The organism is Variovorax paradoxus B4, from assembly GCF_000463015.1.
Lineage (GTDB): Bacteria > Pseudomonadota > Gammaproteobacteria > Burkholderiales > Burkholderiaceae_C > Variovorax > Variovorax paradoxus_E.
Genome location: NC_022247.1, coordinates 109,921 through 165,835, shown reverse-complemented (window position 1 = coordinate 165,835; position 55,915 = coordinate 109,921). Strand labels below are relative to the sequence as shown.

Here is a 55,915-nt window from a genome sequence, read left to right as displayed (position 1 = left end):
GCGCTCCGCCCAAGAGTTTTTCGTAGTCGGCCACCAGTTCCGGGCTGTCGATCACGAGGCCCATCTCGGTGTTGACCGCGGCGGAGCGGCGATCAAGATTCATCGAGCCGATGAAGAAACGCTCGTCGTCGATCACCGCGATCTTGGCGTGCAGGCGGCTGATCGACTGGCCGAAGTTGCCGAAGTGCCTCGAGCGTCCGGTGAGCATCGGCGCAATCTCGTAGATGGTGACGCCGATCTTCAGCATGTCGGCGCGATAGCGTTCGTAGCCCGCATAGGCCAGCGGCTCGTCGGTGGCGCCCAGCGAGTTGGTCACCACGGTGATCCGCCCGCCGCGCGCGATCGCCGCCTTCATCATGGCCATGCCGGGCGGGCCGGGAATGAAGTACGGCGAAGCGATCTTGACCTCGCGCTTGCCCGAATTGATGACGCCCAGCGCACCCTCGTTCACGCTGCCCGCATAGGCGGCCCCGGGGGCGCGCGTGATCTTTGCGGGGTCGTCCACGAACAGCGTGAACGGCGCCCAGCGCAGGTCGACCTTGCCGGTGGTTAGCTGCTCGCCCACCGGCGACCTGTCCATCACGTCGCGCTGGCGAATCGGCACGTCGGGCTGCGCCGTGCTGGCGATGGCATCGAAACGCTTCTGCGCCTCGTCCACCGTCATGCGCAGCGGCGCGATGCGCTCGATGGGCCAGGCATGCTCGCAGTTCCAGTAGCGGTCGAAGCCTTCGGACATCTGGCGCACGACCGGCCCGCTGGAAAGCACGTCCATGTCGATGAAGTTCGCCGCCGTGCCGCGCATGAAGTATTCGTTGGCGATGTTGCGGCCGCCCGAGACGGCAAAGCTGTTGTCGGCCACCAGCAGCTTGTTGTGCATGCGATGGTTGATGCGGCCGAAATCCGCAACCGAGAACAGGAGCCGTAGCGCAAGCGAGTCGGCCCGCGAAGGAAGCGGGTTGAACAGCCGCACCTCGACATTCGGAAACGCCGAGAACGTGGCGAACACGTCGTCCTCGCCGGCCGTGTAGAGGTCGTCCACCAGAAGGCGCACCCGGACGCCGCGTACCGCCGCGTCGCGCAATTCGCGCAGCAGCAGCAGGCCGACGTCGTCTTTCTCGATCAGGTAATACTGCACGTCGAGCGACTTCTCGGCGTGCCGCGCGAGCGAGATGCGGGCGTCGAACGCGAAGGCTGCCTCCGGAAGCAGCCGAAAGCCGGACAGCGATGCTGCGCTATCGGACGCGCCCAGGCGCGCCAGCTGCCCGAGCGCGGTGTCGCCCACGTCGATGATGGCCGCGGTGGGCTCGCGCGGTTGCGGCGGCGGCAAGCCCGCGCACCCCGTCAGCCACGCCGCGGCCACGCCGGCCCACACCAGGGCTGCGAGCCTGCGGATCAGGGAAGAGGCTGCCATGGCCGGCACTGTAGCCCGAAGCAGGCGCGGGCGGAGCCCTATGATCGCGCTCACAAAAAGGGAAAGAACACGCGTGCTCAACGGCTTGTGGCTGGGTTTCTTCGGAATGGCGATGCTGGCGGCGCTCGGGCGCTGGCTCGTGGGCGGCGATCCGGCGGTTTTCGCGGCGATCGTCGAAAGCCTGTTCGCCATGGCTCGGCTTGCGGTCGAGGTGATGGTGCTGCTGTTCGGCACGCTCACGCTATGGCTCGGCTTCCTGCGCATCGCGGAGGCGGCGGGGCTGGTCGGCTGGCTCGCGCGCCTGCTCGGCCCGCTGTTCAGGCGGCTCATGCCGGGCGTGCCCGCGGGCCATCCGGCCCTGGGCCTGATCACGATGAACTTCGCGGCCAATGCACTCGGGCTCGACAACGCGGCCACGCCCATCGGCCTGAAGGCCATGCGCGAACTGCAGCGGCTGAACCCCGACCCGGTCACGGCCACCAACGCGCAGATCCTGTTCCTGGTGCTCAACGCGTCTTCGCTCACGCTGCTGCCCGTGACGATCTTCATGTACCGCGCGCAGCAGGGCGCGAGCGATCCGACGATGGTGTTCCTGCCGATCCTGCTGGCCACCAGCGCATCGACGCTGGTGGGCCTGCTCTCGGTGGCCGTGGCGCAGCGCCTGCGGCTGTGGGACCCGGTGGTGCTGGCCTACCTGGTGCCGGGCGCGCTGCTGCTGGGCGGCTTCATGGCGCTGCTGGGCACGCTCTCGGCGGCGGCCATTGCGTCGCTCTCGTCGCTCATGGGCAATCTCGCGCTGTTCGGCGTGATCATCGTGTTCCTGCTGGCCGGCGCGATCCGGCGCATCAAGGTCTACGAATGTTTCATCGAGGGCGCGAAGGAAGGCTTCGACATCGCGAAGAACCTGCTGCCCTACCTGGTGGCGATGCTGTGCGCGGTCGGCGTGCTGCGCGCCTCCGGCGCGCTGGACTTCGTGCTCGGCGGCCTGCGCTGGCTGGTGAGCGCAGGCGGCTGGGATTCGCGCTTCGTCGACGCCATGCCCACCGCGCTGGTCAAGCCCTTCTCGGGCAGCGCGGCGCGCGCGATGCTGATCGAGACCATGAAGAGCCAGGGCGTGGACAGCTTCCCCGCCCTCGTGGCCGCCACCATCCAGGGAAGCACCGAAACCACCTTCTACGTGCTGGCGGTGTACTTCGGCGCGGTCGGCATCCAGCGCGCGCGGCATGCGGTGGCCTGCGCGCTGCTGGCCGAGCTGGCAGGGGTGATGGCGGCGATTGCGGTCTGCTACTGGTTCTTCGGCTGAGCGCCGAGAAACCGGCCCTTGCGAGCGGGGCGATGCCGCCCGCCAAGCAGCCGTCCGTGCGCTGAGCCAAAATGGTCCTCCGCCGTCCAACGCACAGCCTCTTCCGTGACCTCCTCCCGCCGGGCCAAGCCCCCTACCTTTTCGCCCGAAGAATTCCGCGAAGCGCTCGGCATGTTCGCCACCGGCGTGACCATCGTCACCGCGCGCTCGGCCGAGGGTACGCTGGTCGGCCTCACGGCCAACTCGTTCAATTCGGTGTCGCTCGCGCCGCCGCTGGTGCTGTGGAGCCTGGCGCGCGCGGCCGGCTCGATGCCGGCGCTCAGCACCGGGTCGCACTACGCCATCAACATCCTTGCCGCCAACCAGAAAGGTCTGGCCGAGCGCTTCGCCACCAAGAACATCGACCGCTGGGCCGATGTGGCCTTCACCGAAGGGCTTGGCGGTGCGCCGGTGCTCGCGGGCGCGGCGGCGAGCTTCGAATGCTTCAACCGCAGCCGCTACGACGAAGGCGACCACGTGATCTTCGTCGGCGAAGTGGAGCGCTGCACGCACAATGCCGGCGCCTCGCCGCTGCTGTTCCACGGCGGGCGCTTCTACACGGAGCATCCCTTGTGAACCGCAGCGCCGCGTTCATGTGCGTGCTGCTGCTGGCTGCGCAGAACGTGGTGGCGCAGGAGCCGGCAACACCGCTCAAGCAGAACTGGTTCGACGATCCGTTCTTCCGGGTCTCCGCCGGCCTGCCCGCCTGCGCCATGCCCGAAGGTCCGCTTTATACCGCCGAGGAACGCCGCGCCCAGACCCATTCAAGGCTGGAGCGCGGCACCAGCTGCTGGCTCGCGGGCAAATGCACCGACAGCAACGCCTACCGCTACGACAAGCCGCTCGCGCCCAAGGTGCGCGCCGCGCTGCTGGCCGTGCCGGGCGTGCAGAAGGCGAGCGTGTGGGTGATGATCCAGCGCCGCTGGGTCTACCTGCAGGGCTGCGTGCCCTCGGCCGCACTGGCCAGGAAACTCGAACGCGCCGCGCGTGCGGTGCCGGATGTCGAAACCGTGGTGCCCGACCTGATGACCGGCACGCGGGGCAAGCCGCCGTATCCCGTCGCCGGCCGGTGAACAAGCAGCAGCAACAACAACGCGACGAATGATCCAGCGCAAGACCCACCTCGACTCCCTCGCCATCGGCCTTCTGATCGCATGCTGCGCGTTCTGGGGCCTGCAGCAGATCCTCATCAAGACCACCGTCACCGAAGTGCCTCCGCTCTGGCAGGCCACGGTGCGCATGGTGGGCGCCGTGGTGCTGCTGTGGCTCTGGTGCCTGTGGCGCCGCGTGCCGCTTTTCGAGCGCGACGGCACGCTGCCGGGCGGCCTGCTCGTGGGCCTGCTGTTCGCGGGCGAGTTCGCCTGCATCTACCTGGGGCTGCAGCACACCTCGGCCTCGAGGCTCACGGTGTTTCTCTACACCGCGCCGTTCTGGGTGTCGCTGCTGCTGCCGCGCTGGGTGCCCGCCGAGCGCCTGCACGGCCTGCAGTGGCTGGGCCTGGGCATCGCCTTCGCGGCGGTGCTGTTCGCGTTCAGCGAAGGCTTCGGACATTCGAGCTCGGGCCAGTTGCTCGGCGATGCGATGGCCATCGTGGGGGGCATGCTCTGGGGCCTGACCACGCTGGCGCTGCGCACCACGCGGCTCGCCACCGCGAGCGCCGAGAAGGCCCTGTTCTACCAGGTGGCCGTGACCGCGGCCGTGTGCCCGCTGCTGTCGCTGGCGCTCGGCGAAAGCTGGGGCTTCTCGTATTCGGCCTGGGCGTGGACCTCGATCGGCCTGCAGACCGTGATCGGCGCCTTCGCGAGCTATCTCACCTGGATGTGGCTGCTGCGGCACTACCCCGCCACGCAGATGTCGTCGTTCAGCTTTCTGACGCCGCTGTTCGCGCTGGTGTTCGGCGTGGTGCTGCTCGGCGAACCGCTCACGCTGCAGCTGATGCTGGCGCTGGCGGGCGTGGGCCTCGGCATCGTGATGGTCAATCGGCGAAAGGCGCGGCCATGAAAGACACGGACTTCCAGCCGGTGCTCGACGACATCGTCGCCACCCTGCGGCCGCTGCTGGGCACCGCCGGCACGGTGGCCAGCTACATCCCGGCGCTGGCCTGCATCGATGCGCGCCAGCTCGGCATTGCGCTGCGCACCTGCGACGGCACCGAGGCCTTCGCTGGCGATGCCCAGACACCGTTCTCGATCCAGAGCGTGTCGAAGCTCTTCACGCTGACGCTGGCCATGCAGCGCATGGGCGACGCGCTGTGGGAGCGCATCGGCCGCGAGCCCTCGGGCAATCCCTTCAACTCGCTGGTGCAGCTGGAAAACGAGCACGGCAAGCCGCGCAATCCGTTCATCAATGCGGGTGCCATCGCCGTGGCCGACCGCCTCGTGAGCCAGGCGCTACAGGCCGGCGGCAGTGCCAAGGCCGACATCCTTGCGTTGATGGGCAGCCTGTGCGGCGAGCCGATCTCGTTCGACGACGAGGTGGCACGCTCCGAAGCCGCGACCGGCTTTCGCAACATCGCGCTCGCCAACTTCATGAAGAGCTTCGGCAAGATCGACAACGACGTGGCCGTGGTGCTCGACACGTACTTTCACCAGTGCGCGCTGCGGATGAGCTGCCGCCAGCTGGCGCGCGCGGCGGCCTTCCTGTGCCGCGACGGCGCGCATCCGATCGACGGCCAGGCCGAGGTGACCGGCGAGCGGCAGACGCGCCGCATCAATGCGCTGATGCTCACCTGCGGAACCTACGACGCCGCGGGCGACGTGGCGTTCTCCATCGGCCTGCCGTGCAAGAGCGGCGTGGGCGGCGGCATCGTGGCCGTGGTGCCCGATCGGCTCACGCTGTGCGTGTGGTCGCCTGCGCTGGACGGCACGGGCAACTCGTTGCTGGGAATGAAAGCGCTGGAACTCTTCGTCGCACGGACCGGGCTTTCGGTCTTCTGAGCGGCTGCTGTTTGCTCGCGCCCCTGATCAGACCGGCATTGCAACCGGCTGCGTGCGGAGGCACCCGATCCCCTCGAGCGAAGCCTCGACCGCTTCGTCGAGCGGCGTGTGCGGCTCGCGGCCGAGGCACGCGACCAGCCGCGCGTTGTCCATCCGCACCGGCGTCTCCCACAGGTAGCGCATTTCGCGCATCTCGCGAAAGGTCGCTACGAAAGGCGAAGCCAGCGTCAGCAGCCACCATGGGAAGGCCGCCACGCGCGGTTCGACACCCGTGCGGCGCGCCACCACGCGGCGGATGGCGCCACTCATCCGCGTGCCGTCGGCATCCCAGTGGCCGGCCATGTGAAAGCTGGCGAACGCCTGCAGCCTGTCGCGGCGCTCCAGCAGTTCGACCATGGTGCGCGCCACGTCCGGCAGGTAGGACCACTGGTGGCCGATGCCGCCCCTGCCGGGGTAGCTCACTGCGCCGACCGGCTTCCCCGCCTTGACCAGCCCCTGCGAGAACCAGTTGTTGCCGGCCTTCGGGCCGAAGAAATCGCCGGCGCGCACGATCAGCACGCGGGCGCCGCGGCGGCTGGCGGCTTCGAGCCGCCTTTCCATCTCCACGCGGATCGCGCCCTTGCGCGTCGCCGGGCGCTGCGGCGAGTCTTCGGCGAGCAGCGCAAATGCATCCGGCCCGTAGTTGTAGACCGTGCCGGGCAGCACGATGGTGGCGCCTTCGGCGGTCGCTGCCGCGATGGTGTTGTCGAGCATCGGCAGCACCAGCTCCGGCCAGCGGCGGTAGCCGAGCGGGTTGACCGCATGCACGATGACCGAGCAGCCCTTCGCGGCCTCGGCCACGGCGTGGCGGTCCATCGCATCGCCGGAAATCCAGGTGATGCCGTCCTTGCGCGCCACCGCGTCCGCCGCGCCGCGCTTCAGCGCGCGCACCTGCCATCCCGCATCGCAAAGCTGCCGCGCCACCTCGCCGCCGATGCCGCCCGTGGCACCAAGAACCAGAACCGTGTTGTCGCGTGCCATGAAAAGCGCTCCAGAAGAGTTGTCGATGGATGAATTCTGGAGCGCGGTCCGTTCCATTGGAATTGCCTAACATGAGCCAGCGGCTATACATTTGTGCATGACCTCAATGAACATCGGCTGGGAGCTCTATCGCTCCTTTCTCGCTGTGCTGCGGGAGGGCTCGCTCTCCGGCGCGGCACGCGCGCTCGGCATCACCCAGCCGACGGCGGGACGCCATGTCGCGGCGCTGGAAAAAGCCCTGGGCGTGGTGCTCTTCACGCGCTCGCAAGTGGGCCTGATGCCCACCGAGATCGCGCTGGCGCTCAGGGGCCACGCCGAGGCGATGGAGAGCACCGCCGCCTCCCTGGCCCGCGCCGCCACCAGCCAGGGCGAGGGCGTGCGCGGCGTGGTGCGGGTGTCCGCCAGCGAAGTGATCGGCGTCGAAGTGCTGCCGCCCATCGTCGCGCGGCTGCGCGAACAGCATCCGGAACTGAAGGTGGAGCTGGTGTCGACCAACCGCCTGCAGGACCTGCTGCGGCGCGAGGCCGACATTGCCGTGCGCATGGTCCGCCCGAAGCAGGAGCAGCTGGTGGCGCGCCGCATCGGGCAGATCGAGCTCGGCTTCCATGCGCACAAGGACTACCTGGCCCGCCATGGAACGCCGCGCAGGCTCGACGAACTGGCCGCACATTCGGTCATCGGCTACGACCAGCCCTCGGCCTTCGTGCGCAATGCGGGCAAGTCGCTGAAGGGCTTCAGCCGCGATGCCTTTTCGCTGCGCACCGACAGCGACCTGGCGCAGCTCGCGCTGATCCGCGCCGGCGCGGGCATCGGCATCTGCCAGGTCGGGCTGGCCCAGCGCGACAGCGCGCTGCTGCGCCTGATGCCGCGCACGTTTTCGCTGAAGCTCGAGACCTGGGTCACGATGCACGAGGACCTGCGCAGCAACCCGCGCTGCCGCGCCGCCTTCGATGCACTGGTCGATGGCCTGCAGCATTACATCGGCTCCCAGGCGCAGGCGAAAATGGGCCGCGCACGAACCCGAGCATCCGAATGACCGAAGCTACAGACTCCACAGATTCCGACACCCTCCCCCTTCAGGAACCCCGCCTCTGGCGCGACGACCACTGGACCGCCCGCGTCATCAAGAACGAGGAAGACGACGGCTGGGCCGTCGAGATGACCCGCCACGGCGACCCCGAACCGGCGCTGGTCGGCCCCTGGACCATGGGCCGCGACAAGAAGAACCCGAAGCCGCTCGACGGGCCCGCCTTCTCCACCCTGGTGAAGACCGCCGCCGAGGTGATTCGCCGCCACGAGCAGCAGCTGCACGCCACGCTCAACAAGAGCGTGACCGTGACGGCGCAGGGCGGCCGGCGCATTCGCGTGTCGCTCGCCATCGTGCCCGACGAGGACAACCCCTCGGCCATGCTGAGCGCACATGACGACGAAGACGACAGCGAGCTCGCGAGCGTCAGCGTCTCGCCTGCCTTCAAGCTTACGTCCGGCAGCGCCACCAGCTGGATCGAAGCCGACTTCGCCCGCCCGCGCTAACCAGCGGCGCCGCAGCGGTGTGCGCGCGAATACCACACGTTCTGCGTATCCGCCAATCAGCGAAAGAACGTATGTTCACGCAGGGGTGAGTTGAGAAGAATCCGCCCCAACGAGCAATCGTTATCAGTCCTTCATTCATACGACGCCCGCTGCCAGTGCTGCCAGCGAGGTGTCGGGCAATAAAGCCCGAATCGGTTTCAACACCGGTTCGGGCTTTTTTGTTTTTCGGTCGCAACGAAGCCTTTTCAAAACGGATGCGCGCCATCCGGGGGCGGAGCTTTGCCCGGAGAGAAAGCACTGGCAGCACAGCGCTCGTTTGCAGGCGCCGCGCCGCGGGAGGAGACACCCCACGCACGGCGGCCGAAGGTCGGATGTTCCTGATGACTCGCACAAAACCAAAGCAAAGGAATTTGACATGACGAACCCCTTCAATCGCCGCCAGATCGTGAAGACCGGCGGCTCGATGATCGTGCTGGGCGCCGCGGGCGGCGTTGCCAGGTTGGCGGCCGCGCAGGATGGCGCCACCGTGAAGCTCGGGCTGCTGCATTCGCTCTCGGGCACCATCGCCATCGCCGAGGCCTCGCTGGTCGATGCCGAAAAACTGGCCATCGAGGAGATCAATGCCGCCGGCGGCGTGCTGGGCAAGAAGATCGAGGCGGTGGTCGAAGACGGCGCCAGCGAGAACCCGGTGTTCGCTGAAAAGGCGCGCAAGCTGCTGGAGCGCGACAAGGTCGCCGCCATCATCGGCTGCTACACCTCGGCGTCGCGCAAGGCGCTGCTGCCGGTGCTCAACCAGGCCAAGGGCCTCCTCTTCTACCCGACCTACTACGAGGGCCAGGAGCAGGACAAGCGCGTGTTCTACCCCTCGCAGGAAGCCACGCAGTCGGTCATCGCGGCGGTCGAATGGATGGCGCGCGAGAAGGGCAAGAGCTTCTTTCTCGTGGGCTCCGACTACATCTACCCGCGCACCTGCAACAAGATCGCCAAGCCCGCCATTGCCTCGGCCGGCGGCAAGGTGCTCGGCGAAGAATATGCGCCGCTGGGCCACACCGAGTTCTCGTCGATCATCAACAAGATCAAGGCCGCCAAGCCCGACTGCATCTACAGCACGGTGGTGGGCGGCTCCAACGTGGCTTTCTACAAGCAGCTGCGCGCGGCGGGCCTCGACGGCAGCAAGCAGGTGCTGCTGTCGACCGTGGTGTCCGAGAATGAAATCGACGGCATCGGCAAGGACAACGCCGCGGGCTACTACGCCTGCATGGGCTACTTCCAGAGCATCAAGTCGCCGGCCAACGAGAAGTTCGTGAAGGCCTTCAAGGCCAAGTACGGGCAGGACCGCGTGATCGGCGACCCAATGGAGGTGGCCTACAACTGCGTGTACCTCTGGAAGCTCGCGGTCGAGAAGGCCAAGTCCTTCGACGTCGACAAGGTCACGGCCGCCACAGCGGGCGTGGAGATCGAGGCACCCGAAGGCACGGTGCGCGTGCACGCCACCAACCACCACGTGTGGAAGAAGGTGCGCGTGGGCCGCGCACGGCCCGACGGCCAGTTCGACATCGTGTGGGAATCGCCGCAGCTGGTCGAGCCCAACCCCTTCCCGAAGGTCTGACCCCGATGAACTTCGACATCGCGGTGATGCAGGTGTTCAACGGCGTGAGCCTGTTCACCATCCTGCTCCTGATGGCCATCGGGCTGGCCATCGTCTTCGGCCTGATGGGCGTCATCAACATGGCGCACGGCGAGCTGATGGCGCTAGGCGCCTACATGACCTACCTGGCGGCACGCTTCTTCGCGCACTTCGCGCCGGGCTGGATGGACCTCTACCTGTTCGCCGCGATCCCGTTCGCGTTTGCCGTGACCTTCGCGTTCGGCTATGTGCTGGAGCGCGGGTTCATCCGCTTCTTCTACGAGCGGCCACTCGACACCCTGCTCGCGACCTGGGGCCTGAGCCTGATGCTGCAGCAGGCCTACCGCTCCATCTTCGGCGCGCAGGAAGTGAGCGTGCCGCTGGCCTCGTGGCTCGCGGGGGCGTGGGAGCCGACTCCGGGCATCCAGCTGCCGCTCACGCGCATCTTCATCGTGGGGCTGACGGCCATCGTCGCCATCGGCGTGTACCTGCTGCTCTACCGCACCTCGTGGGGACTGAAGGTGCGCGCAGTGACGCAGAACCGCGCCATTGCCGGCGCGGTGGGCATCGACACGCACCGTGTCGATGCGATGACCTTCGCGCTGGGCTCCGGGCTCGCGGGCATCGCGGGCGCGGTGTTCACGATGATCGGCTCGACCAACCCGGGCACCGGTCAACTCTACATCGTCGACTCGTTCATCGTGGTGGTGTTCGGCGGCGTGCAGAGCCTGGTTGGCACCGCGCTTTCGGGCTTTGCCATCGCGCAGTCGCAGACCTGGCTCGAGTACCTGATGAGCGGATCGATGGCCAAGGCCACCATTTTGCTGCTGGTGATCGCGGTGCTGTACTTCCGGCCCAACGGACTGTTCGCAACGCGGTCGAGGAGCTGACGGCATGGGCATGAAGAAGCTTTCTCCCCAACGCAAGAGCGACCTCGTCGGACTGGCTGCCGTGTTGCTGCTGCTGGCCGTGGTGCTGCCACTCACGCTCGATCCGTTCCGCCTGAACCTCATCAGCAAATACCTGGCCTTTGCATTCGTCGCGATCGGTGTGGTGCTCACCTGGGGCTACGGCGGCGTGCTGAGCCTGGGCCAGGGCATGTTCTTCGGCCTCGGCGGCTACATGATGGCGATGTTTCTCAAGCTGGAAGCCTCGGCGCCCGAGCTGCCGGACTTCATGGTGTGGAGCAGCGTCGAGCAGCTGCCGGCGTGGTGGCAGCCGTTCCACTCGCTGGGCTGGACGGTGGTGGGCATCCTCGTGATTCCTGCCGTGCTGGCGTATGTGTTCTCGTATGCGATCTTCAAGCGGCGTGTGAGCGGCGTGTACTTCGCCATCGTCACGCTGTCGCTGGCGCTCACGCTCACCGTGGTGGTCGTCGGCCAGCAGGGCGACACCGGCGGCGCCAATGGCATCACCGATTTCCGCACGCTGCTGGGCCTGGACATCGCAGGCGACGATGCCAAGCGCGTCATGTACTTCATCGAAGTGCTGGCCATCGCGCTCGTGATGGCGGTGTCGCTCGTGATCGTGCGCAGCCGCTTCGGCAAGATCCTCATCGCCATCCGCGACCGGGAAGACCGCGTGCGCTTCAGCGGCTACAACACCGCGCACATGAAGGCCTTTGTCTTCGCGGCGGCTGCGATGCTGTCGGCCATCGGCGGGGCCTTCTACAGCCTGCAGGTGGGGCTGATCGCACCGGGCGTGATCGGCGTGGTCGCCTCGGTCGAGATGGTGATCTACGCAGCGGTCGGCGGGAGGCTGTCGATTCCGGGTGCGGTGATCGGTGCGCTGTTGATTGGCTTTCTCAAGTCGTACCTGTCGGAGACCTTCCCCGAGGGCTGGCTGTACTTCCTGGGTGCGGTGTTCATCCTCGTGGTGTGGGCGATGCCGAACGGCCTTGCCGGCCTGGGCGAGAAGCTGCTGGCGCGTCGTCACGGTGCGGAGGCAGCACGATGAACGCCACCACCATGACGCTGCCCAACACCGGCATGCCGCAGGCAGCCACCGGGTTCTCGTCTTCGAGCGAGCAGATCCTGCGTGTCGAAGACCTCACGGTGTCCTTCGACGGCTTCAAGGCGGTGGACGGCCTGAGCCTTGTCGTCGAGCGCAACGAGCTGCGCGTGATCATCGGCCCGAACGGCGCAGGCAAGACCACGCTGCTCGACATGATCTGCGGCAAGACCCGGCCGAGCGCAGGCCGCGTGTTGTTCAACGGCCAGGACCTCGGCCGCCTGAACGAGTACGAGATCGTGCGGGCCGGAGTGGGCCGCAAGTTCCAGACGCCTTCGGTCTACGAAGACCTCACGGTGCTGGAGAACTTCGAGATCTCGCTGCCGCGCATGCACGGCCTGCTGCAGTCGCTGACATTCCGCCGCACGCCCGCGCTGCGCGAGCGCATCGACGCGATGGCCGAGCAGGTCTTCCTGAGCGAGCGGCTCGGCCACCGCGCCGGGCAGCTCAGCCACGGGCAGAAGCAGTGGCTCGAAATCGGGATGCTGCTGATGCAGGAGCCCGAGTTGCTGCTGCTCGACGAGCCCGTGGCCGGCATGAGCCCGCGCGAGCGCGAACAGACGGGCGACCTGCTGCGGCGCATCTCGACGGGCAAGTCGGTGGTCGTGATCGAGCATGACATGGATTTCGTCAAGCGCATCGCGCACCGCGTGACCGTGCTGCACCAGGGCAAGCTGCTGAGCGAAGGCACGGCCGCGCAGGTGCATGCCGACCCGTGCGTGATCGACGTGTACCTCGGCCACTGAGAGAAGGAGAAATTCAGATGCTCGAAGTCTCCGAACTCAACGTGGCGTATGGCGAGTCGCACGTCATCCGCGATGTGTCGCTGCACGTCGCGGCCGACGAGGCGGTCGCCGTCATGGGCCGCAACGGCATGGGCAAGACCACGCTGCTGAAGTCGCTCATCGGCCTTTTGCCCGCGCGCGGCGGCAGCATCCGCCTGGGCGGCGCCGAACTCACGAAGCTGCCCAGCTACCAGCGCGTGGCGCAGGGCCTGGCGTTCGTGCCACAGGGGCGCATGGTGTTTCCGTTCCTCACGGTGGAGCAGAACATCCTCTCGGGCGCCGCGAAGTCGGGCCACCGCACGGTGCCCGAGTACCTCTACAAGTTCTTCCCCGTGCTCAAGGACATGAGGCAGCGCCGCGCCGGCAACCTCTCGGGCGGTCAGCAGCAGATGCTGGCGATCGCGCGCGCACTGATCTCGGAGCCCAAGGTGCTGATCCTGGACGAACCCACCGAGGGCATCCAGCCTTCGATCATCAAGGAGATCGCGCAGACGCTGAACGTGCTGCGCGCCGAGCGCGGCTTCGCCATCGTGGTGTCGGAGCAGGTGCTGAGCTTCGCGCTCGAGCTGGCCGACCGCTTTCTCGTCATCGACCGCGGCTGCATCGTGCACGACGAGGCGCGCGCCACGCTCGACCAGGACAAGGTCCGATCCTTCCTGACTGTGTGAAGGTACGAATGAACCTGCTGCGCACCTTCACCCCCAAAAACCTTTTTTCCCTCAACCCCCTCCAGGAGCAACGTCATGAGACATGGTGATATTTCGAGCAGCAACGATTGCGTTGGCGTCGCGGTCGTCAACTACAAGATGCCCCGCCTGCACACCAAGGCCGAGGTGCTGGACAACGCCCGCAAGATCGGCGAAATGCTGGTCGGCATGAAGAAGGGCCTGCCGGGCATGGACCTGGTGATCTTTCCCGAGTACTCCACGCACGGGATCATGTACGACGCAAAGGAGATGTACGACACCGCCGCCGCGGTGCCCGGCGAGGAGACCGCGATCTTCGCGGACGCCTGCCGCCGCGCCAACGTGTGGGGCGTGTTCTCGCTGACCGGCGAGCGCCATGAAGAGCACCCGAACAAGGCGCCCTACAACACGCTGATCCTCATGAACAACCAGGGCGAGATCGTCCAGAAGTACAGGAAGATCATGCCGTGGGTGCCCATCGAGGGCTGGTACCCGGGCGACTGCACCTACGTGAGCGAAGGCCCCAAGGGCATGAAGATGAGCCTGATCATCTGCGACGACGGCAACTACCCCGAGATCTGGCGCGACTGCGCGATGCGCGGCGCCGAACTCATCATCCGCTGCCAGGGCTACATGTACCCGGCCAAGGAACAGCAGATCCTGGTGTCCAAGGCCATGGCCTTCATGAACAACACCTACGTGGCGGTGGCCAACGCGGCGGGCTTCGACGGCGTGTACTCGTACTTCGGCCACTCCGCGCTCATCGGCTTCGACGGCCGCACGCTCGGGGAATGCGGCGAGGAAGAAATGGGCATCAACTACGCCGAACTCTCGATGGGCCTGATCCGCGACGCGCGCAAGAACGGCCAGTCGCAGAACCACCTGTTCAAGCTGGTGCACCGCGGCTACACCGGCACCATCAATTCGGGCGACGGCGACAAGGGCGTGGCGGCCTGCCCCTACAACTTCTACACGCAGTGGATCAATGACCCCGAGGGCACGCGCGAGATGGTGGAGTCGTTCACACGCAGCACCGTCGGCACGCCCGAATGCCCGATCGAGGGCATTCCGAACGAGCCGGCCCGGCACCGCTGAACAGTCGCAAGAAAAAGAGGTATGCCATGAGTCAGACGCATGTCGACGACAAGGTACTCGGCGACGAGTACGAGCACGACCCGGTTCCGCTCTCGAAGCGGCGCAGCACCTTCTCGGTCTCGATGGTGTGGCTCGGGTTCCCGATGATCATCACGGGGGCCATGACCGGCTCCATCCTGGTGGCGGGCATGGGCTTCCAGTCCGCACTGCTCGCGATGATCGTGGGCAACCTGCTGATGTTCGCGTACGTGGGGTCGCTGGGCGCGCTGGGCACGGCGCGCGGCCACAACTTCGCGCTGCTGGCCAGCGCCAGCTTCGGCAGGAAGGGCTACGTGTTCGCCTCGGGCCTGCTGTCGACCCTGCTGCTGGGCTGGTATGCGGTGCAGACGGGCATCACGGGCAACCTGATGCACACGGCCTTCAAGTTCGACTACCTGACGATGACGATTGCGGCGGGCGTGCTGTACCTGGGCATCACCTTCGTCGGGATTCGCGGCCTGCACTGGATCGGCATGGTGTCGGTGCCGCTGTTCGTGGTACTGGGCGGCTGGGTGGTGCTGCACTCGGCCGGTGCCGCCGGCTGGGACAAGGTGCTGTCGTACGCCGGCACGCAGCCGGCGCTGCCGATGTCCTTCGGCATCGGCCTGACCATCGTGGTGGCGCTGTTCATCGATGCGGGCACGGTCACGGCCGACTTCAACCGCTGGGCCGCCGACCGCAAGAGCTCGCTGATTGCCACGGCCTGCGCCTTTCCGGTGGCCAACCTGGTCGCGATGCTGGTCGGCGGCGTCATGACGGCCGCACTGGCACTGCCGCAACCGCAGCCCTTCGGCCTGGACAACATGTTCGGCTACCTGCTCGCGCAGAACGCGCCGTGGCTGGCCGTGGTGGCCTTCGTGTTCCTGCTGTGCAACCTGGGCTCGGTGTGCGCGCACTGCCTCTACAACTCGGCGGTGGGCTGGTCGCGCATCGGCAACGGGCGCATGCGCGTGTTCGCCGTGGTGCTCGCGGCCGTGGGCATCGCGATTGCGGCGGCCAACGTGTGGGCTCTGTTCATTCCGTGGCTGTCACTGCTGGGCATCCTGGTGCCGCCCATCGGCGCCATCCTGATCGCCGACCTGTACTTCGTGCGGCCCGGTGCCGCCATCGGTGCCGCCATCGGTGCCGACTGGCGCCCGCGCGCCTTCATCGCCTGGGGCGTGGGCTCGCTGGTGGCCTATGCCACCGAGACGATGGCACCGCAGCTGTCGACGGCGGTGGCGGCCTTCATTGCGGCGGGCGCCTGCTACTTCGTGCTCCACATCGGCAGCGGCGCGCCGGTGGCGGCGGCCGCGCCGTCCATCAAGAACTGAACACCTCATTCGAAAGCGACAACGACCATGGACTACGAAATCTTCGACCTCGGCGACGTGCCCCTGCAACGCGGCGCGACGCTGCGCAATGCCAGGCTTGCCTACAAGACCTACGGCAAGCTCGACGCCGACAAGAGCAATGTGATCGTCTACCCGACCTGGTACTCGGGCCAACACTACGACAACGAGTGGCTGATCGGCCCGGGCATGGCGCTCGACCCCGACAAGTACTTCATCATCGTGCCGAACATGCTGGGCAACGGCCTCTCTTCGTCGCCCAGCAACACGCCCGAGCCGTACAACCTGTCGCGCTTTCCGGACATCACTCTCTATGACAACGTCCGGCTGCAGCACCGCCTGGTCACGGAGAAGTTCGGCATCGAACGCATCGCGCTGGTCACAGGCTGGTCGATGGGTGCGCAGCAGACCAACCAGTGGGGCTGCCTGTACTCCGACATGGTGCAGCGCATCGCGCCGTTCTGCGGCTCGGCGAAGACGGCGCCGCACAACATCGTGTTTCTGGAAGGCGTGAAGGCCGCGCTCACGGCCGACGCGGCGTGGAACGGCGGCTGGTACAGCACGCCGCCGAGCAAGGGCTTGCGGGCGGTGGGCCGCGTGTACGCAGGCTGGGGACTGTCGCAGCCCTTCTACATGCGGGAGCTGTGGCGCGAGCTGGGCTTCAGCTCGCTCGAAGACTTCCTGGTCGGCTTCTGGGAAGGCTTCTTTTTGCAGAAGGACGCGAACAACCTGCTCGCGATGCTGTGGTCGTGGCAGCACGGCGACATCAGCGACAACCCGGTGTTCAAGGGCGACTTCAAGAAAGCGCTGGGCGCCATCAAGGCGCGCGCCATCGTGATGCCGGCCGAGCGCGACCTGTACTTTCCCGTGGCCGACAACGAATGGGAGGTGTCGCACATGCCGAACGCCGAGTGCCGCCCGATCCCGGGCGTGTGGGGCCACTTTGCCGGCGGCGGCAGCAGCCCGGTCGACACCCGCTTCATCGACGCCGCCCTCAAGGAACTGCTCGCCACGCCATGAACGCCGCCTTACCCCGTTGCGCCGATCCGCTCGCCAGCTACCGCATCGAGACCGAGCCCTTCTACCGGCCCGCGGGCAACGAAGTGGCGCTCTATGAACAGGCCTACCGCCACCGCATGCCGCTGATCCTGAAGGGCCCGACCGGCTGCGGCAAGACCCGCTTCGTGGAGCACATGGCGTGGTCGCTCGGACGGCCGCTGGTCACGCTGGCGTGCAACGAGGACATGACGGCCTCCGATCTCGTGGGGCGCTACCTGCTCGATGCAAACGGCACGGCCTGGCACGACGGCCCGTTGACGCTGGCGGTGCGCCACGGCGGCATCTGCTACCTCGACGAGGTGGTGGAGGCCCGGCAGGACACCACCGTGGTGATCCACCCGCTGACCGACGCGCGCCGCATCCTTCCGCTCGACAAGAAGGGCGAACTGGTGCGCGCGCACCCCGACTTCCAGCTGGTGGTCTCGTACAACCCCGGCTACCAGAGCAGCGCGAAAGACATGAAGCCCTCGACACGGCAGCGTTTCGCGGCGCTGGAGTTCGACTACCCCGACAGCGGCCTCGAAGCGGAAATCGTCGCACACGAGGCCGCGGTCGGGCTCGACCTGGCCGCGAAGCTGGTGGCCATTGCGCGCTGCTCGCGCGAGCTCAAGCACCGCGGGCTCGACGAGGGCGTGTCGACGCGCATGCTGATCTACGCGGGCGTGCTGATCCGCGACGGCGTGTCACCGCGCGACAGCTGCGAGATGACGATGACGCGCGCCCTCACCGATGACCCCGACATGGCCAGCGCGCTGCAGGGCTTCGTCGCAGCCCAGTTCGGATGAAAGACAGATACGCCGCACTGGCCCTGCTCGCCCGTGGGCTGGTGGGTGTCGACGTCGAGGTGCAGCCGCTCGAAGGCAGCGCAGGCACGAGAGCGGTGCTGGTGGGCAAGCGGCTGCTGCTCCCTGCGCAGGACGACGACAGCAGCGACGGTGAGCGACTGCGCTTCGCCATGGTGGCCCATGCGGTCGCGCACCTGCGCCACTCCCAGCCCGCCCGGCCCGCGCGCACGCTCAAGCCGATGGGCATCGCCATCGTCTCTGCCATCGAGGACGCACGCGTCGAGCGGCTGCTGTGCCGCGACTTCCCCGGGGTGCACGGCTGGTTCGCCGGATCGCTCGCGCCCGCGCCCGACCCGCTCGACCTGGGCTTTGCGGCGCTCGTCTCGCGCATGGACCGCATGCTGATGCTGCCCGCGTGGCAGGACGACAACCACTGGGTCAACAAGGCGCGCCGCCTGTTCGACGAGACCGTCGCCTCTGCGGGGCTGGAAGACTGCGACGCCTTCCGTACGATCGCGTCGATCCTGGCCAACGACCTCGGCCAGATGCGCGTGCGCTTCGATCCGCAGCACTACGCAGTGCCGGCGCCGTACCGCGACGACAACAGCTATTTGTGGGATTTCGGCGAGGCCGAAACGCCGCCCGACGAAGCCATCGCGCTGCAGCAGTCGAGTGCCCGGCCGCCACCGCCGACCGATACCGATGCTGCGAATCAAAGCGATGGCCCGTTGCCCGAAGGCGCCGACGAACTGGAGCTGGGCCGCTACAGCTACCCCGAATGGGACCGCAAGCTCGAACGCCTGCGGCCCGGCTGGTGCACGGTGATCGAGAAGCTTCCGGCATGGCAGGGTCTCTTGCCGGTGCGTGAACAACAAGCGGCAGCCAGCAACACCACCGAGCGCATGACCCCGCTCGCGCTGCCCCGCGCCCGTCAGCTCGACCGCACCCATCGCCTGCGCCGCCAATGGGAAGGCGACGACGTCGACCTGAACGCCGCCATCGAGGTACTGGTCGACCGCCGCCTGCGGCTGCGCCCCGATCCGCGCCTCTTCATGCGCCCCGGCAAGGCGCCGCGCCCGAGCAGCGTGCTGGTGCTGCTCGACCTGTCGGAATCGGCGAACGACCCCGTCCATGGCGGTGCGCGTTCGCTGCTCGACATCGAAAAGCAGGCCGCGCTGCTGCTGGCCGACTCAAACGCACGCGGCGCCGACCGGTTCGCCATCCACGGCTTCTCGTCCAACACACGCGCAGAGGTCTACTACTACCGCCTGCTGGAATTCGGCAGGCCGCTCGAAGCGCCATTGCGTGCCGTGGTCGGCGCGGTGCGCGGCCGCTACTCCACACGCATCGGCGCCGCGCTGCGCCATGCCGCATCGCACCTGCGCGCCGAGCCTTCAGGCCAGCGCGCGATATTGCTCGTAACCGACGGCGCGCCTTCCGACATCGACGTGCACGACCCCAAGTACCTGATCGAAGACGCCCGCATGGCCGTCGCCGAAGCGCGCGAAGCCGGCGTGCGCACGGCCTGCATCGCGGTCGATGGCGCAGCCGACGCGTATGTGCGCCGGATCTTCGGCTGGCGCAACTATTGCATCGCCGACGACGCACGCAGCCTGCCCGCGCGGCTCGCGCGCATGAGCGCGCGGCTGGCCGCCGCAAACTGAGGAGAATGATGGTTCACACATCCAGGAGACACCCCCGTGGCTGACAAGGACCCCATTCGCGTTGGCATCCTGTACTCGGAAACCGGCGTCACTTCGACGATCGGGCTGTCGCAGCTGCAGGGCGCGCTGCTCGCCATCGAGGAAATCAACGAAGCCGGCGGCGTCGACGGCCGCGAGATCGTGGCGGTGCGCTACGACCCGCAATCCAACCCTGCGCGCTACGCCCAGCTGGCCGAGAAGCTGATCGTGCAGGACCGTGTCAATGTGATCTTCGGGTGCTACATGTCGAGCAGCCGCAAGGCCGTGATCCCGGTGATCGAGAAATGGAACAAGCTGCTGTTCTACCCCACGCTCTACGAGGGCTTCGAGTACTCGGGCAACGTCATCTACACCGGCGCCGCACCCAATCAGAACAGCGTGCAGCTGGCGGAGTTCATGACCACGAACTTCGGTTCGCGCGTCTACCTGATCGGCTCCGACTACATCTATCCCTACGAGTCGAACCGCATCATGGGCGAGCTGGTGATGCAGCGTCCCGGCAGCGAGAAACTCGGCGAGCGCTACGTGGCGCTCGACGCCACCGAAAAGGACTACCGCGCGATCATGGACGACATCCGCCACAAGCGGCCCGACTTCATCTTCTCGACCGTGGTGGGTGACTCCACGGCGAGCCTCTACCGCGCGTACGCGGAAGCGGGCTTCGATCCGAAGACGATGCCGATCTCGAGCCTCACCACATCGGAGGCCGAGATCTCGCAGATGGGGCCTGGCGTGGCCACGGGGCACTTCACCGCGGCGCCGTATTTCCAGTCGATCGACTCGGCCGCCAACCGGCGCTGCCTCGCGCGGCTGCGCGAACGCTTCGGCGACGGCTGCGTGCCCAACCTGTGCTGGGAGGCCTCGTATTTCCAGATGCACATCTTCGCCAATGCGTTCCGCCAATCGGGCAGCGACGGCATTGCGGAGATCCTGCCGCACATCCTGGGCAGCGAGTTCGATGCGCCGCAGGGGCGCGTGAAGATCGATCCGGCGAACCATCACACCTGCCTTTACCCGCGCATCGGGCGGGTCGATGCGCACGGGCAGTTCACCATCGTTCGGCAGGCGACGCGCGCGGTGTACCCCGATCCTTATCTGGTCACTCACTCGCTGGGCGACTGGACGGCCAGGCTCGATACGCTGGAGCTCTAGGATGGACGACGCCGCCCCCAAGCGACACACCCTGCGGGTGACGCCGCCGCAGCTGAAAGAGCTGCGCCTGCTGAAGATCGCGGTGATCCACCCTGACGACGCCGACGGCCGACACATCACGCAGCAACTGCAGCGCATCGGCTGCCAGGTGCAGGCCTTCTGGCCGCCGGTGCAGGTGCTTCCCGAGGGCATCGACGTGGCCTTCATGGCGGTGCAGCCCGACTTCATCAACCTGCGCTTCGAATGGACCCAGAGCGAAGAAGCGCCCGCCATCATCGCCGTGGTGACCTACGAGAATCCGACCATCGTCGAGGCCGTGCTGGAGATCGGCGCCAAGGCGGTGCTTCCCTCGCCGGTGCGCTCCTTCGGGTTGCTCTCTGCACTGGTGGTGGCGCGCGAGGCGCACAAGGAAAGCCGTTCGCTCGCGCGGCGCCTGCGCAAGGTCGAGGCCAAGCTGCTCGGTGTACGGCAGCTCGCCGAAGCCAAGAGCATTCTCATGAAGACACACAGCGTTTCCGAAGGGCAGGCACACGACCTGATCCGCGACCAGGCGATGAGCAAGCGCACGACCATGGAAGAAATCGCCGCGGCCATCGTCAACGCCAACGAAATTCTTTCGCTCGGCGCGCGCAGACCCGGCCAGAATTGAAGAATCAGAGCTGGCGAAACGTCGTCAGCACCTTCAGCACGCTCTGCGTCGCACCGTCGAGCATGCCGGGCAGGCGGTGTGCGATGCCCAAGCGGCGCGTGAGCCTGGGCGCGATCGGCAGGATCTGCATGCGCTCGTTCAGAGCCGCATCCGTGGTCTGCTGCAGCGGCAGCAGCGCGGCGCCGTAGCCGGCGGCCACCAGGCTGCGGATCGCGGCGTCGTAGTTGAGCTCGATGCGCGCACGCGGCGCGAAGCCGGCCGCAGCGAACCACTCCATCGAGAGCCGGTACATGTGGGTGCTGGCGTCGTTGAAGATCAGCGGCTGCGCGGCCAGCCAGGCCGGCGTGACGCGCTTCGGTGCCTTCCAGCGCTGCGGCACGAAGGCCATCATGGCCTGGTCGCGCCAGGGCGTGACGACCAGGTCGCGCAGCGGCGGCTGCGGCATGGCCACCAGCCCGACGTCGAGCGTGCCGGCGGCCAGCCGCGCCATCGCCTCGTACGAGCCGAGGATGCTGACCTCCACGTCGATGCCCGCATGCCGGGCGCCCAGCGCTTCAAGCACCTGCGGCAGCAGGTCGACCACCACGCCGGTGGAAGTGCCGAGCCGCACGCGGCCCGTGCGGCCTTCGGCCTGGCGCTTGACGGCTTCGACGGCGTCGTCTGTGTCGCGCAGCAGCTTGCGCCCGCGTTCGACCAGTGCCGCGCCGGCGGCCGTGGGCGTGACGCGGCGGTTGCCGCGCACCACCAGCGGCGCGCCCAGCCGCGATTCGAGTTCGCTGATGTGCAGGCTCACCGTGGGCTGCGCGAGGTGCAGCGCCTTGGCCGCCGCCGAGAAGGTGCCGAGGTCGGCGATGGCAATGAGCGTGCGGAGTTGGTCGAGGTTGAGCTGTCGCATCAGGAATGCTGATTGAAGGTGTCAGGAATCTCAACTTCCACAATAGCATGCCTCGCCGCAAGATGAGCGCTCCCAACAAGGAGCCCATCGTGACCGCGCCGACGCACTCGCCTTTTCATCAACGCCTGATGCATGCCCTGCGCAGCTGGCGCCGCCGCGCTGCAGAGCGCCGCCGCGCCCACACGGACGCCCGGCATCTGGCTGGCATGAGCGAGCACGAGCTGCGCGACCTGGGCATCGGCCGCAGCGAGGTGGCCGGGCTGCTCGATCGGCATCGCTGACGACCGAATTTGAGGTTCAATCCGGGGCGTGCCCCAAATCGCCACCCTCACCCCGCTGTCCATCGAACTCACCTCGCCGCAATCGGCCAACGGCCAGCGCGCGGCGTTCCAGTCGCTCTGGCTGCTCGCACGCATGAAGCACGCGCACGATGCCGAAGGCGGCCTCGTGCGGCTGGCCGACCTGCGCGGCGAAGTCTCCGACGCGAGCACGCTGCGCATGGTCGTGAGCCGCGCGTTCCGCGACTTCAAGGCCTGGAACATCGAGGTCGGCTGGGGCGAGGACACGCAGCGCGAGCCGCGCTTCCTGAACGCCGAGCGACGCAGCCAGGGGCCCTTCTGGCTGCCGCCCGCCGAAGCCCGCCGCGTGCGCATGCTGGTGAGCGGACGCGCGGCGACGGCCGCCGAGGTGGCTTCTTTCCTGGGGCTGCGCTCACGCAAGGCCCGCACGGCCGAGCCCGGCTCGCCGCCGCCCGATGCCGTGCACCTGCAGGACGCCGCGTTCTGGAAGCAGCTGGTGGCCTCCCAGCAGGCGGCAAGGCAAGGCCGGCTCATGGCGCCGGTGGCGGGTGGCAGCACGGCCGGATCGCCGGCCAGTGCGCTGGAGTCGATCCGCCTCGCCGGCACACTCGCCGCCACCGATTTCCAGCGCGCGCTGGTCACGCTCAACGAGGCGATGCTGTGGCGCCGCCTCGGCGACAACGAGCAGGCGCGCCGCCGCCTGCAGGCGCTCAAGAAGCAGCGGCTCGCCCACCATGTGGCGGGCAACGACTACCTGGGCGCGATGGAGTGCATCGTCTCGGCCTGGTGCGCCTATACCGCACGCGACCTGCCGCTCGCGCAGTCGCTGCTGGGCGGCATGGCGAACGATGCGGCGCGCGGCCTGGTGCTGCGGCACCACCCCGACGTGCGCTTCGAATGGTGCAACCTCTGGGCGCTGGTGTGCCGCTCGCGCGCGCTGGGGCTCTCCGCCGACGACAAGCCAACGGCCGCAGCGCTCGCCGAAGAGTCGTTGCAGCGCTTCGGCGAAGCCCTGGCCGCCGCCTTCGAATCGCACTCCCTCGACGCGGCGCAGCACGTGGCCGCCAACATGGGCATGGCCGCATGGCTGTTCGACCGCGTGGGCCTGTCCGACCTGCCGGCGCTCGCGCACGACGGGCATGCCGACACCACGCGCCGCGCGGTGCAGTGGATCGCCTTCAGCGAATGGCTCTGCGGCCACACCGACGGCCAGGGCCGCTCGGCCTGGAACGCGATCTACCTGATGCGCATCGCGCGCGGCCACTGCCGGCCCGAACCGCAGCCCGCGCTCGCGCAGTTCCGCGCGCAGAAGCCGCTGGACCCGGCCGCGATCTCGCAGCTCGCCGGGCCGCTCGCGGACGCCTTCGATGCCGCGCACTGGCCCGCGCGCTGGGTCGAGGTGGCGCAGGCACGGCTGGCCGACCACCAGGCGGGCCGGCGGCGCTACCCCGGCCTGCAGCATTGCAGCCTGCTGTTCGAGCACGCCTGGTACGCGGCGCACGTGGGCGACCTGAAGGCGGCCGAGCAGTCGCTGGCTTTGCTGCGAGAAGCATTGCCGCAGCTGGTGCCGAGCGACCGTGCGTACTTCACCGAATCGTGGAACGACACGCTGCCGGCCGAGCTGGTGCTCGAAGCGAAGCCGCCGCGGCGGCCGGCGGCGCGCAAGAAAACCGTGCGCCGGTCCGGCTAGTCAGCGCGCGGCCGGCGCACCGGTCGACTTGCGCACCACGAGTTCGGGCCGCAGCACCACGGTCGATGCCGACATCGCGCGGCCGTCGATCTCCTCGAACAGCATCTCGGCCGCACGCCAGCCGAGTTCGCGGTGCGGCAGGCGGATGGTGGTGAGCGGCGGGTCGACCATGTCGACCAGCGGCATGTCGTTGTGGCCGGTGACCGAGATGTCCTTCGGCACGCGCAGGCCGGCCCGGCGCAGCGCATCGTAGGCGCCCAGCGCCACGAGATCGTTGCAGCACACCACGGCCTGCGGGGGAGGACCGGCTTCGAGCATCTGCTGCATGGCCACCGCGCCGGCCTCGCGGCTGTAGCTCGCGCACTCGACCACGCGGAACGGCTTCATGCGGTGGTCGCGCAGCGCCTGCTCCACGCCCAGGCGGCGACCCACGCCGGTGGGAATGTTCTGCGGCCCTGCAAGGTGCGCGATGCGCTTGTGGCCCAGGCCCACGAGGTGGTCGACTGCGAGCTTCATCGCAAGCCGGTCGTCGCTCACCACGGCCGGCAGGCGGCCGGTTTCGTCGGCGCGGTTGACCAGCACCGCGGTCATGCCGGCCCTGGCGACGAAATCGACCAGCGGATCGTCGCGCGTGGCAGTGGCCAGGATCACGCCGTCGACGCGCTGCGCCAGCATGCGTTCGAGCACCGGCCGCGCGAGCGCAGGGTCGACCACGTTGGTGACGAACACGAAGTAACCGCGCGCCGCCGCGCTGGCCTCGATGCCCTGCAGGATGGGCGGGAACACCGCGTTCGTGATGTCGGGCACCAGCACGCCGATGGTGTGGGTGCGGCCCGTGCGCAGGGCCGAGGCCGCGCGGTTGGGCCGGTAGCCCAGGCGCTGCGCGGCCTCTTCCACCACGCGCAGCACCTCGTCGCTGATCAGCGAGCGCTTCTCGGGGCTGAGCGCGCGCGACACCGTCGACACATGCACACCGGCGGCGCGGGCGACGTCGCGAATGGTCACGGGAGAGGAAGGCGGGCTGGTGCTCATGGACTGATTGGTGCAAACGATTGTCGTACGGCCTGGGCGCTGGGAGCGGCTTCCCCCGTTATCGACTCGCCGAACAGGGTCATTTTACTTTCAGCTGATTTGGACTAAGATCGTGCAAACGATTGCACAAACATCCCGACGAAACATCCCATGAACATCGCCACCTCCCCCGACTCGGTGCTGGGCTTCGCACTCGAAGCCATGGAGCGCACACCCGACCCGCGGCTGCGCACCGTGATGAACGCACTCACGCGCCACCTCCATGCCTTCGTCCAGGAGGTGAAGCTGACCGAGGGGGAGTTCGAGCAGGCGCTCGAATTCATCGTCGCCATCGGCCAGGCCACGGGCGAGAAAAAGAACGAGGTGGTGCTGGCGGCCGACATCCTCGGTATCTCCACCGTGGTGGCGCTGCAGAACAACCAGGACCCGCACGGCGAATCGCCGGCCGCGCTGCTCGGCCCGTTCTGGCGCGCGAACTCGCCGGCCTGCGCGTTGGGCGACAGCATCGCGCGCTCGGGCACGCCGGGCCTTCCGCTCGCGGTGGCGGGCACGGTGCGAGACGCGACGGGGCAGCCGGTGGCCGGCGCCACGGTCGACGTGTGGCAGGCCTCGCCCATCGGCCTGTACGAGAACCAGGACCCGGCGCAGGAAGACATGAACCTGCGCGGCCGCTTCACGACCGACGCCGAGGGCCGCTTCCACTTCCACAGCGTGCGGCCGGCCGGCTATCCGGTGCCGACCGACGGACCTTGCGGCGTGCTGCTGCGCGCGCAGCAGCGCCACCCCAACCGGCCCGCGCACCTGCACTTCATGGTGAGCAAGCCGGGGCACAAGGTGCTGATCACGCAGGTGTTCGCCGATGACGACCAGAACCTGGAGAGCGACCCGACCTTCGGGGTGACGCGGCGGCTGATCGGGTGCTTCGCGCTGGCGCCCGATGGCAAGAGCGCCACGCTGCAGTACGACTTCCAGCTCGAGCCCGGCGAGATGAAGTTCCCGCGTCCTCCCATCCCCTGAACCCACCCTTCCATTCCATGAGCTTCGATCCTGTTTCCCGACTCGACGGCAAGGTCGCCGTCATCACCGGCGGCCTTGGCGCCATCGGCTATGCGACGGCCACGCGCCTCGCCGCACTCGGCGCCACCTGCGTGCTCCTGCACCGCAAGGGCGACGATGCGGCTGCCCGCGCTGCCGCCCTGCCCTCCGCCAGCGGACAACGCCACACGGCGATCCGCGCCGACATCGTCGACACGCCGAGCCTGCAGGCCGCGGCCGCCGAGGTGAAGGCCACGCACGGGCGCTGCGACATCCTGGTCAACAGCGCCGGGCACACGCAGCCTGTTCCCGCGGGCGACCTCGATGCGCTGACCGACGAACTCATCGACGAGCTGCTGCGCGCCAACTTCCGCGGCGTGTTCGCGACCATCCGCGCCTTCGCGCCGATGCTGAAGGACAGCGGCGACGGGCTCGTCGCCAACATCTCGTCGATCGCGGGCTTCACCGGCGTGGGCAGCAACCTCGCGTACGTCGCGGCCAAGGCCGGGCTCGACGTGGTGGGCGATGCGCTGGCCAAGGCGCTGGCGCCGGCGGTGCGCGTGGTGTCGGTCTCGCCGGGCGCGGTCGAATCGGGCTTCGTGCCGGGCCGCGGCGCGGAGTTCGCCAGCAAGATGGCGAGCACCACGCCGCTCGGGCGCATCGGCAAGCCCGACGACGTGGCCGCGACGGTCGAGGCGCTCGCGACGACGATGCGCTTCGTCACCGGCACGCGCATCGTGGTCGATGGAGGGCGCCACCTGTGAGCACCGCCAAGACCCTCATCACCTGCGCCGTCACGGGCAACCTCGTGAAGCCCGAGCAGACGCCGCACCTGCCGATCACGCCGGTGCAGATCGCCGACGAATGCCTGGCCGCGGCGGAGGCCGGCGCGGCGCAGGTGCACATCCACGTGCGCCATCCCGAGACCGGCAAGCCGTCGATGGAGGTCGAGCTGTACCGCGAGGTGGTCGACCGCATTCGGCGCAGCAATCGCGAGCTGGTCATCAACCTCACGACCGGCCCCGGCGGGCGCTTCATTCCGAGCGAGGACGACCCGAAGATCGCCGCGCCCGGCACCACGCTGCTGCCACCCGAGAAGCGCGTGGAACACATCGCGCTGATCAGGCCCGACGTGTGCTCGCTCGATCTCAACACCATGAACTCGGGCCCCGACGTGGTGATGAACACGCCGAGGAACGTGCGCCGCATGGCCAAGGTGATGCGCGAGGCGGGCGTGAAGCCCGAGCTGGAAATATTCGATTCGGGTGACGTCAACCTCGCGCTCGACCTGATTGCCGACGGCACGCTCGACGGCCCCGCGATGTGGACCTTCGTTCTTGGTGTGAAGTACGGCTTCGCGCCCACGCCCGAGACGCTGCTCTACGCACGCAACATGCTGCCGCGCGGCGCCTTCTGGAGCGCCTTCGGCATCGGGCGCATGGAGTTCCCGATCGTCGCGCAGGCGTGGCTGCTGGGCGGCCATGTGCGCGTGGGCATGGAAGACAACATCTACCTCGAGAAGGGCGTGCTGGCGGAGAGCAATGCGCAGCTGGTGGCGAAGGCGCGCGACATCTTGCTGAGCCTGGGTGGTGAGGTGGCCAATCCACGCGAGGCGCGCGCGATGCTGGGCTTGCCTGGTGCGGGGAGCTAGGAGATGGGAACTTGCTTCTCTGCCGTGTTCGAGGTGCCTTGTTCGGGGCGCGCTCCCGCCGACGGGGTACCTTGCTCCGCGAATGTCCTCCGGCCTGCGGCCTCCCCCTTGATTTCGCTGCGCAAGGCACCCCGTCGACGGGAGCGTTATGCACAGCGGTCGTTGATCGGCCAGCACCACAGCCGCGCCCAGCGTGCACAGGGCATCGGGTGCTCCCCGCAGCGAAATCAAGGAGGAGGCCGAAGGCCGGGGGACATTCGCGAAGGGGAGTACCCGGTGGCCCGCGCACGCGCCCTGAACAACAGCGCGCCGAACAAAAGAACGTCCAAACAACACAAGCACTCCGCAACATGAGCACCGACACGCCCCCCACCTCCCGCACACTGCGCGTGAACGAAAAGGCCGCCAACCTCGACGCACTTCAACTCGAAGCCGCACCGCAGCCCGAACCCATCGCGCCCCCCGGACACGCCGTGGTGCAAGTCGCCGCCGCCGCGGTCAACCCGAGCGACGTCAAGGCCACGCTGGGCCTCATGCCGCAAGCCGTGTGGCCGCGCACGCCGGGCCGCGACTTCGCGGGCACCGTGGTGAGCGGTCCCGGCGAATGGATCGGCCGCGAAGTCTATGGCTCGGGCGGCGACATCGGCATCACGCGCGACGGCTCGCACGCACGCTATCTCGTGCTGCCCGAAACCGCGCTGCGCGCCAAGCCCCAGGGCATCTCGATGGACGAGGCCGGTGCCGTGGGCGTGCCCTTCGTCACCGCCTACGAAGGCTTCAGGCGCAGCGGCATGCCGCAGGCCGGGCAGACCGTGCTGGTGCTCGGCGCCAACGGCAAGGTCGGCCAGGCGGCGGTGCAGCTGGCCTCGCAGGCCGGTGCGCGTGTGATCGCTGTGCAGCGGCGCGCCGGTCCGTTCGAAGGATTCGCGTGCGGGCCGGTCGACGTGATCGATGCGCGCCACCATGCCGACGTGGGTGCCCAGGTGCGCGAGCTCACCGGCGGGCGCGGCGCGAACATCGTCTACAACACCGTGGGCAGCGCCTACTTCGAGGCCGCCAACAAGGCCATGGCCAAGGGCGCGACGCAGATCTTCATCGCCACCCACGAACGCGCCGTGCCCTTCGACATCTTCGCGTTCTACCGCGGCATGCACACCTTCGTGGGCATCGACTCGCTCGCGATGGACTGCGTGGCCTCCACCGCGCAACTCGACGCGATGCGCGAAGGCTTCGAGCGCGGCACGCTCAAGCCCTTTCCCGTGGCGCGGCACTTCACGCTCGACGAAGCGATGGATGCCTACCGGCTCGTGCTCTCGGGCAGCACCGACCGCGTCGTGCTGCGCCCCTGATGAACAGCAACCGAGGAACACCGCCATGCACGTGACCCGTTTCAGCGAAGCGCCGCACTACGAGGCGCCCAATCATTTCGACATGCGCTGCCTGCGCCTGCAGGGCAAGGAGGCCGGGCCTTCGACGCAGATGTGGATGGGCATGAGCCAGATCCTGCCCGGCGGCCATACCGGGCTCGACGGCTCGCCGATGGAAAAGCTCTACCTCGTGCTCGAAGGCCAGCTCCATGTGGTCGGCGAGCTCGACGGCGCGCACCAGGAAGAAGTGCTCGGCCCCTACGACAGCTGCCGCTTCGCACCCGGCGAAAAGCGCCAGCTGGAGAACCGCAGCAACCGGCCGGTGCTGGTGGCGCTGGTGATGCCGAACAGCGCGCCGCCGCCCGCATAGGCCCTCTTCAGTCATTCATCGCTCACCAAACAAATCAACGGAGACAAGACGCATGAAGAAGACACTCAACACCTGCAGCCGCCGGCAGGCGCTCACGCTGGCCGCGGCGCTCGCGGCCATCAGCACGCTCGGCGTCGCACACGCGCAGAACGCCTGGCCAGGCACGCAGCCGATCAAGCTCGTGGTGCCCTTCACGGCGGGCAGCGGCACGGACATCGTCGCGCGGCTCGTGGCCGAGAAGCTCGGACCCGCGCTGGGCACCAGCGTGGTGGTGGACAACAAGCCCGGCGCGGGCGGCACGCTGGGTGCGGCCATCACGGCCAAGGCGCCGGCCGACGGCTACACGCTGCTGGTGCATTCGGCCGGGCATCTCGTGAATCCGTGGATCTACAAGGGCCTGTCGTACGACACGATCAAGGACTTCACCGGCATCACGCCGATGGCAAGCCTGCCCAACGTGCTGGTCACCGCGCCTTCGCACTTCGCGAACGTGCCGGACCTGGTCGCGAAGGTCAAGGCCAGGCCGGGCAGCTTCAACTACGGCTCCGCGGGCAACGGATCGGCCACGCACATGAATGCCGAGGTGTTCCGCCTCGCGGCCGGGCTCGATGCGCAGCACGTGCCCTTCCGCGGCACGCCCGAGGCCATGACCGAGGTGATGGCCGGGCGCGTGGACTGGTTCTTCGCGCCGATGGTGTCTGCCCTGCCGCTCATCAAGAGCGGCAAGCTGCAGGCGCTGGCCGTGGGCACGGCCAAGCGCTCGCCGGCGCTGCCCGAGGCGCCCACCACGGTGGAAGCCGGCGTGCCGGGTTCCGAGTACCTGTTCTGGGTCGGGCTCTTCGCACCCGCGAAGACGCCGCAGCCGGTGGTGGACCGCCTGCAGGCCGAGGTCGCGAAGATCATGGCCTCGCCCGAACTCAAGGAGCGCCTCGACAAGCTCGGCGCCGAGCCCTTCACGATGCCGTCGGTGCAGTTCAACAAGTTCATTGCGGATGAGACGGCCAAGGCGCAGCAGGTGGTCAAGGCAGCCAGCATCAAGGTGGATTGAGCATGCTGCGCACTCTGCTCATGGCGGCCACGGCGGCCGCACTGCTGCTGCCGCCCGCAACGCAGGCCCAGCCGGCCGACCTGATCGTCACCAACGCGAAGATCGCCACGCTCGACGCCGCCGCCACCACCGCGCAGGCGCTGGCCGTGCGCGACGGCCGCATCGTGGCGGTCGGCAATGCCGGGCAGATGCGCGCGCTCTCGGGCCCGCTCACGCGCACGGTGGATGCCGGAGGGCGCACCGTGATCCCGGGCCTCATCGACTCGCACATGCATGCGGTGCGCGCGGCGCTGAGCTATTCGACCGAGGTCAACTGGATCGGCGCCGGCAGCATCGGCGAAGCCATGGACCGCATCCGTGCCGCGGCCGCGCGTGCGCGGCCCGGCGGCTGGCTGATCGTGGCCGGCGGCTGGACCGAGCAGCAGTTCGCCGAGCGCCGCCGCCCCACCGCGGCCGAGTTGCAGGAGGCCGCCCCTAACCATCCGGTGTACGTGCAGCTGTTCTACGAAGCCGTGGTGATGACGCCCAAGGCGCTCGAAGCGCTCGGCGTTCCCGCGGGCACGCTGCCGGCCGGCATGAAGCCCGCGGCGGACGGCGCGCCGGGCTGGATGACCGGCGACATCGTCGGCATCTCGGCCCTGTTCGACAACCTGCCCAAGCCGACCTACGACGACAACCTGGCCGGCACGCGCGCCTTCTTCCGCGAGCTGAACCGCCTGGGCATCACCGGCCTCGTGGACCCGGGCGGCTTCAGCATCGCGCCGTCGCAGTACGCGGCGCTGTTCGAGCTGTGGCGCGAGAAGGCGCTGACGCTGCGCGTGGCCTACAGCGTGTTCGCGCAGAAGCCCGGCGCCGAGCTGCAGGAGTTTCGCGAGCTCACGCAGATGCTGCCGATGGGCTTCGGCGACGACATGCTCAAGTTCAACGGCCTCGGCGAACGCGTGACGCTCGCGATGTACAACAACAATTTTCCCGACGCGGCCGCGAAGGAGAAGTTCTACGAGCTCATCAAGTGGGCGGCGATGCGCAAGCTCGCCGTCACCATCCACTGGCAGGAGAACGGCTCGGTCGAGCACCTGCTCGGGCTGTACGAGAAGCTCAATGCCGAAGTGCCGATCAAGGAGCTGCGCTGGTCGATCGCGCACCTGGACGATGCCTCGCCCGAAACGCTCGCCCGCATGAAGGCGCTGGGCATCGGCTGGACCCTGCAGGACGCGATGTACTTCCAGGGCGACCGCGCGCTTGCAGCGCGCGGCGACGCGGCGCGCCGCATGCCGCCCATCGGCAGCGCGCTGCGCACCGGCGTGAACGTGGGCGCCGGCACCGACGCGCACCGCGTGGCTTCGTACAACCCCTTCGTCGCGCTGCAATGGATGCTCGACGGCAGGACGGTGAGCGGCAAGGCCATGCGCGGCACCGACGAGACGCCCACGCGCGAACAGGCGCTGCGGCTCTACACGGCGGGCAGCGCGTGGTTCAGCTTCGACGAGGGCAAGCGCGGCACGCTCGAAGCCGGCAAGCTCGCGGACTTCGCGATCCTCGACCAGGACTTCTTCTCGGTGCCGCTGGAACGCATCGGCAAGACGGTGTCGCTGATGACGGTGGTGGGCGGGCGCGTGGTCTATGCCGCGCGGCCCTTCGATGGGGCGGGCACCTCGGTGGCTGCGGCACCCTAGCCTGGATATTTCGCGAGTAGAAGGTCGGCAGCCCTGAGCCGGGATGCGTTGTTATTGGTATCTGATGCCAAGAACATGCAACTCGAGAACAGGACTGCCAGTGCCAAAGTGTACCGATGTGCCAGTGAGATTTTGCAAGGTTGGGCGTCGCGTCGTGGAGGCGGCGTTTGACGGCGGAGATATCGTCAGCGACGGTGGTGCGGTACTGCTCAAGCAAGTCGATGAGCGCATCGGCTTGACGCGCGCGGCGGCGCGCGTGTTCGCTGACGCACGGCGCAAGGCCAGCGTGCGTCACGACATTCGCAGTCTGCTCGCGCAGCGCGTGTACGGCTTGTGTTGTGGCTGGGAAAGTGTTTCGCAGCACAACACGCTGCGCCATGACCTGGCGCACCAAACGGCGGTAGGTCGTGTCGTTGAGCTGGCCTCGGCGCCGACGTTGAGCCGGTTGGAGACTTCGGCCACGAGCGAGCATGCCGCGGCGTTGCACGCTGTTTTGTTGGATCAATTCATCGCTAGCCGCATGACGATCCCCGACGAACTCGTGCTCGACATCGATGCCACGCACATCCCGCTGTACGGTGACCAGGAAGGCGCGCACTTCCACGCCCACTACGACAACTACTGCTACTTGCCGCTGTACATCTTCTGTGGGCAAGACATGCTTGCGTGCGTGCTGCGCCCGAGCTGGCGCGATCCGGCCAGCGTGCTCAGCGCGTTGATCAAGCTGATCGCGCGACGGCTGCGCCAGGCGTGGCCCGGCGTGCGGCTCGTGGTGCGCGGCGACTCCGGCTTCTGTCGCCCGAAGGCGCTGCGCCGCTTCGACGCCTGGGGCATTGACTACATCGTGGGCCTGCAGAAGAACTCCGCCTTGCTTGAACGCGTGGCCATCGCTGAACACGCGCTGGCCGAACAGTACGAAGCCGTCGGCACGAAGCAGCGCCTGATCGGCGAGTTCCGATATGCAACGCGCAGCTGGGAGCGTGAGCGGCGCGTCATCGCGCGGCTGGAGCACGGCGCGCAAGGGCGCAATCCACGCTTCGTGGTCACGAGCCTGGAAGCGGGAGACGCCAAGTCGCTGTACGAGGACTTGTACTGCGCCCGCGGTGAGGCCGAGAACCGCATCAAGGAAGCGCAGATCGACCTGTTCGGTCGCCGCGGCAGTTGTCGCCGCTTCGCGTCCAACCAGTTGCGCCTGCTGTTGGCTGCGCTGGCCTACACCTTGATGATCAACCTGCGCCGGCTGGCCCTTCAAGGCACGCAGTTGGAACGCGCGTGCACCGCCACCATCCGCGTCAAGCTGCTCAAGATCGGCGCCGCCGTGCTGCGCAATACCCGTCGCATCCGCCTGCTGCTGGCCTCGCACCACCCGCTCAAGCACGTCTTCCTCACGGCCGCTCGCGCACTGGCTCCATAGATCGCGTCGAGTGCTGTCCCCGGCACGTCGACAAACAACGGGGGTAAGGGGGCACTGCGTCTTCAGCCCCAGCAATGCGGCTGAAATCTCACTCATCGCGGTTGTATCGCGCGCTTCGCGCCCTACATTGATCAACTGCCATCGCGACACGTCACTCGCGAAATATCCAGGCTAGGGCTGCGCGAGCGCCCGCCGCACGCGTTCGCGCAGCACCGGCAGCACCTCGCTCTCGAACCACGGGTGGTGCTTGAACCAGCCGGTGTTCCGCGGCGACGGATGCGGCAGCGGAATGAAGCGCGGTGCAAATTCCGCAAAGGCCGCGACGGTTTCGGTGACGCCGGCCTTGCGCGCCGCGCCCAGGAAGTGGCGCTGCGCGTACTGGCCGATCAGCAGCGTGAGCTCGACCCGGCTCATCTGCGCGAGCAGGCGCGCATGCCAGAGCTCGGCGCATTCGCGGCGCGGTGGCAGGTCGCCGCTGCTGCCGCGGCCGGGGTAGCAGTAACCCATCGGCATGATCGCGATGCGCGCGGCGTCGTAGAACACCTCGCGGTCGATGCCGAGCCAGCGGCGCAGCTGCTCGCCGCTCTTGTCGTTCCATGGCAGGCCGGTGGCGTGCACCGTCAGGCTCGGCGCCTGGCCGACGATCAGCAGGCGCGCGGTGGCGCTGGCCTGCACCACCGGCCGCGGGCCCAGCGGCAGCTGCGCGGCGCAGGCGGTGCAGCTGCGGATTTCCGCAAGGAGCGCGTCCATGGCGGCAGCGGGCGCGCTATTCGGAGAACGGGCCGAAGAACCCATTGAGATCGGCCCCCGAGGCCGCGCCTTCGAAGCCGTCGAAACGCCCCTTCTCGGCAAGCGCCCGCGCGGCGCGGTCGAAGCCGCCCCAGGCCGCGCGGGCGAGCGCGCCGCCCACGCTGACGCGCCGCACGCCGAGCGCGGCAATGTCCTGCATGCTGAGCTCGCTGGGCCAGCCGATCAGCAGGTTGACCGGCTTGGGCGCCACCGCGGCAACCACCGCCGCGATCTGCTCGCGCGTGCGGATGCCCGGCGCGTAGAGGCAATCGGCGCCGGCCTCGGCGTAGGCCTTGAGGCGGGCGATGGCGTCGTCCAGGTCAGGGCGGCCGACGAAGAAGTTCTCGGCGCGGCCCACCAGCAGCGTGTCGCCGCCGGCCGCGTCGATGGCCCTGCGCGCCGCGCGCAGCCGCTCGACCGCGACGTCGATCTCGAACAGCGGGTTCGCCGCGTCGCCGGTCGAGTCCTCGATCGACAGGCCCGCCACGCCGGTCTGGACCGCGAGCCGCACGCTTTCCGCCACGCCTTGGGCATCGGCCGCGAAGCCGTTCTCGAAGTCCGCATTCACGGGCAGGTCGGTGGCGCTGGCGATGTCGCGCAGATGGGCCAGCACGGTGTCGCGCGATTGCGCCCCGTCGGCCAGGCCCTGTGACCATGCATGGCCCGAGCTCGTGGTGGCCAGCGCCTTGAAGCCCAGGCCCTGCAGGTAGCGCGCGCTGCCCGTGTCCCAGGGGTTGGGGATGGCGAAGCAGCCCTGTTCGTGCAGCGCGCGGAAGTCGGCGCGTTTCTGGGCGACGGTGCGGGTCATGGCAGCCTCATCTTTCTTTCTTGCGTGCGAAGGATGGGGTTTTAACGCAACGGCGTGGACATTGCGCGAGCGCACCTTTCGGTGTTCTGATCGACCCCCATGTCCTACGTCATCCTGCTCCTCATCCATCTTCTCGCCGCCGCCTTCTGGGTCGGCGGCATGGCCACCCTGCACTTCGCGGTGCGCCCCGCCGCCGTCGCCACGCTGGAGCCGCCGCTGCGCCTGCGCACGATGGCAGCGGCGCTGCGGCGCTTCTTCGTCGGCGTGGACGCGGCCGTCACGCTGCTGTTCGTGACCGGCGTGGCGATGATCCTGCTCGCGGGCGGCTTCCGCGCGGTGCACTGGCGCGTGGAGGCGATGATGGGCATCGCCATCGTGATGGCCGGCATCTACGTGTACATCCGCGCCTCGGTGTTCAGGGCGCTGCGCCGCGCGGTGGAGGAAAGCGCATGGCCGGTGGCCGCCGCGCGGCTCAATACCGTGCGCCTGCTGGTGACGGTGAACCTCGCGCTCGGCGTGGCGGTGTTCGCCGTGGCGACCGTCGGGCGCGCCGGCTAGTTGCTGCCTGCCGGCCCTTTCAGCTCGACGCCGTTGCCGTCGGGGTCGGCGATGTAGATCGAAGGTCCGTTGCCTTCGGCGCCGAAGTTGTTCTGCACCTCGCCATGCACCGGCACGCCGTGCCGGGCCATCAGCGCACGGATGGCCGCCTCGTCGAAGGGCTCGATGCGCAGGCAAAGGTGGTCGACGTTGCGGCCTTCCTTGCCGGCGAGCGCGCCGCCCTGCCGGCCGAGCGGGCCGTCGTGCGTGACAAGGTCGATCAGGCTCGAGCCTGCGCGCAAGTGCACCAGCCCCAGGTCGTCGCGGCGCTTCTCGACCTGGCAGCCAAGCACGTCGCGGTAGAAGGCGATCGACTGCACGATGTCCTTCACGCGCAGCACGACATGGTCGATGCGCAGGACCGAGAACGGCAGGCTGTGCGTCGGATCGGCCATGGCGTGCGTCCTTTCTACATGGGGTTCAGACCACGCCGGCCGCGCGCAGCGCGTCGAAGCGCGCGCCATCGATGCCGAACTCGGCCAGCACCTCGCGCGTGTGCTGCCCGAGCGCCGGCGGCGCATGGCGCAGCACGGGCGGCGTGGCCGTGAGGCGCAGCGGGCTCGCCACGCCGGTGATGCTTTCGATGCCGTCGCCCGCATCGCGCGGCAGCGTGACGGCCAGGCCGCGCGACTTGACCTGCGCGTCGTCGAAGGCCTGGGCGATGTCGTTGATCGGGCCGCAGGGCACGGCCTTGTCTTCGAGCAGCGTGACCCAGTCGGTGGTGGTGCGGGTGCGCGTGAGCGCTTCCATCATCGGAATGAGCACGCCGCGGTGCTTCACGCGCAGCGTGTTGGTCGCAAAGCGCGCATCGGCGGCCCACTCGGCGTGGCCGGCCGCTTCGCAGAAGCGCGCGAACTGGCCGTTGTTGCCGATGGCCAGCAGCATCGAGCCGTCGAGTGTCGGAAAGTCTTGATACGGCGCCAGGCTCGGGTGCGTGTTGCCCTGGCGCTGCGGTGCCTTGCCGGTGTTGAGGAAGGCGCTGGCCTGGTTGGCGAGGATGGCCATGCCCACGTCGAGCAGCGCCATGTCGATGTGCTGGCCTTCGCCCGTGCGGTCGCGCACCTGCAGCGCCGCGAGGATGGCAGTGCTCGCATAGACGCCGGTGAACAGGTCGGTGAGCGCCACGCCCACGCGCAGCGGGCCGCCGCCGGGCTCGCCGTCGGGACGGCCGGTGATGCTCATCATGCCGGTCATGGCCTGGATCATCAGGTCGTAGCCCGCGCGCTCGGCGTACGGGCCGTCGTGGCCGAAGCCGGTCACGCTGCAGTAGACGAGGCGCGGGTTGGCCGCGCGCAGGCTCTCGTGGTCGAGCCCGTACTGCTTCAGGCCGCCGGTCTTGAAGTTTTCCACCACGATGTCGGCCTGCGCCGCCATCTGCTTGAGCAGCGCCTGCCCCTCGGGCGTGGCCATGTCGACCGTGACCGAGCGCTTGTTGCGGTTGCAGGCGGTGAAGTAGCTGGCCTGGTCGGTGTCGTTGCCGTTCGCGTCCCTGATGAAGGGCGGCCCCCAGGTGCGCGTGTCGTCGCCGACGCCGGGGCGTTCGATCTTGACGACGTCGGCGCCCAGGTCGGCGAGGATCTGCGTGCACCACGGGCCCGCGAGCACGCGGGACAGATCGAGGACCTTGATGCCGTCGAGTGCTGCGGGCTTGGCTGTCATGCGTTCGTTCAGTTGGCGAAGGCGGCGATGCCCGTGATGGCGCGGCCCAGGATGAGCGCGTGGATGTCGTGCGTGCCTTCGTAGGTGTTGACCACCTCGAGGTTCACCAGATGGCGCGCCACGCCGAACTCGTCGCTGATGCCGTTGCCGCCCATCATGTCGCGCGCCAGGCGGGCGATGTCGAGGGCCTTGCCGCAGTTGTTGCGCTTCATGATCGAGGTGATCTCGACCGAGGCCGTGCCTTCGTCCTTCATGCGGCCCAGGCGCAGGCTCCCTTGCAGGCCCAGCGCGATCTCGGTCTGCATGTCGGCCAGCTTCTTCTGGATCAGCTGGTTGGCGGCGAGCGGGCGGCCGAACTGCTTGCGGTCCAGCGTGTACTGGCGGGCGCGATGCATGCAGTCTTCCGCGGCGCCGAGTGCGCCCCACGAGATGCCGTAGCGGGCGCTGTTGAGGCAGGTGAAGGGGCCCTTCAGGCCCTGCACTTCGGGGAACGCGTTTTCCTCGGGGCAGAACACGCCGTCCATCACGATCTCGCCGGTGATGCTGGCGCGCAGGCCGACCTTGCCGTGGATCGCGGGAGCCGAGAGGCCCTTCATGCCCTTCTCGAGCACGAAGCCGCGGATCGGGCCGACCGTGCCGCTTTCGCTGACTTCCTTGGCCCAGACCACGAACACGTCGGCGATGGGCGAGTTGCTGATCCACATCTTGGCGCCGCTGAGCGAATAGCCGCCCGGCACCTTCTTGGCGCGCGTGACCATGCTGCCGGGGTCGGAGCCGTGGTCGGGCTCGGTCAGGCCGAAGCAGCCGATCCATTCGCCGGTGGCGAGCTTGGGCAGGTACTTCTGCTTCTGCGCCTCGGTGCCGAATTCGAAGATCGGCACCATCACCAGCGAGCTCTGCACGCTGGCCATCGAGCGGTAGCCCGAATCGACGCGCTCGACTTCGCGGGCGATCAGGCCATAGGCCACGTAATTGAGGCCGGGGCCGCCGTACTGCTCGGGGATCGTGGGCCCCAGCAGGCCGAGCGCGCCCATCTCGCGAAAGATGGCGGGGTCGGTCTCGCCGCTGCGGAAGCCTTCGATGACGCGCGGCGCGAGGCGCTCCTGGCAGTAGGCATTGGCCGCGTCGCGGATCATGCGTTCTTCGTCGGTCAGCTGCTGGTCGAGAAGAAGGGGGTCGTCCCAGTGGAATTGCGCTTTGGCGGCCATGTGCTTGTCTCCGGAAGAGGGAAAAGAGGGGGAATGGCTCGATCCTAGCCATGCGGGGGCCCGGGCGCAAACGATGAATCCTCACCCAGATATGCGCCTTGCGCACATCTGGCACCCGCCTGGCAAGACGTTTCCATTGGTGACGGCGTCCGCCCAGTCATACACTACCGGCATACATGCGCCGCAAGATCCCGCCCCTGCAGACCCTCGTGTGCTTCGACGCCGCCGCGCGCCACGAGAGCTACACGCGCGCCGCGCAGGAACTCGCGCTCACGCAGAGCGCGGTGTCGCGCCAGATCGGCACGCTCGAAGCCTTCCTGGGCGTGGCGCTGTTCCGCCGCACCCGCCACGGCGTGGCGCTCACCGCGAGCGGCGCGGCCTATGCGCGGCAGATCACCAAGCGGCTCGAGGCCATGGAGCGCGACACGCTCGACGCCATGGCGCACCAGGGCGAAGGCGGCTCGCTCTCATTGGCGGCCGTGCCCACCTTTGCCACGCGCTGGCTGATGCCGCGCCTGAAGGGCTTCGCGGCATTGCAGCCCGACGTGGTGGTGCACATCGAGACGCGCACCCGCCCCTTTCTCTTTGCCGATGCGGAGTTCGACGCCGCGCTGTATGCCGGCACGCCCGCGCAGGTCGAGAACTGGGCCGGCACGCGCGCACTCATGCTGATGCACGAGGACGTGGTGCCGGTGTGCAGCCCGTCGCTGCTGCCGCGCGGCAGGGCCGTGACGCCGGCGGCCATCGCGCAGATGCCGCTGCTGCAGCAGAGCACGCGGCCCGATGGCTGGCGCCAATGGTTCGACGCGCAGCAGGTCGATGCGCCCAATGCGCGCGGCGGCCCGCGCTACGAGCTGTTTTCCATCCTGGCCGCGGCCGCCTCGCACGGCCTGGGCGTGGCGCTGATGCCCACGATGCTGGTGGCCGACGAACTCGCGCGCGGCGAACTGGTGGTGGCCTGCGCGCGGCCGCTGTCGGGCGAGCGCAACTACTACCTCGTGACGCCCGAGCGCGCCGACCAGCGGCCGCTGCTGAAGTTCTTCAGCGACTGGCTGCTGGCCGAGGCGCAGCGCCGCGCCGCCTAAGACAGTGCCGATATGATGGTCCGCACCATCGCGCACGCCTTGCGCCCCTCACCATGCTGAACAACCTCGCTCCCTTTCTCGTGCACTGGGCCATCACCGCGCTGTCGCTGTGGGTGGCCAGCCTGATCTTCCGCGGCATCAAGTTCGAGAGCACTTCCGCGCTCGTGATCTCGGCCCTGCTGCTGGGCCTGGCCAATGCCGTCGTGAAGCCGCTCCTGATCGTGCTCACGCTGCCGCTGACGCTGTTGACGCTCGGCCTCTTCCTGCTGGTGATCAACGCGCTGATGATCATGCTGGTGGCCGCGCTGGTGCGCGGATTCAAGCTTTCGGGCTTCTGGACCGCTTTCTTCGCGAGCATCTTCATCTCGCTGCTGAGCATTGCGATCGACTCGCTGGTGAACAGCGGCGACCCCGCCACCACCATCCAGATGCCGACGGGCAGCGGCAAGTGGCTGTAGGTGTAGGCCCCGCAGCCCGGGCCTGAGCCGGGCTCATCACCGCCAGCCGAACAGCGCGCCCCAGCCGCGCACCTGCGCCGGATCGGCCCCCACGGCGCGCAGCTGGCCCCAGACGGTGGTACTCACGGTGTCGAGCAGCGCGATGCCGGTTTCGGCCTCGAACGCCTCGGCCAGGGGCGCGGCGTGCAGGTTGGTGCAGAAGGTGGTGATGGCCTCGGGCCGCGCGGCCGCCACCTCGCGCATCGATGCCATCAGCTGCGCGGGCTCGACCAGCGCGAAGTCGTGGTTCACGCGGATGCCCAGGTGGCGCTCGGCCACCACCTCGATGCCGAGCGCGCGGTAGTTGTCGACGATGCGCTGCTGCACGTCGGCGGTGTAGGGCGTCACCAGCCCGAGCCGCTTCACGCCGCGCAGCGCCAGCAGTTCGTTGAGCGCCAGCACGGCGGTGGTGGCGGCGATGCCGGTGCGCTCGCGGATGCGCTCGACCAGGCGCCGGTCGGCATCGAAGCCCAGCCAGCCCGACGAGGTGCCGCTCCAGGCGATCACGTCGACCTGCGCATCGGCCAGCAACTCGGCGGCGGCAAGGATCTTGCTGTCGTCGAACTGGCCCAGGCCCGCGGCCGAGAGCGAGATCTCCGTCACCCTGAAGCGCGAGAAATGGGCGCTGCAGCCCGGCACGCAGGCGGCCAGGGTGCCGGTCAGCGGCTCCAGCGCGGTGTTGGACGAGGGCGTGAGCACGCCAAGGCGAAGGGGGCGCGTCATGGGTTTCCTTTTGTGTGCGGATGGCCGGCATCCGCGTAATCACTGCTTCCGGGCCGCTTGATTGTTGATGATTATGTCGACAATATTCAATACCTTTTGTTGACAAAAAATGAGGCACGCCTTTCCATGAGCTCCCACTCGGCCTTCGACCTGGTGATCCGCAATGCGCAGGCCGTCACGGCCAGCGACACCTTCCACTGCGACATCGGGGTGCGCGAGGGGCGCATCGTGCAGCTCGGCCTCGCGCTGGCCGGCGGTGCGCGCGAGATCGACGCGGCCGGCCGGGCAGTGACGCCCGGCGGCGTCGATGCCCACTGCCACCTCGACCAGCCGATGCCCGCCCCCATGCGCATGGCCGACGGCTTTGCCAGCGGCACACGCAGCGCGGCCTGCGGCGGCACCACCACGGTGATTCCCTTCGCGGCGCAGGCCAAGGGGCAGTCGCTGCGCGCGGCGGTGGACGACTACCACCGCCGCGCCGAAGGCCAGGCGCATGTCGACTACGCCTTTCACCTGATCGTGAGCGACCCGACGCCCACGGTGCTGCGCGAGGAGCTGCCGGCGCTGATCCGCGAGGGCTACAGCTCGTTCAAGATCTACATGACCTACGACGACCTCAAGCTCGACGACGGCCAGGTGCTGGACGTGCTCGACGTCGCGCGCGCGCACGGCGCCATGGCCATGATCCATGCCGAGAACGCCGACTGCATCGAATGGCTCACGCGCCGCCTCGAAGCGGCCGGGCGCACCGCGCCGCGCTACCACGCGCATGCGCGGCCGATGCTGGTGGAGCGCGAGGCCACGCACCGCGCGATTGCGCTGGCCGAATTGGTCGACGTGCCGATCCTGGTCGTGCACGTGTCGGGCCGCGAGGCGGTCGAGCAGATCCGCTGGGCGCGTGCGCACGGGCTCAGCGTGTTCGCCGAGACCTGCCCGCAATACCTCTTCCTCACGGCCGAAGACCTGGGCATCGACGACAGCTACCAGGGCGCCAAGTGCGTGTGCAGCCCGCCGCCGCGCGACAAGGCCAACCAGCAGGTGATCTGGGACGGGCTCAACGATGGCCTCTTCACGGTGTTCTCGTCCGACCACGCGCCGTTTCGCTTCGACGACCCCCAGGGCAAGAAGCCGGGCGGCCAGGAGGTCGGGTTTCGCCATATTCCCAACGGCATTCCGGGCCTGGAAACTCGCATGGCGCTGCTGTGGTCCGAAGGGGTGATGGCCGGGCGCATCACGCCGCAGAAGTTCGTCGAGCTCACCGCCACCAACCCGGCCAAGGCCTACGGCCTGCACCCGCGCAAGGGGAGCATCGCGGTCGGCGGCGACGCCGACCTGGTGATCTGGGAGGAGCGCGAGTTCGTGCTCGGCAATGCACGGCTGCACCACGATGTCGACTACACGCCCTATGAAGGCATGCATCTGTCGGCCTGGCCGGCCATGACGCTGGCGCGCGGCGAGGTGGTGTGGGACGGCACAACCTTCACCGGCCGCACCGGGCACGGGCGCTTCCTGCCATGCGGCGCGCCCACGCTGCAGCCCCGGCGGCGCGGCTGAGCGGGCGAATTGGGCGTGCCGGCGGCCGCCGATGCCGACCCGGCCGGCCGCGGGGTGGCGTGCAACTTGCAAGGATTTCGTCATGACGGACAGCAGCTCCCCCCGCTCCTCCTCCAAGGCCGCCGGCAAGGTCACGCGCATCGACCGCGACGGCGACGGCACCGTGCAGTCGCTCACGCGGGCCATGCAGCTGCTCGAACTGCTGGCCGACGACGACGAGGGCTACCGCCTGGTCGACATCGCGGCGCGCAGCGGCCTGTCGTCGTCCACCGCGCACCGCCTGCTCACCACGCTGGAGCAGCGCCAGTTCGTCCAGTTCGACCGCGAAACCAGCCTCTGGTACGTGGGCGTGCGCTGCTTCTCGGTGGGCGCGGCCTTCGGGCGCCGGCGCCGCATCGCGCACCTGGCGCTGCCGGTGATGCGGCGGCTGCGCGACAGCTCGGGCGAAAGCATCAACCTGGGCATTGCCGACCTGGGCGACATCGTGTTCGTCACGCAGGTGGAAAGCCGCGAGCTGATGCGCGCCATCGGCAAGCCGGGGTTCCGCGCGCCGCTGCACGGCACGGCCATGGGGCAGGCCATCCTGGCCGCCATGGCCGAGGACGACGTGCTGCAGTACCTGCGCACCTACGGCCTGCCCAAGCTCACGCCCAACACCATTGCGCGCGCGTCGCGGCTGCACGAAACCCTGGGCGAGGTGCGCCGGGCGGGCTATGCGGTGGACGACGAGCAGAACGCCGTGGGCCTGCGCTGCATTGCCGCCGCCATCCGCGACGAGCACGGCCAGCCCTTCGGCGCGATCTCGCTGGTGGGGCCGACGCAGCGCATCAAGGCGGCCGACTTCGCGCAGCTCGGCGCCACGGTGCGCGGCGCCGCCGACGAGATCACCGCGGCCTACGGCGGGCGCCTGAAGTAGCCGCCGGCCGCGCGTCTTCCACCGGCGCGCAACGCCAAGTGCTTGATCCGCAACGATTTTTTCTGCCGTTCCCGGTGCGCGGAAAACTCCGCGCGCGTGCCTTGCGGCGCGGTTCAATGGCCTCCTCCATTGCCGCCTTGCCGATCCGCCCACCTTTGCCCTCCCAGGAGAAATCATGCCGATGCGCCCTCTTGCCAAGCCCTTTTCAAAACCGTTCGCCGCGGCCTTCGTGCTCGCGCTGGCCACGGTGCTCGCCCTTCCCACCGCCCAGGCGCAGGACCGGATCAAGCTGAAAGCCATCGGCCAGCCGCTGGCCACCGGGCTGATCCAGAAGAACAAGGAACAGCCCTTCTTCGAGAACTTCGCCGCCCGCACCGGCCTGCCGATCGATGTGGACTACAAGCCCATCGACACGCTCGGCATCAAGGACACCGAGCAGCTGCGCGTGATGAAGGCGGGCCTGTTCGACATCGTCTCGCTGCGGGTGTCGCAGAACTCGCGCGACGAGCCGACGATCCTGGGCCTCGACCTGGTGGGCGCCGCGCCTGACTACGCTACCGGCCGCAAGGTGGCCAAGGCCTATTTCGACACGGTCGATGCGCGGCTGCAACAGCAGTTCAACGTGAAGCTGCTCGGCGTGTGGCCCTTCGGCCCGCAGATCCTGTTCTGCAAGAAGCCGATTGCCTCGCTGGCCAACATCAAGGGCATGAAGGTGCGCGTGTACGACCAGAACCTGGCCAAGTTCATCGAGATGGTGGGCGGCACGCCGGTGCCGGTGTCGTTCGCCGACACGCACCAGTCGCTGTCGCTCGGCGTGGTCGACTGCGCCATCACCGGGCCGAGCTCGGCCAACTCGGCCGGCTGGCCCGAAGTCACGACCCACCAGCTGGCCATCGGCTTCCAGATGGCGCTCAACGGCTACGGCATGACGATGAAGTCGTGGAACGCGCTCAAGCCCGACCAGCAGGCCAAGCTCAAGGCGGCCTTCGACGGCCTGACCGAAGAGGTGTGGAAGTACTCCGAAGAGCTGTTCCGCGACGCGCTGAACTGCAATGCCGGCAAAGACCCGTGCACCACCGGCAAGAAGTTCAAGCTGGTCGACGTGCCGGTCACGCCGGCCGACCTCGAGCTGGTGCGCGGCGCGGTCGGCAAGGTGTCGCTGCCGGTGTGGGCCGAGGTCTGCGACAAGTCGAACCCGGGCTGTTCCAAGGGCTGGCAGGCGACCGTGGCGCCGGTGCTGGGGCTCAAGTGAGCAGCGCGGCCATGAGCGAGCGGCCGCAGCCCACCGCCGCGTCGCCTGAAGAAGCGCCGGCCGCGCCGCGGCGCGTCGACTTCAAGACGCGCGTGGAGACGGTGCTGGCCACCATCTTCGGCGCGATCTTCCTTGGCCTGTCGGTCATCGTGACCATCGAAACCGCCGCGCGCAAGCTGTTCAACATCTCGCTGCAGGGCGCGGACGAACTCGGCGGCTATGCGCTCGCGGTGGGCTCGACCATTGCCTTCAGCCTGGCGCTGCTGGGGCGCAACCACATCCGCGTCGACGTGTTCCACGAGAGGTTTCCGGTCCGCGTGCAGGCGCTGCTGAACTGGCTCTCGGCGGTATCGCTGGCGGCGCTCGCGGTGTTCATCGGCTGGGTGGCGTTCAAGGTGATCGGCGACACCATGGCCTACCGCAGCACCGCGCAGACGCCGTGGGCCACGCCGCTGATCATTCCGCAGGGCGTCTGGTATGGCGGGCTGGTGATCTTCGCGCTCGTGGCCTGCGGGCTCGCGCTGCGCGCCACCCAGTTGCTTCTCAGCGGCAACATCGCGGCGCTGAACACCGACTTCCATCCCAAGAGCGCCAAGGAAGAGCTGAAGGAAGAACTGGACGACCTCGCGGTGCGCCAGGCCGCGCAGCCCGGCGAAGGAGACAAGCCGTGAACCTGCTCGTCATAGGACTCGCCTTCTTCGCGATGCTCGGCATGATGCTGGTCGGCATGCCGATTGCCGTGTCGATGGCGCTGGTGGGCATCGTCGGCGGCATTGCGGCCTACGGCGCGCCCTTCATGGACTCGATCGCGCCTGTGGTCTGGGGCGTGCAGAACGAGAACCTGCTGACCTCGGTGCCGTTGTTCGTCTTGCTCGGCGAGCTGCTGCTGCGCTCGGGCATTGCCGACCGCATGTACATTGCGCTGTCGGCCTGGCTCGGCCGCCTGCCCGGCGGGCTGCTGCACACCAACATCGGCAGCTGCGCGCTGTTCGCAGCCACCTCAGGCTCGTCGGTGGCCACCGCCGCCACAGTGGGCACGGTGGCGCTGCCTTCGCTGCAGCGGCGCGGCTACTCCATGCGCGCCTCGCTCGGCAGCCTGGCCGCCGGCGGCACGCTGGGCATCCTGATTCCGCCCAGCGTGAACATGATCGTGTACGGCTCCCTCACCAACAACTCGATCGGCAAGCTGTTCATCGCGGGCATCATCCCGGGCCTGCTGCTGACCGGCTTCTTCATGCTCTGGATCGCGGGCTCCAGCCTGGCGAGCGGCAACGCGATGCGCGAGGCCAAGGTGCCGCTGGACCAGCGCATCCGCGCGCTGGTGCACCTGGTGCCGCCGGCAGTGGTGTTCGGCATCGTCATGGGCAGCCTCTACTTCGGCATTGCCACCGCGGCCGAAAGCGCCGCGCTGGGCGTGATTGCGGCGCTGGGCTTCGTGCTGCACTCGGGCAAGCTGAGCTGGGAGCTGATGCGCAACTGCTTCGTCTCGACAGCGCGGGTGAGCGGAATGATCCTGCTCATCGTGGTGGCGGCCTTCGTGCTGAACCTGACGGTGAGCCTCACCGGCGTGGCCGAGGCCATGACCAAGTGGGTCTCGGGCCTGGGCCTGTCGGCCACGGGGCTGATCCTCGCGCTGATGGTGTTCTACCTGGTGCTCGGCATGTTCATGGACGTGCTGTCGATGCAGGTGGCCACCATTCCCATCACCTATCCGATCGCCACTGCACTGGGCGTCGACCCGATCTGGTTCGGGATCTTCATCGTGCTGATGTGCGAGCTGGGGCTCATCACGCCGCCGGTGGGCATGAACCTGTTCGTGGTGCACGGCATCCGGCCCGACAAGGGCGGCATCGAGGACGCGATCTGGGGCGCACTGCCCTATGCGCTGATCATGATCCTGTTCACCCTGCTGCTGCTGGCCGTGCCGCAGCTGGTGACCTGGCTGCCGGGCCACATGTGATGAAGAAACTCAAGCTCGCCCTCGTTGCCGCGGCCGCCCTCGCCCTGGCGCTGCCCGCGCCGGCCCAGAACACGCGGCTGCGCGTGGCGGGCAGCCTGGTGTCCGGCGGCCAGATCCAGCAGAACAAGGAGCAGCCCTTCTTCGAGAACTTCGCAAAGAACACCGGGCTGCCGATCGATGCCGAGTACAAGCCGCTCGACGTGCTCGGCATGAAGGACGCCGACGGCCTGCGCGTGGTCAAGTCGGGGCTGTTCGACATCGTGGCGCTGCGGCTGGCGCAGGTCTCGCGCGACGACCCGTTTCTGCTCGGCCCCGACATCGTCGGCCTCTCGACCGACTACGACACCGCGCGCAAGGTGGTCGATGCCTACCGCGCGCCGCTCGACACGCGGCTGCAGGAACGCCACGGCGCCAAGCTGCTGGGCACCTACCCGTTCGGCCCGCAGATCATGTTCTGCAAGACCCCGATTGCGGGCCTGGCCGACCTCAAGGGCAAGAAGGTGCGCGTCAGCGACCAGTCGCTCGCGCGCTTCATCGAGCGGCTCGACGGCATTCCGGTGGCCCTTGCATTCACCGAGACGCAGCAGGCGCTGGAGCGCGGCGTGGTCGACTGCGCGATCACCGGGCCGAGCTCCGCCAACTCGGCCGGCTGGCCCGAGGTGACCACGCACGTCATGCCGATCGGCTTCCAGATCCACATCGTCGCCTACGCCATCAACCTGAAGAAGTGGAACGCGCTGCCGCCCGAGCAGCAAGCCAGGATGGCGGCCGCCTTCCAGAAGCTGGAGACCGACACCTGGGCCTATTCGCGCGAGCTGTGGGACGACGCCTCGCGCTGCAACGTGGGGCGCGAGCCGTGCAAGCTCGGCAAGCGCTACGCCATGAAGGAAGTGCCGGTGAAGCCGGCCGACCAGAAGCTCGTGCGCGACGCGGTCGGCGCGGTCTCGCTGCCGCTGTGGGCCGAGGTTTGCGACAAGTCCTACGACAAGTGCTCGGCCACCTGGAAGCAGGTCGTCGCGCCGGTGGTGGGCCTCAGGTAAGCGCACGATGAAAGCACTCTGGCAACTCACGGCGGCCCAGCTCGCCGATGGTTTTCGCGCCGGCGCCTTCACGCCGGAACAGGCGCTCGCGGCCTGCCTGGCGCGCACGGCCGAAGTGAACCCGCGGCTCAATGCGCTGGTCGTGCTCGATGCCGAAGGCGCGGCCAAGGCCGCCGCGCAAAGCACCGCGCGCTGGCGTTCAGGCCGTGCGATCGGCGCGCTCGATGGCGTGCCGGCCACCATCAAGGACAACCTGCAGGTACGCGGCCTGCCCACGCACTGGGGCAGCCGCGCGCTGGCCGGCTTCGTCGCCGAACGCGACGAGCTGCCGGTGGCGCGGCTGCGCGAAGCCGGCGCGGTGATCTTCGGCAAGACCAACGTGCCCGAGTTCACGATGCAGGGCTACACCGGCAACCCGGTCTTCGGTCCCACCGGCAATCCGTGGAACCCGGCGCTCACGCCCGGCGGCTCCTCGGGCGGCGCGGTGGCGCTGGTGGCCGCGGGCGGCTGCCCGATCGCGCTGGGCACCGATGGCGGCGGCTCCATCCGCCGGCCCGCATCGCACACCAACCTCGTCGGGCTCAAGCCCTCGCGCGGCCGCGTGCGGCGCGGCGACGGGCTGCCGCCGATCTTTCTCGACTTCGAGGTGGTGGGGCCGATGGCGCGCTGCGTGGACGACGTGGCCGCGGTCATGCGGGCGATCGCGCCGCGCGCCGCAGCCGACGCACCGCATGAAGCGGCCACGCCGCGGCCCGCGCGCATCCTCTACCTGCCGCGCTTCGCGGACCACCCGGTGGACCCGCGCATCGCGCGGCTGGTGGATGCCGCGGCCGACAACCTGGCCGCGCTCGGGCACCAGGTCACGACGCTGCCGCGCTTCGAGCTGGCCGAGGCAGTCAACCAGCGCTGGCCGCTGCTCGCGCAGGTGGGCCTGGCCTGGCTGGTGGACCATCCGCAAGAGCTCTCGCCCCGCCCCTTCGACCCCGCGCTGTTCGGCCCCGCGATGCAGGCCAACACCGGGACCGGCCGCGCCGCCTCGGCGCGCGAGTTGTTCGAGCTGCTGTTCGAGGCCGAACGCCTGCGGGGTGAACTCGCGGGCCTGTTCGAGCAGCACGACTTCTTGCTGACCCCCGCGACCGCGGCGCTGCCCTGGCCCGCCGCCGACACGCATCCGCCGCGCATCGACGGCCGCGAGGTCGGCCCGCGCGGCCATGCGGTGTTCGCCGGCTTCGTCAATGCCGTGGGCCTGCCCGCGATCGCGCTGCCCTGCGGCTTTGCGGAGGGCCTGCCGGTGGGGCTGCAGCTGGTCGCGCGCGAAGGAGGCGACGACGCGCTGCTGGCGCTGGCCCGCGAATTCGAACGCGCCCATCCGTGGCAGCGCTTTCCCACCCTGTGACGACGGCAGCGGCGCCAGCGCCCGGGGGCTTGACCCCGGCCAGCGCGGCGCATGCCCTGTACCTCGCGCGGCGCGACGGCCGGCGCGTGCCCTCCGCGCTGCTGCAGCCGGCGAGCCGCGGCGAGGCCTATGCCATCCAGGACGCCACCCTGGCGGCGATCGGCCCGGTCGGCGGCTGGAAGGTCGGCGCGCGCGCGTCCGGCCTGGAGCCCACCTGCGCGCCCCTGCCGGCCGCGGGGCTGCTGCCCGACGGCGCACGCCTGCAAGGCCCGGCATGGCGGCTGCGCGGCATCGAGGCCGAGATCGGCTTCCAGCTTGGCACCGACCTGCCGCCGCGTGCCGCGCCCTACACGCTGGCCGACCTGGCACGCGCCGTCGAATCGGTGCTCCCGGTGATCGAGATCGTCGAGACCCGCCTGGCCGACTGGTTCGGCGCCGATGCCAACGCCCAGCTGGCCGACCTGCTGAGCCACGGCGCGCTGGTGCTGGGACAGCGCCAGCCCTTCGCGCCGGCCTGGTTCGACCTGACGCGCGCCAAGGCCGCGCTGCATTTCGACGGGCAGACCGTCGCGCACACCGTGGGCGAACATCCCAGCCCCGATGCGGGCGCGCTGCTGGTGTGGCTTGCCAACCATTGCGCCGCGCGCGGCACCGGCCTCAAGGCGGGCCAGATCGTCACGAGCGGTTCGTGCACCGGCATGCTGTTCGCGTCAGCGGGCACGGCCGTGCGCGTGGAGATCGGCGAGCTTGCGCCCGTGGCCGTCTCGTTCTGACCTTCCTTCGCGGGCATCGCGGCGCGGCCGGAACCCATGTCCGGAAACAGCGAGCGCCGCGGCCGCGCCGGCCGCACACTTTCGGCATGCCGACTTCTCCCGCCACGATCTCTCCCGCAAACATCGCCCGCGCCCTCGACTGGCCCTGCATCGAAACCGAGCTTGCCACGCGCGGCTGCGCGACCACGGGCGTGCTCTTCAGCCCGAAGGAATGCGCCGCGCTGGCCACGCTCTATGACGAGCCCGGCCGTTTCCGCAGCCGCGTGGTGATGCAGCGCCACGGCTTCGGCCAGGGCGAGTACCAGTACTTCGCCAACCCGCTTCCCACCTCGATCGCGGCCTGGCGCAGCGCGCTGTACGAGCGCCTGGCGCCACTCGCGAACGCATGGGCCGCCGCCATGGGCCAGCCGGCCGACTACCCGGCGGACCACGCGTCATACCTCGCACGCTGCCATGCGGCGGGCCAGCTGCGCCCCACGCCGCTGCTGCTGCGCTATGGCGAAGGCGACTACAACTGCCTGCACCAGGACCTGTACGGCGACCTGCAGTTTCCGATGCAGCTCACGGTGCTGCTGAGCCGGCCGGGCGAAGACTTCACGGGCGGCGAATTCGTGCTCACCGAGCAGCGCCCGCGGATGCAGTCGCGCGCCGAGGTGGTGTCGCTCGCGCAGGGCGAGGCGGTGATCTTCGCGGTCAACCAGCGGCCGGTGGCGGGCACGCGCGGCAGCTATCGCGTCACGATGCGCCACGGCGTGAGCCGCCTGCGCTCGGGGCGGCGGCACACGCTGGGAATCATCTTCCACGACGCGCGCTAGCGAACTCCGGGGCTCGGCGCACGACCGTGCCATGGCGCGCGCGGCCCGAAGTCGCGCAAAATCCGCCCTGCACCCCGGGTGCTCACCAGGATTTCCGACAACAAAAACGATCGGAGCAGCGAGCGGCCGGATGCGATCCGCGGCCCGACGTGACGCCCGCGGGTGCGTTCGAGTGGTCGACAGGGAGCTGTATGAAAAAGAAGAACTCGTCCGGGCCCCCGGATGTGGCGGAAAGCCGCCTCTCGCCCTTTTTTTAAATTTTCCGCGGCCGTGGCGCGGCTCTCGCGCCGCTTCAGGGTCGACGTGAGCACCATCGTGAGTGCCGTCGCGCTGACGCAGTCGCTGCTGCTGGCCACGCTCGGCTACTGGGGCTCGCAGCGGCTGGTGGCGGAGATCGGCACCTCCGCGCACGCGGCCAACCACCACCGCACCGAGGACAACATGCTCGCCGTACTCGCCAAGACCGAGTCGACGGTCGGTGCGCTGGCCGCTGCGCCCAGCCGCGGTCCCGCAGGCGAACATGCGCAGCGCACCGCGGAACTTCTCTGGACCCTGCTGCAACAGTCGCCCGAACTCGACAGCCTCTACGTGGCCGACGACACGGGCCAGATGCTGATGGCGCTGCGCCACCCGGTGCCGGCCATCCGGCGCATCGCGCGCGGCGCGGGCGCCGGCGAACTCGCCATCGAAACATGGCAGTACAAGCTGCCGCCCGCGCCCGAGGTGGACGCGCAGCAGCGCTTCGCCACGCAGCGCATCGAGTCCTTCCGCACCAGCTTCGACCCACGGCTGCAGCGCTGGTACCAGCAGGCCCGCCAGATGCAAAGGCCCGTATGGACCGCGCCCTACACCTTCGCCGCGACGCAGGAGCTGGGCGTGACCTACGCCCTGACCAGCAAGCGCCGCGCGGCCGAAGGCGGCTCCCGGCTGCTGGTGGTGGGCGGCGACGTCTCGCTGGGCCGGCTCTCGCGGTTCGTGCGGCTGTTCGCGAGCGACGGCCGCGGCGACAGCGCCGTGCTGGGCGCCGACTTCCAGGTCCTGGCGCGCAGCGACCAGCCCGGCGTGCTGGGCGCGCTGCACGACCAGATGCTGAGCGACGGCACGGCTGGCAGCGCCGGCGGCGCGGCCTTCGCGTTCGACCACGACGGACGGCCTCACCTCGCGCAGGCCTCGCCGATCCCCTCCACCGGCTGGCAGCTGGTGAGCTGGGTGCCCGAGGACTTCGTGCTGGGCGAGCTGCGGCGCGCCGTGCTGTGGTGGCTGCTGCTGGGCCTGGCCTTGCTCGCGGCGGTGCTGTTCGTGTCGCTGCAGCTGTCGAGGCTGGTCACGTCGCCGGTCGAGAAGCTCTCGCAGATCGCGCGCCGCATCGGCCTGCTGGAGCTCGACAACCTGCCGCGCGAGCCGAGCCGCGTGCTGGAGATCCAGCACCTCGACCAGTCGCTGGACGAGTCGGCGCGCAGCCTGCGGGCGTTCAGCAAGTTCGTGCCGGTGGACGTCATCAGCCAGCTCGTGGCCGAAGGCCGGGCGCTGGCGCCCAGCGGCTCGCCGCGGCGCATGACCGTGATGTTCACCGACATCGAGGGCTTCACCCGAATCTCGGAGTCGATGGAAGCCAATGTGCTGGTGCGCATGCTGACCGAATACTTCAACCTTGCGACCCGCGTGCTGGCGCGCTACGGCGGCGTGATCGACAAGTTCATGGGCGACGGCATCATGGTGCTGTGGGGCGCGCCCGCGGACCTGAAGGACGCGGAGTACCGCGCCTGCCTGGCCGCGCTGCAGCTGCACATCGAGATGGGCGCGCTCAACCGCAAATGGCACGCCGACGGGCTGCCCGAATTCCGCACCCGCATCGGCATCCACACCGGCGTGGCGATCGCGGGGGTGCTGGGCTCGAACGACCGGCTGTCCTACACGTCCCTGGGCGACGTGGTCAACGTGGCGAGCCGCATCGAGGGCATCAACAAGCAGCTGGGCACGCACACGCTGGTCTCGGAGGTCACCTTCGCGGGCCTGAAGGGCCGGCTGCAGACGCGCCGCATCGACGAGCGGGTGGCGCTGCGCGGCCGCCGGACGCGCATGGTGCTCTACGAACTGCTGATGCCCTGAGGGGCTCCGGCGCGCCGCGCGGCAAACTCCACGTACCAGCCGAGCGAGCCGGGGTTGGCCATGGCCTCGCGGTTGACCACTTTCTCGAGCGGCTGGCCCAGCAGCAGCTTCTTGATCGGCAGCTCCTGCTTCTTGCCCGAGAGGGTGCGCGGGATCTCGGCCACCTGGAAGATGTCGTTGGGCGCGAAGCGCGGCGAGAGCGAGGTCTTGATGGCGTTGTTGATCTTCGCGCGCATCGCGTCGTCGAGCGCCACGCCGGGGCGCAGCACCACGAACAGGGGCATGTAGCTTTCGCGGCCGAGGTATTCGAGATCGACCACCATCGAGTCGAGCACTTCGGGCAGGGCCTCCACGGCGCTGTAGATCTCGCTGGTGCCCATGCGCAGGCCCTGGCGGTTGATGGTGGCGTCGCTGCGGCCGTAGATGATGCAGCCGCCGTCCTCGCCGATCCTGATCCAGTCGCCGTGGCGCCAGACACCCGGGTAGGTGTCGAAATAGCTCGACAGGTAGCGCGCATTGCCTTCGTCGCCCCAGAAGTACAGCGGCATCGACGGAATGGGCCGCGTGCAGACCAGCTCGCCCACTTCGCCGATGACGGGCTTGCCGTCCTCGTTCCAGGCCTCCACCGCATGGCCGATCTGGCGGCATTGCATCTGGCCGGGCACTTCGGGCAGCTCGCGGTTGCCGCCGACGAAGGCGCCGCAGAAATCCGTGCCGCCCGAGATGTTGCACCACCACACGCTGTCGGCGCCCGCGGCCAGCAGCTGCGCCGTGCCCCAGCGCTGCACCTCTTCCGACAGCGGCGAGCCGGTGCTGCCGAGCGCGCGCACGCGCGACAGGTCGCCGCACTCGGCCGCGACCACGCCGGCCTTCATGCAGTTGGTGAAGTAGGCCGCGCCGGCACCGAAGAAGCTGATGCGGTGCTTCGCGGCAAAGCGCCACAGCACGGCCCAGTCGGGCTTCTCCTTGCTGCCGGCCGGGTGGCCGTCGTAGATGACGATGGTCGCGCCGAAGGCCAGGCCCGCGAGCTGGCAGTTCCACATCACCCAGCCGGTCGAGCTGTACCAGTGAAAACGCTCGTCGAAGTTGTTGGCGCCGTAGCTCGCGCCGATGTCGTTGTGCAGGCCGCAGGCATACATCGTCATGATGATGCCGCCCTGCCCGTGCACGATGGGCTTGGGCAGGCCGGTGGTGCCGCTCGAATAGACGATCCAGATCGGATGGTCGAAGGGCAGCCACTCGGGCTCGAAGGCCGCCACCTCGGCATCGCTGCGCGCGATGGCGCCTTGCCAGTCGGCATCGGCGACGAGCTGTTGCGCGGCATGCGGCGTTCTGAGCAACAGCAGCTTCTGCACGCTGGGCAGCGCATCGCGCAGCTCCTGCACGACCGCGCTGCGGTCGATGGGCTTGGCGCCGTAGTGCACGCCGTCGGCGGCGATCAGCAGCTTGGGCTCGATCTGGCGGAAGCGGTCGACCACGGCGGCCGTGCCCATGTCGGGCGCGCACACGCTCCACACCGCGCCGATGCTCGAACACGCGAGAAACGCCACCATGGTCTCCGGCACGTTGGGCAAGTAGGCGGCCACGCGGTCGCCGCGCTGCACACCCAATGACTTGAGCGTGAGCGCGACCGAGGCCACCTGGCGACGCAGCTCGGGCCACGGCATCTCGCGCACTTCGCCCAGTTCGTTGTCGCTCACGATGGCGGCCATGCCGGCCGCATGGGCCGCGTCGGCATGGCGCAGCACCTCGCGCGCATAGTTGACCTGCGCGCCCGGAAACCACCTGGCGCCGGGCATGCGGTCGTCGGCCAGTACCGCCGTGTGCGGCGTGGGCGACGCGATGCCGATGTAGTCCCAGATGCTCTGCCAGAAAGCGTCGAGGTCGGTCACGGACCAGCGCCACAGCGCGTCGTAGGTATCGAACGACAGGCCGCGCTGGTCGCGCAGCCAGTCCTGGTAGAGGCGGATCTGGGGAATGTTGGGGGCGGGCATGGGTCGAGCGTAATGCCGCGTTCCGTGCCGTTCAATCGGGTTTGACCTCAGGGTTTGTACGTGTGTTCAATAGTTTTGTACAGACGTTCAATACGCCCGATGAACACCCGCACCCAGCCTGCCAAGCGAAGCGCCCACCGGGCCGCGGCCACCGCCGCCGAAGCGGCCCGGCCCGATCGGCGCCACGCCATCCTGCTGGCGGCGGAAAAGCTCTTTGCGCAGCACGGCTACCACGCGGTCACCATCCGCCAGATCGCCGAGGAAGCGGGCGTGCCGCTGGCGCTGGTGGGCTATTACTTCGGGCCGAAGCACGAGCTCTTCCACGCGATCTTCGAGCACTGGAGCCACAGCATCGAGGAGCGGCTTGCGGGCCTCAGGGCCGTGAACAACGACCCCGACGACGCGCGCACGCTGCCGCGCATCATCGAGGCCTTCACCGGGCCGGTGCTGGCGCTGCGCGCGAGTGCCGAGGGCGAGTACTACGCGCTCCTGGTGGCGCGCGAGCTCTATCACGCCACCGAGGAAGCCGACCGCGTGCTGCGCGGCTACTTCGATCCGCTGGCCGAGGCCTACATCGACGCGCTGCACGTCGCGCTGCCGCATGCCACGCGCGGGCAGGCCGCCTGGGGCTACCAGTTCTCGCTCGGGGCGCTGCTGCACCACCTGAACGACAGCCGCATCGAACGGCTCTCGCGCGGCGAGAACCGGCGCAGCGACCCGGCCGCGGCGCCGATGCTCGTGAACTTCATCGTCGGCGGGCTGCGCGCCGCGCTGCCGCGACCCAAGGCCCCGCAGAAGAAAACCACCCCCAGGAGACAGAAGACATGATGAAACGACGCACCCTGCTGTCGGCGCTGGCCGCTGCCTCGGCCGCCACGGCGCTGCCCTCGCGCGCGCAATCGAACCCGAAGATCGTGTTCGGCTACACGGCCGTGTCCGACTTCGCCTCGGTCTTCGTGGCGGCCGAAGAGGGCTACTTCAAGAAGCGCAACCTCGACGTGGAGCTCAAGTTCATTCCGCTCAACTCCACCATTCCCGCGGCGCTGCAGTCCGACTCGCTGCAGATCGGCGGGCCCACGCCCTCGGTGTTCCTGCAGGCA

At 68.7% G+C, this 55,915-nt stretch carries 55 protein-coding genes (2 of these 55 running past the window's edge); 44 read left to right on the top strand and 11 right to left on the bottom strand.

From position 1 onward, the window contains the following. A protein-coding gene (locus VAPA_RS00810; RefSeq protein WP_021004868.1) for a phospholipase D family protein crosses the window boundary here: on the bottom strand, positions 1-1,411 show its 5' portion. It extends 173 nt beyond the left edge of the window; 1,411 of the gene's 1,584 nt are visible here — the first part of the coding sequence; the start codon lies at positions 1,409-1,411; the stop codon falls past the left edge of the window. 73 nt (positions 1,412-1,484) lie between these two features. Between VAPA_RS00810 and VAPA_RS00805 the strand changes: the two genes are divergently transcribed. The 5 genes from VAPA_RS00805 (at position 1,485) to VAPA_RS00785 (ending at position 5,689) form a co-directional block, all read left to right on the top strand. Then, positions 1,485-2,714: a nucleoside recognition domain-containing protein gene (locus VAPA_RS00805; protein ID WP_021004867.1), complete on the top strand. Its 1,230-nt coding sequence runs from the start codon at positions 1,485-1,487 to the stop codon at positions 2,712-2,714. A gap of 105 nt (positions 2,715-2,819) precedes the next feature. After that, on the top strand, positions 2,820-3,329 hold the full coding sequence (locus tag VAPA_RS00800; RefSeq protein ID WP_021004866.1) for a flavin reductase family protein: 510 nt from the start codon (positions 2,820-2,822) through the stop codon (positions 3,327-3,329). Next, complete coding sequence (locus VAPA_RS00795) at positions 3,326-3,826, top strand: BON domain-containing protein (RefSeq protein WP_021004865.1); 501 nt, start codon at positions 3,326-3,328, stop codon at positions 3,824-3,826. Before VAPA_RS00800 ends, VAPA_RS00795 begins: the two co-directional genes overlap by 4 nt. A 28-nt stretch (positions 3,827-3,854) precedes the next feature. Continuing rightward, positions 3,855-4,754, top strand: coding sequence for a DMT family transporter (locus VAPA_RS00790; RefSeq protein WP_021004864.1), 900 nt, complete (start codon positions 3,855-3,857; stop codon positions 4,752-4,754). Continuing rightward, positions 4,751-5,689: a glutaminase gene (locus VAPA_RS00785; RefSeq protein ID WP_021004863.1), complete on the top strand. Its 939-nt coding sequence runs from the start codon at positions 4,751-4,753 to the stop codon at positions 5,687-5,689. Before VAPA_RS00790 ends, VAPA_RS00785 begins: the two co-directional genes overlap by 4 nt. Before the next feature lie 27 nt (positions 5,690-5,716). Here the strand turns inward: VAPA_RS00785 and VAPA_RS00780 are convergent, their stop codons facing one another. Beyond that, the gene (locus VAPA_RS00780; protein ID WP_021004862.1) at positions 5,717-6,709 is read right to left on the bottom strand and encodes an SDR family oxidoreductase; all 993 of its coding nucleotides are present in this window, start codon (positions 6,707-6,709) and stop codon (positions 5,717-5,719) included. Positions 6,710-6,806: 97 nt separating this feature from the next. Between VAPA_RS00780 and VAPA_RS00775 the strand changes: the two genes are divergently transcribed. The 14 genes from VAPA_RS00775 (at position 6,807) to VAPA_RS00710 (ending at position 21,163) form a co-directional block, all read left to right on the top strand. Beyond that, complete coding sequence (locus VAPA_RS00775; protein WP_021004861.1) at positions 6,807-7,745, top strand: LysR family transcriptional regulator; 939 nt, start codon at positions 6,807-6,809, stop codon at positions 7,743-7,745. Further along, complete coding sequence (locus VAPA_RS00770) at positions 7,742-8,242, top strand: hypothetical protein (RefSeq protein ID WP_021004860.1); 501 nt, start codon at positions 7,742-7,744, stop codon at positions 8,240-8,242. The genes VAPA_RS00775 and VAPA_RS00770 overlap by 4 nt, the downstream gene beginning before the upstream one ends. 415 nt (positions 8,243-8,657) lie before the next feature. After that, entirely contained in the window at positions 8,658-9,851 is a 1,194-nt protein-coding gene (gene urtA, locus VAPA_RS00765; RefSeq protein ID WP_021004859.1) for an urea ABC transporter substrate-binding protein, read from the top strand. Between the two features lie 5 nt (positions 9,852-9,856). Continuing rightward, entirely contained in the window at positions 9,857-10,759 is a 903-nt protein-coding gene (gene urtB, locus VAPA_RS00760; protein WP_021004858.1) for an urea ABC transporter permease subunit UrtB, read from the top strand. 10 nt (positions 10,760-10,769) lie between these two features. Continuing rightward, complete coding sequence (gene urtC, locus VAPA_RS00755) at positions 10,770-11,825, top strand: urea ABC transporter permease subunit UrtC (RefSeq protein WP_041946278.1); 1,056 nt, start codon at positions 10,770-10,772, stop codon at positions 11,823-11,825. Between the two features lie 32 nt (positions 11,826-11,857). Beyond that, on the top strand, positions 11,858-12,625 hold the full coding sequence (gene urtD / locus VAPA_RS00750; protein ID WP_041946277.1) for an urea ABC transporter ATP-binding protein UrtD: 768 nt from the start codon (positions 11,858-11,860) through the stop codon (positions 12,623-12,625). Positions 12,626-12,642: 17 nt separating this feature from the next. Next, the gene (gene urtE / locus VAPA_RS00745) at positions 12,643-13,332 is read left to right on the top strand and encodes an urea ABC transporter ATP-binding subunit UrtE (RefSeq protein ID WP_021004855.1); all 690 of its coding nucleotides are present in this window, start codon (positions 12,643-12,645) and stop codon (positions 13,330-13,332) included. A 75-nt stretch (positions 13,333-13,407) separates the two neighbouring features. Continuing rightward, on the top strand, positions 13,408-14,445 hold the full coding sequence (locus tag VAPA_RS00740) for an aliphatic amidase (RefSeq protein ID WP_021004854.1): 1,038 nt from the start codon (positions 13,408-13,410) through the stop codon (positions 14,443-14,445). A 26-nt stretch (positions 14,446-14,471) separates the two neighbouring features. Beyond that, on the top strand, positions 14,472-15,797 hold the full coding sequence (locus VAPA_RS00735; RefSeq protein WP_021004853.1) for a purine-cytosine permease family protein: 1,326 nt from the start codon (positions 14,472-14,474) through the stop codon (positions 15,795-15,797). 27 nt (positions 15,798-15,824) lie between these two features. After that, on the top strand, positions 15,825-16,835 hold the full coding sequence (locus VAPA_RS00730; protein WP_021004852.1) for an alpha/beta fold hydrolase: 1,011 nt from the start codon (positions 15,825-15,827) through the stop codon (positions 16,833-16,835). Continuing rightward, positions 16,832-17,659 carry a CbbQ/NirQ/NorQ/GpvN family protein gene (locus VAPA_RS00725; protein ID WP_021004851.1) on the top strand — a complete coding sequence of 276 codons (828 nt, stop codon included), beginning with the start codon at positions 16,832-16,834 and terminating at the stop codon, positions 17,657-17,659. The genes VAPA_RS00730 and VAPA_RS00725 overlap by 4 nt, the downstream gene beginning before the upstream one ends. After that, positions 17,656-19,323, top strand: coding sequence for a nitric oxide reductase activation protein NorD (locus VAPA_RS00720; protein WP_021004850.1), 1,668 nt, complete (start codon positions 17,656-17,658; stop codon positions 19,321-19,323). Before VAPA_RS00725 ends, VAPA_RS00720 begins: the two co-directional genes overlap by 4 nt. A 36-nt stretch (positions 19,324-19,359) precedes the next feature. Then, a complete protein-coding gene (locus VAPA_RS00715; RefSeq protein WP_021004849.1) occupies positions 19,360-20,514 on the top strand; it encodes a transporter substrate-binding domain-containing protein in 1,155 nt (384 codons plus the stop codon). Between the two features lies 1 nt (position 20,515). After that, on the top strand, positions 20,516-21,163 hold the full coding sequence (locus VAPA_RS00710) for an ANTAR domain-containing response regulator (RefSeq protein ID WP_021004848.1): 648 nt from the start codon (positions 20,516-20,518) through the stop codon (positions 21,161-21,163). 4 nt (positions 21,164-21,167) lie between these two features. On the opposite strand, the gene VAPA_RS00705 is transcribed toward VAPA_RS00710, so the two are convergent. Beyond that, positions 21,168-22,058 carry a LysR family transcriptional regulator gene (locus tag VAPA_RS00705; RefSeq protein WP_021004847.1) on the bottom strand — a complete coding sequence of 297 codons (891 nt, stop codon included), beginning with the start codon at positions 22,056-22,058 and terminating at the stop codon, positions 21,168-21,170. Between the two features lie 62 nt (positions 22,059-22,120). Between VAPA_RS00705 and VAPA_RS00700 the strand changes: the two genes are divergently transcribed. Both VAPA_RS00700 and VAPA_RS00695 read left to right on the top strand, forming a co-directional pair. Continuing rightward, positions 22,121-22,339 (top strand): DUF1127 domain-containing protein, encoded by a 219-nt coding sequence (locus VAPA_RS00700; protein ID WP_230558940.1) that lies wholly within the window; start codon positions 22,121-22,123, stop codon positions 22,337-22,339. Positions 22,340-22,367: 28 nt separating this feature from the next. Continuing rightward, positions 22,368-24,047: a hypothetical protein gene (locus VAPA_RS00695; RefSeq protein ID WP_021004845.1), complete on the top strand. Its 1,680-nt coding sequence runs from the start codon at positions 22,368-22,370 to the stop codon at positions 24,045-24,047. On the opposite strand, the gene VAPA_RS00690 is transcribed toward VAPA_RS00695, so the two are convergent. Next, complete coding sequence (locus VAPA_RS00690; protein ID WP_021004844.1) at positions 24,048-25,079, bottom strand: LacI family DNA-binding transcriptional regulator; 1,032 nt, start codon at positions 25,077-25,079, stop codon at positions 24,048-24,050. It lies immediately after the preceding gene. Between the two features lie 150 nt (positions 25,080-25,229). Between VAPA_RS00690 and VAPA_RS00685 the strand changes: the two genes are divergently transcribed. From VAPA_RS00685 to VAPA_RS00650, 8 genes are all read left to right on the top strand, one after another. After that, positions 25,230-26,096 carry a dioxygenase family protein gene (locus VAPA_RS00685; RefSeq protein ID WP_021004843.1) on the top strand — a complete coding sequence of 289 codons (867 nt, stop codon included), beginning with the start codon at positions 25,230-25,232 and terminating at the stop codon, positions 26,094-26,096. A gap of 17 nt (positions 26,097-26,113) precedes the next feature. Continuing rightward, on the top strand, positions 26,114-26,878 hold the full coding sequence (locus VAPA_RS00680) for an SDR family NAD(P)-dependent oxidoreductase (protein ID WP_021004842.1): 765 nt from the start codon (positions 26,114-26,116) through the stop codon (positions 26,876-26,878). Then, positions 26,875-27,765 (top strand): beta-keto acid cleavage family enzyme, encoded by an 891-nt coding sequence (locus tag VAPA_RS00675; RefSeq protein ID WP_021004841.1) that lies wholly within the window; start codon positions 26,875-26,877, stop codon positions 27,763-27,765. The genes VAPA_RS00680 and VAPA_RS00675 overlap by 4 nt, the downstream gene beginning before the upstream one ends. Before the next feature lie 350 nt (positions 27,766-28,115). Beyond that, entirely contained in the window at positions 28,116-29,114 is a 999-nt protein-coding gene (locus tag VAPA_RS00670) for a quinone oxidoreductase family protein (protein ID WP_021004840.1), read from the top strand. Between the two features lie 25 nt (positions 29,115-29,139). Continuing rightward, positions 29,140-29,502, top strand: coding sequence for a cupin domain-containing protein (locus VAPA_RS00665; protein ID WP_021004839.1), 363 nt, complete (start codon positions 29,140-29,142; stop codon positions 29,500-29,502). Between the two features lie 52 nt (positions 29,503-29,554). Further along, positions 29,555-30,550: a tripartite tricarboxylate transporter substrate binding protein gene (locus VAPA_RS00660; RefSeq protein ID WP_021004838.1), complete on the top strand. Its 996-nt coding sequence runs from the start codon at positions 29,555-29,557 to the stop codon at positions 30,548-30,550. Between the two features lie 2 nt (positions 30,551-30,552). Further along, the gene (locus tag VAPA_RS00655; RefSeq protein ID WP_021004837.1) at positions 30,553-32,226 is read left to right on the top strand and encodes an amidohydrolase; all 1,674 of its coding nucleotides are present in this window, start codon (positions 30,553-30,555) and stop codon (positions 32,224-32,226) included. 100 nt (positions 32,227-32,326) lie between these two features. Continuing rightward, positions 32,327-33,640 (top strand): IS1380 family transposase, encoded by a 1,314-nt coding sequence (locus VAPA_RS00650; protein ID WP_021004836.1) that lies wholly within the window; start codon positions 32,327-32,329, stop codon positions 33,638-33,640. Between the two features lie 171 nt (positions 33,641-33,811). On the opposite strand, the gene VAPA_RS00645 is transcribed toward VAPA_RS00650, so the two are convergent. Both VAPA_RS00645 and VAPA_RS00640 read right to left on the bottom strand, forming a co-directional pair. Further along, positions 33,812-34,390: a uracil-DNA glycosylase family protein gene (locus tag VAPA_RS00645; RefSeq protein WP_021004835.1), complete on the bottom strand. Its 579-nt coding sequence runs from the start codon at positions 34,388-34,390 to the stop codon at positions 33,812-33,814. 16 nt (positions 34,391-34,406) lie between these two features. Further along, positions 34,407-35,237, bottom strand: coding sequence for an isocitrate lyase/PEP mutase family protein (locus VAPA_RS00640; protein ID WP_021004834.1), 831 nt, complete (start codon positions 35,235-35,237; stop codon positions 34,407-34,409). 99 nt (positions 35,238-35,336) lie between these two features. On the opposite strand from VAPA_RS00640, the gene VAPA_RS00635 reads away from it, so the two are divergent. Beyond that, positions 35,337-35,795, top strand: a complete 459-nt coding sequence (locus tag VAPA_RS00635) for a CopD family protein (RefSeq protein WP_021004833.1) — start codon at positions 35,337-35,339, stop codon at positions 35,793-35,795. Here VAPA_RS00635 and VAPA_RS00630 read toward each other — a convergent pair. From VAPA_RS00630 to VAPA_RS00620, 3 genes are read right to left on the bottom strand one after another with little or no spacing between them, the layout of a single operon-like run. Next, positions 35,792-36,229, bottom strand: a complete 438-nt coding sequence (locus VAPA_RS00630) for a VOC family protein (RefSeq protein ID WP_021004832.1) — start codon at positions 36,227-36,229, stop codon at positions 35,792-35,794. The genes VAPA_RS00635 and VAPA_RS00630 overlap by 4 nt on opposite strands. A 25-nt stretch (positions 36,230-36,254) precedes the next feature. Then, the gene (locus tag VAPA_RS00625) at positions 36,255-37,493 is read right to left on the bottom strand and encodes a CaiB/BaiF CoA transferase family protein (RefSeq protein ID WP_021004831.1); all 1,239 of its coding nucleotides are present in this window, start codon (positions 37,491-37,493) and stop codon (positions 36,255-36,257) included. Positions 37,494-37,501: 8 nt separating this feature from the next. Then, positions 37,502-38,701, bottom strand: a complete 1,200-nt coding sequence (locus VAPA_RS00620; RefSeq protein ID WP_021004830.1) for an acyl-CoA dehydrogenase — start codon at positions 38,699-38,701, stop codon at positions 37,502-37,504. 176 nt (positions 38,702-38,877) lie between these two features. Between VAPA_RS00620 and VAPA_RS00615 the strand changes: the two genes are divergently transcribed. Next, positions 38,878-39,786, top strand: coding sequence for a LysR substrate-binding domain-containing protein (locus VAPA_RS00615; protein WP_021004829.1), 909 nt, complete (start codon positions 38,878-38,880; stop codon positions 39,784-39,786). Positions 39,787-39,839: 53 nt separating this feature from the next. Then, a complete protein-coding gene (locus tag VAPA_RS00610; RefSeq protein WP_021004828.1) occupies positions 39,840-40,244 on the top strand; it encodes a phage holin family protein in 405 nt (134 codons plus the stop codon). Between the two features lie 36 nt (positions 40,245-40,280). On the opposite strand, the gene VAPA_RS00605 is transcribed toward VAPA_RS00610, so the two are convergent. Then, entirely contained in the window at positions 40,281-41,006 is a 726-nt protein-coding gene (locus VAPA_RS00605) for a maleate cis-trans isomerase family protein (RefSeq protein WP_021004827.1), read from the bottom strand. 126 nt (positions 41,007-41,132) lie between these two features. On the opposite strand from VAPA_RS00605, the gene hydA reads away from it, so the two are divergent. From hydA to VAPA_RS00555, 10 genes are all read left to right on the top strand, one after another. Beyond that, complete coding sequence (hydA, locus tag VAPA_RS00600) at positions 41,133-42,560, top strand: dihydropyrimidinase (RefSeq protein WP_021004826.1); 1,428 nt, start codon at positions 41,133-41,135, stop codon at positions 42,558-42,560. An 82-nt stretch (positions 42,561-42,642) separates the two neighbouring features. Continuing rightward, positions 42,643-43,476 (top strand): IclR family transcriptional regulator, encoded by an 834-nt coding sequence (locus VAPA_RS00595; RefSeq protein ID WP_021004825.1) that lies wholly within the window; start codon positions 42,643-42,645, stop codon positions 43,474-43,476. A 175-nt stretch (positions 43,477-43,651) separates the two neighbouring features. Further along, complete coding sequence (locus VAPA_RS00590) at positions 43,652-44,728, top strand: TRAP transporter substrate-binding protein (RefSeq protein WP_021004824.1); 1,077 nt, start codon at positions 43,652-43,654, stop codon at positions 44,726-44,728. 11 nt (positions 44,729-44,739) lie between these two features. Then, positions 44,740-45,399, top strand: a complete 660-nt coding sequence (locus tag VAPA_RS00585; protein ID WP_021004823.1) for a TRAP transporter small permease subunit — start codon at positions 44,740-44,742, stop codon at positions 45,397-45,399. Beyond that, positions 45,396-46,688: a TRAP transporter large permease gene (locus VAPA_RS00580; RefSeq protein ID WP_021004822.1), complete on the top strand. Its 1,293-nt coding sequence runs from the start codon at positions 45,396-45,398 to the stop codon at positions 46,686-46,688. The genes VAPA_RS00585 and VAPA_RS00580 overlap by 4 nt, the downstream gene beginning before the upstream one ends. Then, positions 46,688-47,728 (top strand): TRAP transporter substrate-binding protein, encoded by a 1,041-nt coding sequence (locus VAPA_RS00575; protein WP_021004821.1) that lies wholly within the window; start codon positions 46,688-46,690, stop codon positions 47,726-47,728. Before VAPA_RS00580 ends, VAPA_RS00575 begins: the two co-directional genes overlap by 1 nt. A gap of 7 nt (positions 47,729-47,735) precedes the next feature. Further along, positions 47,736-49,124 carry an amidase gene (locus VAPA_RS00570; protein WP_021004820.1) on the top strand — a complete coding sequence of 463 codons (1,389 nt, stop codon included), beginning with the start codon at positions 47,736-47,738 and terminating at the stop codon, positions 49,122-49,124. Between the two features lie 29 nt (positions 49,125-49,153). Next, entirely contained in the window at positions 49,154-49,897 is a 744-nt protein-coding gene (locus tag VAPA_RS00565; RefSeq protein WP_041945962.1) for a 2-keto-4-pentenoate hydratase, read from the top strand. Between the two features lie 86 nt (positions 49,898-49,983). Further along, the gene (locus VAPA_RS00560; RefSeq protein WP_021004818.1) at positions 49,984-50,712 is read left to right on the top strand and encodes a 2OG-Fe(II) oxygenase; all 729 of its coding nucleotides are present in this window, start codon (positions 49,984-49,986) and stop codon (positions 50,710-50,712) included. A gap of 270 nt (positions 50,713-50,982) precedes the next feature. Beyond that, entirely contained in the window at positions 50,983-52,821 is a 1,839-nt protein-coding gene (locus VAPA_RS00555) for an adenylate/guanylate cyclase domain-containing protein (RefSeq protein ID WP_230558939.1), read from the top strand. Here VAPA_RS00555 and VAPA_RS00550 read toward each other — a convergent pair. After that, positions 52,800-54,815, bottom strand: a complete 2,016-nt coding sequence (locus VAPA_RS00550) for an acetoacetate--CoA ligase (RefSeq protein WP_021004816.1) — start codon at positions 54,813-54,815, stop codon at positions 52,800-52,802. The genes VAPA_RS00555 and VAPA_RS00550 overlap by 22 nt on opposite strands. Before the next feature lie 99 nt (positions 54,816-54,914). On the opposite strand from VAPA_RS00550, the gene VAPA_RS00545 reads away from it, so the two are divergent. Beyond that, on the top strand, positions 54,915-55,643 hold the full coding sequence (locus tag VAPA_RS00545) for a TetR/AcrR family transcriptional regulator (RefSeq protein ID WP_021004815.1): 729 nt from the start codon (positions 54,915-54,917) through the stop codon (positions 55,641-55,643). Beyond that, positions 55,640-55,915, top strand: the beginning of a protein-coding gene (locus VAPA_RS00540; protein WP_021004814.1) for an ABC transporter substrate-binding protein. Its footprint extends 669 nt past the window's final position; 276 of the gene's 945 nt are visible here — the first part of the coding sequence; it begins with the start codon at positions 55,640-55,642; the stop codon falls past the right edge of the window. Before VAPA_RS00545 ends, VAPA_RS00540 begins: the two co-directional genes overlap by 4 nt.

Coding starts and splice junctions, on each gene's coding strand:
- VAPA_RS00790 (WP_021004864.1), top strand. CDS start 3,855: ATGATCCAGCGCAAGACCCACCTCGACTCCCTCGCCATCGGCCTTCTG.
- VAPA_RS00785 (WP_021004863.1), top strand. CDS start 4,751: ATGAAAGACACGGACTTCCAGCCGGTGCTCGACGACATCGTCGCCACC.
- VAPA_RS00780 (WP_021004862.1), bottom strand. CDS start 6,709: ATGGCACGCGACAACACGGTTCTGGTTCTTGGTGCCACGGGCGGCATC.
- VAPA_RS00775 (WP_021004861.1), top strand. CDS start 6,807: ATGACCTCAATGAACATCGGCTGGGAGCTCTATCGCTCCTTTCTCGCT.
- VAPA_RS00770 (WP_021004860.1), top strand. CDS start 7,742: ATGACCGAAGCTACAGACTCCACAGATTCCGACACCCTCCCCCTTCAG.
- urtA (WP_021004859.1), top strand. CDS start 8,658: ATGACGAACCCCTTCAATCGCCGCCAGATCGTGAAGACCGGCGGCTCG.
- urtB (WP_021004858.1), top strand. CDS start 9,857: ATGAACTTCGACATCGCGGTGATGCAGGTGTTCAACGGCGTGAGCCTG.
- urtC (WP_041946278.1), top strand. CDS start 10,770: ATGAAGAAGCTTTCTCCCCAACGCAAGAGCGACCTCGTCGGACTGGCT.
- urtD (WP_041946277.1), top strand. CDS start 11,858: ATGCCGCAGGCAGCCACCGGGTTCTCGTCTTCGAGCGAGCAGATCCTG.
- urtE (WP_021004855.1), top strand. CDS start 12,643: ATGCTCGAAGTCTCCGAACTCAACGTGGCGTATGGCGAGTCGCACGTC.
- VAPA_RS00740 (WP_021004854.1), top strand. CDS start 13,408: ATGAGACATGGTGATATTTCGAGCAGCAACGATTGCGTTGGCGTCGCG.
- VAPA_RS00735 (WP_021004853.1), top strand. CDS start 14,472: ATGAGTCAGACGCATGTCGACGACAAGGTACTCGGCGACGAGTACGAG.
- VAPA_RS00730 (WP_021004852.1), top strand. CDS start 15,825: ATGGACTACGAAATCTTCGACCTCGGCGACGTGCCCCTGCAACGCGGC.
- VAPA_RS00725 (WP_021004851.1), top strand. CDS start 16,832: ATGAACGCCGCCTTACCCCGTTGCGCCGATCCGCTCGCCAGCTACCGC.
- VAPA_RS00720 (WP_021004850.1), top strand. CDS start 17,656: ATGAAAGACAGATACGCCGCACTGGCCCTGCTCGCCCGTGGGCTGGTG.
- VAPA_RS00710 (WP_021004848.1), top strand. CDS start 20,516: ATGGACGACGCCGCCCCCAAGCGACACACCCTGCGGGTGACGCCGCCG.
- VAPA_RS00705 (WP_021004847.1), bottom strand. CDS start 22,058: ATGCGACAGCTCAACCTCGACCAACTCCGCACGCTCATTGCCATCGCC.
- VAPA_RS00700 (WP_230558940.1), top strand. CDS start 22,121: ATGAGCGCTCCCAACAAGGAGCCCATCGTGACCGCGCCGACGCACTCG.
- VAPA_RS00690 (WP_021004844.1), bottom strand. CDS start 25,079: ATGAGCACCAGCCCGCCTTCCTCTCCCGTGACCATTCGCGACGTCGCC.
- VAPA_RS00685 (WP_021004843.1), top strand. CDS start 25,230: ATGAACATCGCCACCTCCCCCGACTCGGTGCTGGGCTTCGCACTCGAA.
- VAPA_RS00680 (WP_021004842.1), top strand. CDS start 26,114: ATGAGCTTCGATCCTGTTTCCCGACTCGACGGCAAGGTCGCCGTCATC.
- VAPA_RS00670 (WP_021004840.1), top strand. CDS start 28,116: ATGAGCACCGACACGCCCCCCACCTCCCGCACACTGCGCGTGAACGAA.
- VAPA_RS00665 (WP_021004839.1), top strand. CDS start 29,140: ATGCACGTGACCCGTTTCAGCGAAGCGCCGCACTACGAGGCGCCCAAT.
- VAPA_RS00660 (WP_021004838.1), top strand. CDS start 29,555: ATGAAGAAGACACTCAACACCTGCAGCCGCCGGCAGGCGCTCACGCTG.
- VAPA_RS00655 (WP_021004837.1), top strand. CDS start 30,553: ATGCTGCGCACTCTGCTCATGGCGGCCACGGCGGCCGCACTGCTGCTG.
- VAPA_RS00645 (WP_021004835.1), bottom strand. CDS start 34,390: ATGGACGCGCTCCTTGCGGAAATCCGCAGCTGCACCGCCTGCGCCGCG.
- VAPA_RS00640 (WP_021004834.1), bottom strand. CDS start 35,237: ATGACCCGCACCGTCGCCCAGAAACGCGCCGACTTCCGCGCGCTGCAC.
- VAPA_RS00635 (WP_021004833.1), top strand. CDS start 35,337: ATGTCCTACGTCATCCTGCTCCTCATCCATCTTCTCGCCGCCGCCTTC.
- VAPA_RS00630 (WP_021004832.1), bottom strand. CDS start 36,229: ATGGCCGATCCGACGCACAGCCTGCCGTTCTCGGTCCTGCGCATCGAC.
- VAPA_RS00625 (WP_021004831.1), bottom strand. CDS start 37,493: ATGACAGCCAAGCCCGCAGCACTCGACGGCATCAAGGTCCTCGATCTG.
- VAPA_RS00620 (WP_021004830.1), bottom strand. CDS start 38,701: ATGGCCGCCAAAGCGCAATTCCACTGGGACGACCCCCTTCTTCTCGAC.
- VAPA_RS00615 (WP_021004829.1), top strand. CDS start 38,878: ATGCGCCGCAAGATCCCGCCCCTGCAGACCCTCGTGTGCTTCGACGCC.
- VAPA_RS00610 (WP_021004828.1), top strand. CDS start 39,840: ATGCTGAACAACCTCGCTCCCTTTCTCGTGCACTGGGCCATCACCGCG.
- VAPA_RS00605 (WP_021004827.1), bottom strand. CDS start 41,006: ATGACGCGCCCCCTTCGCCTTGGCGTGCTCACGCCCTCGTCCAACACC.
- hydA (WP_021004826.1), top strand. CDS start 41,133: ATGAGCTCCCACTCGGCCTTCGACCTGGTGATCCGCAATGCGCAGGCC.
- VAPA_RS00595 (WP_021004825.1), top strand. CDS start 42,643: ATGACGGACAGCAGCTCCCCCCGCTCCTCCTCCAAGGCCGCCGGCAAG.
- VAPA_RS00590 (WP_021004824.1), top strand. CDS start 43,652: ATGCCGATGCGCCCTCTTGCCAAGCCCTTTTCAAAACCGTTCGCCGCG.
- VAPA_RS00585 (WP_021004823.1), top strand. CDS start 44,740: ATGAGCGAGCGGCCGCAGCCCACCGCCGCGTCGCCTGAAGAAGCGCCG.
- VAPA_RS00575 (WP_021004821.1), top strand. CDS start 46,688: ATGAAGAAACTCAAGCTCGCCCTCGTTGCCGCGGCCGCCCTCGCCCTG.
- VAPA_RS00570 (WP_021004820.1), top strand. CDS start 47,736: ATGAAAGCACTCTGGCAACTCACGGCGGCCCAGCTCGCCGATGGTTTT.
- VAPA_RS00560 (WP_021004818.1), top strand. CDS start 49,984: ATGCCGACTTCTCCCGCCACGATCTCTCCCGCAAACATCGCCCGCGCC.
- VAPA_RS00550 (WP_021004816.1), bottom strand. CDS start 54,815: ATGCCCGCCCCCAACATTCCCCAGATCCGCCTCTACCAGGACTGGCTG.
- VAPA_RS00545 (WP_021004815.1), top strand. CDS start 54,915: ATGAACACCCGCACCCAGCCTGCCAAGCGAAGCGCCCACCGGGCCGCG.